The following is a 56166-nucleotide window of genomic DNA, read 5'->3' as shown; positions in this document are numbered from 1 at the left end:
GGGCCGCGGCCAGGGCCGCCGCGCGTGCGTAGCGCAGGGCCTGATCGACCGCTTCGGATTCCTTCACCCGCGTGGCGGACTCCTCGACGTGGGCCAGAGCGGTCTCGACGCTTTCGGAGACCTGCTCCTGCAGGGTCTCGGCGCGGTCGATCGGAAGCAGATGCGTGAGGGACTCCGTCGCTCGTGTCATGTCCCCACTTTGTCACAAGAACCGGGAGCACGAACCGATCCGAAGTACTCGAGTCACGGCGGCGGAACCACGCGGAACCGCACAATGGCAACATGGTGGTGTGACTTCACCTCATCAGACCGCAACCGCAACGCTGCACACCAACCGCGGCGACATCAAGATCGCGCTGTTCGGCAACCACGCGCCCAAGACCGTCGAGAACTTCGTCGGCCTGGCCGACGGTTCGAAGGACTACAGCACCGCCAACGCCGGTGGCACCGACTCCGGACCGTTCTACGACGGCGCCGTCTTCCACCGCGTCATCGACGGATTCATGATCCAGGGCGGCGACCCCACGGGCACCGGCGCCGGCGGCCCGGGCTACAAGTTCGGCGACGAATTCCACCCGGAACTGCAGTTCGACCGCTCCTACATCCTGGCCATGGCGAACGCCGGCCCGGGCACCAACGGTTCGCAGTTCTTCATCACCACCGGCCCGACGCCGCACCTCAACCGTCGCCACACCATCTTCGGTGAGGTCGTCGACGAGGAGTCGAAGAAGGTTGTCGACGCCATCTCGACCACCGCCACGGATCGCGCGGACCGTCCGCTCGAGCCGGTCGTGATCAACAGCGTCACCATCGCGTAGGGAACCGCAGCACATGACCAACCCCGGCTGGGGCGGTGCCGCGAACGAGGGCACCCCGCCCCAGCCGCGGTGCGTCCGCCACCCCGATCGTCCGACCGCGCTGTCGTGCAATCGCTGCGGTCGTCCCGCGTGTCCCGAATGCCTGCGCGAAGCGGCCGTCGGCTACCAGTGCGTCGACTGCGTCGCCGCCGGTCGGCGGGACGTCCGTCCCGCGCGGAACGTCGCCGGTGCGGTGACCACGCAACGTGCGGTGCCGCTGGTGACGTACCTGCTGATGGCCGCGAACGTCGGCATCTTCCTGATCACCGCTGCGCAGGCCCGCAGCATCATGCAGAACCAGGCCGGGTCGACGCTGTTCGCGGACTGGGCGCTGTACCCGCCGGCCGTCGTGGGTGGCCAGATCGTCCGCGTGATCGGCAGCGGGTTCCTCCACTTCGGCATCATTCACCTGGCCGTCAACATGTTCGCGCTGTGGATCATCGGGCGCGACACCGAACTGATTCTCGGGCGCGCTCGCTACGCCGGCGTGTATCTCGCGTCGATCCTCGGCGGGTCCGCCGCGGTGATGCTGTTCCAGCTGGGAGCGGTCACCGCCGGTGCATCCGGCGCGGTCTTCGGGCTCATGGGAGCGCAGGCCGTCATCCTCCTGCGGCTGCGGCGCAGTCCGGCCCCGGTCATCTCGGTGATCGCGATCAACGTGATCATCAGCATCACGATCCCCGGCATCTCGCTGTGGGGGCATCTCGGCGGTCTCGTCGCCGGAGCCGCGGCCACCGCGGGCATCCTCTACGGACCGCAGCTACTGGGCGCCGGAAACAACCGGGAGAAGGCCGTCACCATCGGCTGGGTCTGCCTCGGCGTCGTCGTGCTGGTGCCACTGGCCGTCATCGCGGCGCGCATTCTGCAGCTCCGCGCGAGCATCGGCTACTGACCCCGCCCCACCAGACGATGCACCGTGAGGGCATCGAACACGTCCTCCGGATTGGTGCCGAGATCCCAGCGGCCGAAGATCAGGAGACGTTCGGTGCCGTCCGCGGTGTGGACGTCGATCTCGAGCATCGGAACCCGGCGACCCAACCGCGGATACCGCACGAGCCGCGCCCGATCGATCTCCGAGCGGGCATAACTGTGACGACCCGTCAGCCGGTTCACCACGATCCCGCCGGCGTCCCTGTCGACGGCGAGCCGCGGTCGCTGTCGCAGCGCCGACGCAGCGGTCAGCAGCAGCCCCAGCGCGGCGACGCAGACGAGGACGCGTCCTGCCGGCTCGGTCGACACCGCGAATCCCGCAACCCCCAATGCCACGCCGCCCGCGGCCAGAGCGATCACCGCGCCGAGGGGCGTCGCCCACTCCAGCGGTGCCTCGTCAGCAGACACGGCTACTCGACCTGCGGCTATCCACAGGGGTTGTCCACATTGGGGATGAATGACATGGGTGTAATTGTGACGGTCAACGCCAGCGCATCGTCATGACCAGACCGACCACCATGAAGCCGAATCCGATGAGGAAGTTGTAGGCGCCGAGATTGTTCATCCACTCGAGCTGGTCGGCGGCCAGATAGTAGACCAGCAGCCAGACCAGGCCGACCAGCATGAACCCGAGCATCACCGAGACGTACAGGGTGCTCGAGGGCCCGGCCTTCACCTTCACCGGGGTGCGGCTCGCAGGATTGATCGTGTAATCGGTCTTCTTTCGGACCTTCGACTTCGGCATGACGTCCTCGTTCGTGCGGCTCTACGGGAATGTGGGCAGGTAGATTCGGAAACACCTGCGTGTGTACACGCTAACGTAGCCGCGATTCGCGCGGCGAGGACGAGGGGACGGAAACACCGGTGACCAGGTCGATCTTCTGGCGGATCGCGGTGCTGGTGGTGTGCCTGGTGGCCGGTCTGCTGGCGGCCACCACCCGTCAGGTGTCGCATGGCAACGAAATCCGTGCCGGCGATTCCACGCGACTGTCCGACCTCGTGCGCAACGCGCAGTCCGAGACCGATCAGGTGGCCGACACCCGCGACCAGTTGGCGGCGCAGGTCGAATCGCTGCAGCAGGAGGCCGCGGCCTCCGACAGCGGCGTCGCGCAGGCGCTCGCCGACACCAAGGCACTCGCCACCGACGCCGGACTCACCCCGATGACCGGGCCCGGAGTCACCGTCACACTCACCGACGCCCCCCGCGACGCGGACGGCAAGTACCCCGTCGACGCGTCGCCGGACGATCTCGTCGTCCACCAGCAGGACGTCCAGAGCGTGCTGAACGCGCTGTGGGTGGGCGGTGCCGAGGCGATCAGCATGCAGGACCAGCGGATCGTCAACACGTCGGCGCCCCGCTGTATCGGCAACACCCTGCTGCTGCACGGTCGCACCTACAGCCCGCCGTACGTGATGTCGGCGATCGGTGATCCCGCGCGTCTCGAGGCGGCACTCGCCAACGAACCCGGAATCCGGGTGTTCAAGCAGTACGCGACGCGGTTCGGGCTCGGCTACTCGGAGGCCTCGTCCGGCCAGTTGACCGTGCCGGGCTACGCGGGACACTGAGCCTGAACCGTCCCCGGCCGTGGAGGGCGCGAAGCGGGCAGAATACCCTGCTTCCATGAGGATTCTCGTCGTCGACAACTACGACAGCTTCGTGTTCAACCTGGTCCAGTACCTCGGACAGTTGGGAACACGGGCCGTGGTCTGGCGCAACGACGATCCGAACCTCACCGGGCCCGACGCGGTCGCGGCGGCCGCGGCCGACTTCGACGGCATCCTGCTGAGCCCGGGCCCCGGGACACCGCAGCGCGCCGGCGCGACGATGGACCTGGTCACGGCATGCGCCGCCGCGAAGACACCGCTTCTCGGGGTGTGCCTCGGACACCAGGCGATCGGGGCCGCGTTCGGCGCCACCGTCGACCGGGCGCCCGAACTGCTGCACGGCAAGACCAGCGTCGTGCACCACACCGGTGAGGGAGTTCTCGCCGGTCTGCCCGACCCGTTCACGGCCACTCGCTACCACTCGCTGACCGTCCTCGAAGACACCATCCCCGACGAACTCGAGGTCACCGCCCACACCGACAGTGGCATCGTGATGGCGATGCGGCACCGGGAACTCCCCATCCACGGCGTGCAGTTCCACCCGGAGTCCGTGCTCACCGAGGGCGGTCACCGCATGCTCGCCAACTGGCTCACCGTCTGCGGGGACGCCCCGAAGGAATCCCTCGTCGCCACCCTCGAAGCCGAGGTCGCGCAGGCACTGGGCGCGTAGCGCCCGTGAGTGGTTGACGAGTCCTGAGACTCCTCAACCACGCACGGGCGGCGAAGCCGCCTACCGCGGGATGCCGAGCGCGCCGACACCGACCGAGACGACACCGTTCTTGGTGATCTCCGATCCCGCCGGCTGTTCCTGGCTGATGATCTTGCCGACCATCTCCGGGTCCAGCGTCGACGTCTGCGTCTGATTCAGCGACGCCGACGACCCGCTCCAGCCGGCGCTGCGCAGCTCGGCGAGTGCCTGCGACACCGTCTTGCCGGTCAGGTCGGGCATCTCGATGTTGTTGCCGTTGGACACCCGGATCTGGATGGTGTCGCCCTTGACGGCGGTGGAGCCGCCGACGGGATCGGTGGACACGACCTGGCCCTTCGGTACTCCGGAATCGATGTTCTGGATCTGCACCTTGAAACCGGCGCCCTCGATGTTCGCCTGCGCGACCTCGACCTTCTGGCCGGTGACGTCGGGGATGCGGATCTGCTCCGGCCCGGTGCCCAGGGTGATCGCGACCTCCGAATCGAGGGAGATGCTCGCCCCCGAGGACGGGTTCTGCTCGATCACCTTGTCGACGTCGGACGCGTCCGACGGTGCGCGGGCGACACCGGTGTCGAGTCGCAGACCCACCGCGTTCAGCTCCTGCTGCGCCTCCTGCTGGGTCAGGCCGGCGAGCCGCGGGACCTTCACCTGTTCGGGGCCCGAAGACACCTCGAGGGTGATCGTGCTGCCCTCGTCCACCTGCACACCGCCGACGGGGCGGGTGGTGATGACATTGCCGGTGGCCACCACAGCGTCCGGTTTCTGCTGCCGGGCGACGCGGAAGCCGAGGTTCTGCAGCGTCGTCTCGGCGTCGTCCGCGGCCTGGTTCGTGACGTCGGGCATGGTGACCTGATCGGCCTTCGAACCCGGTCCGACGGACCACAGGAACGCGCCGACGATGCCGACGACGATGAGGGCGCCCAACGCGAGCAGCGCCATCCGCATCGGGTTCTTCTTCTTGTCGGGTTCTCCCGCGTCCGTCTTCGCCGCCGCGGTCGCGGACGCTGCGGGCGGGCGCCGGTAGTTGCCCGCGCCGGAGTCGACGGCACCGAGGATCGTGGTGCGGTCCTCGTCGCTCATGACCATCGGCGCGCTGGGGCGTTGCCCACCCAGGACCCGGACCAGGTCGCTGCGCATGTCCGCCGCGGTCTGGTAGCGGTTGGCGGGGTTCTTGCTCATCGCCTTGAGGATCACCGAGTCGAGCTCGCGCGGAATGTCCGGGTTCACCGCGGACGGGGTCTGCGGGTCCTCCCGGACATGTTGATACGCGACCGCGACCGGGGAGTCACCCTTGAACGGGGGTTCCCCGGTGAGGATCTCGAACAGCACGCAACCGAGCGAGTACACGTCGGAGCGGGCGTCGACCTGCTCGCCGCGGGCCTGCTCCGGCGACAGGTACTGGGCGGTGCCGATGACGGCGGCGGTCTGGGTCATCGGGCTGGACGCGTCGGAGATCGCCCGCGCGATGCCGAAGTCCATCACCTTCACCGCACCCGCACGGTTGATCATCACGTTGGCGGGCTTCACGTCGCGGTGCACGATGCCGTTGCGGTGGCTGAAGTCGAGCGCCGCACACACGTCGGAGATGACTTCCATCGCGCGGCGGGGCGCCATCGGGCCCTCGCCGCGCACGATGTCCCGCAACGTGTCGCCGTCGACGTACTCCATGACGATGTACGGCAGCGGTCCCGCGTCGGTCTCTGCCTCGCCGGTGTCGTAGACGGCCACGATCGCGGGATGGTTCAGCGCCGCGGCGTTCTGCGCCTCGCGGCGGAACCGGAGGTAGAACGTGGGGTCGCGGGCGAGGTCGGCGCGCAGGACCTTGATCGCGACGTCACGGCTGAGCCGGACGTCGCGGGCGAGGTGGACCTCGGACATGCCACCGAAGCCGAGAATCTCACCCAGCTCGTAGCGTGAGGAGAGGTTGCGCGGTGTCGTCATGGCAGTCCTTGTGGGGTCGGAGTAGCTGACTCCTCCGACGTGGTCGTCGTGGTCGTCGTCGTGGCTTGGGTGGTGGTCGTCGTGGTGGTCGTCGTCGGCTCTGTCGTCGTCGTGGTCGTCGGCTGGGTGGTGGTCGTCGTGGTCGGCGGCGGGGTCGTCGTCGTCGTGTACGTCGGCTCCGTCGTGTACGTCGGTTCCTCGGTAGTCGTGGTCGTCGTCGGCCGCGGCGTCGTCGTGATCGTCCGCAGCGACGAGGTCACCGCCGGTACTGCCGGATCCTTCGTGTCACCGCCGTCGAACAGGACGAGCGCGAGCGCGATGATCGCCGCCAGCAGAAGCAGACCGCCCGCCCCCCAGGCCACAGCCTTCTGGCCGCTGGTCAGACCCTTCTTCTTGCCGTCACCGTTCGAGTCGTCGGGAGGCACCTGCCCGGTCACCGGCCCCGCGTACGCGGTCTGTGACGGCGGCATCATCTGGGTGGCACCGGTCATCGGCGGTGGCAGTACCCGCGACGTCCCGGTACCCGCGGCGCCGGGCGGCGGGGGACGCCGGCCGGCCCGGACCGCCGCGACCGCGTCGGCGAACTCTCCACCACTGGCGTAGCGGGTGCTCGGATCCTTCGCGATGGTGATGTCGATGAGTTCGCGGATGTTGGGCGGCAGGTCGTTCGGCAACGGCGCCGGCGCCTCCTGCACGTGCTTCATCGCGACGGTGATCGCCCCGTCGCCGATGAACGGGCGACGTCCCGACAGTGCCTCGTAGCCGACGATGCCGAGCGAGTACACGTCGCTGGCCGCGGTGGCGTCCTGTCCGAGGGCCTGTTCGGGTGCGATGTACTGCGCGGTGCCCATCACCATGCCGGTGCGCGTGATCGGCGAGTTCTCGACGGCCTTGGCGATGCCGAAGTCGGTGATCTTCACCTGGCCGGTGGGGGTGATCAGGATGTTGCCCGGCTTCACGTCCCGGTGCACGACACCGGCGTCGTGCGCGACCTGCAGAGCCCGGCCGGTCTGCTCGAGCATGTCCAGTGCGTGCGGCACGGCGAGCCGGCCGACCCGTGCGAGGACGGCGTTGAGCGGCTCCCCGTTGACGAGTTCCATCACCAGGTAGGCGGTGGAATCGCCGGTGGCGTCCCGCACCTCGCCGTAGTCGTAGATGCCCGCGATGCCCGAATGGTTCAGCTGTGCGGTGGTGCGTGCCTCGAAGCGGAAGCGTTCGACGAACTCGGGGTCCGAAGAGAACTCGGACTTCAGTACCTTCACCGCGACACGACGGTTGAGCCTGTTGTCGGTCGCTTCCCAGACCTGACCCATTCCGCCCGTGGCGATGAGCCGGATCAGGCGGTATCGATTGGCGATCAACGCGCCGTTGTTCAGTGCCACAATCAGCCCCCTTGTAGTCCGGCTGCGATGACGGCACGGCCGATAGGTGCAGCCACCGAGCCGCCGGTTGCGGCCAGTGCGCGATCGCCGCCGTCCTCGACGATGACCGCGATGGCGACGGTCGGGTTCTGGGCGGGTGCGAATCCGATGTACCAGGCGTGGGGCGGGGTGTTCCGAGGGTCGGTTCCGTGTTCGGCGGTGCCCGTCTTGGACGCGATCTGGACGCCGGGGATCTTGCCTGTGCCGCTGGTGTTGTTCTCGGAACCGATCATCAGGTCGGTCAGGGTCGCCGCCACCTGCGGCGACATCGCCTGCCCCTCGGACACCGGGTTGGTGGTCGCGAGGTTGGAGAGATCCGGTCCCTGCAGTTCCGACACCAGTTGCGGTTGCATCCGCACCCCACCGTTGGCGACGGTAGCCGCGATCATCGCGTTCTGCAGCGGAGTGAGTGCCACGTCTCGCTGGCCGATGCTGCTCTGACCGAGTGCGGCGTCGTCGGGGATCGACCCGATGGTGCTGTCGGCGACGGGGAACGGGACGCCGGGCATCTGGCCACCGACGCCGAGTGCGGCCGCCTCGTCGCTGACGGCGTCGGATCCGGTCTTGATGCCGAGTTCGACGAACGCGGTGTTGCAGGAACGGGCGAACGCCTCACGCAGTGACGCGGTCGGTGCGCCGCCGCACGTGGAGCCGTTGTAGTTCTCGAGGGTCGTCGACGTGCCGGGCAGGGTGATCTGCGGGGCCGCGGTCAACTGGGTGTCGGGGGTGGTTCCGGCGGCGAGCGCCGCGGCGGTCACCACGACCTTGAACGTGGATCCGGGCGGGTACGTCTGCGACACCGCGCGGTTGATCAGCGGCTTCTCCGGGTCGGCGTTCAGCGCCTCCCATGCCTGGGTGGTCTCGGTGCCGTCGTGGCTGGCGAGCGAGTTGGGGTCGTAACTCGGGGTGCTGACCATCGTCAGGATGCGCCCGGTGCTCGGCTCGATCGCCACGACCGAACCGGTGTAACCCTTCGCCGTCAGCTCGTCGTACGCCACCTGCTGCATGACGGGGTTGATGGTGGTCACCACGTTGCCACCGCGCGGGTCGCGCCCCGACACGAGGTCGAAGAAGCGCCGCCCGAACAGACGGTTGTCGGAACCGTTGAGGACCGGGTCCTCGGATCGCTCGAGGCCGGTGCTGCCGTACTGCATCGAGTAGAAACCGGTGACCGGTGCGTTGGCCAGCGGGCTCGCCGGTGCCGCCGGGTTGGGCGGGTAGGTGCGCAGGTACTTGTAGCGGTCGTCGGTCGGGACGGACGCGGCGAGCACCTGTCCGGCCGCCGAGATCTGGCCGCGCTGACGCGAGTACTCGTCGAGCAGGACACGCGAGTTCCGTGGGTCGGCCCGCAGGTTGTCGGCCTTGATGACCTGGACGTAGGTGGCGTTGGCGAGGAGGGCGACCACCATCACCATGACGGCGATCGCGACGCGACGCAGAGGTGTGTTCATGAGCGCGGCACCATCTCGGTCGGGGCGTCGGCGATGGGTGCGGGGCCCTTCTTCTTCGGGACGGCCGGCTCACGGGCAGCGTCGGAAATCTTGATCAAGATCGCGAGGAGGAGGTAGTTGGCGAGCAGTGACGACCCACCGTACGACATGAACGGCGTGGTCAGCCCGGTGAGGGGAATCAGCTTGGTGACGCCGCCGACCACCACGAACACCTGCACCGCGATCGTGAACGACAGACCGGCCGCGAGGAGCTTGCCGAAGCTGTCCCGGACGGCCAGGGCGGTGCGCAGACCGCGGATGACGAGGATCAGGAACAGCATCAGCACGGCCGCCAGACCGATGAGACCGAGTTCCTCACCGATCGTGGCGACGATGAAGTCGGTCTTCGCGAACGGCACCTGCGCGGGCCGCCCGCTGCCGAGTCCCGTCCCGGCGACGCCACCGGTCGCGAGCCCGAACAGTGACTGCGAGATCTGGTAGCCGGTGTTGTTGTAGTCGGCCAGCGGGTCGAGCCAGGTGCTGACACGGACCCGGACGTGGCCGAACAACTGGTACGCGAAGAAGAAGCCGATGCCGAGCAGTCCGACACCGATCAGCAGCCACCCGACGCGTTCGGTGGCGATGTAGAGCATCACCAGCACGGTGCTGAACAGCAGCAGCGACGTGCCGAGATCCTTCTCCAGCACGAGCACACCCACCGACACCATCCACGCGACGAGGATGGGACCGAGGTCGCGGGCGCGGGGCAGGTCGATGCCGAACACGTGCTTGCCCGCGGTGGTGAACAGGTCGCGCTTCGCGACGAGGACGGAGGCGAAGAAGATGATCAGCAGGATCTTCGCGAACTCACCGGGCTGAATGCTGAAGCCGGGGAGCCGGATCCAGATCTTCGCACCGTTCACCTCGGAGAAACTGGACGGCAGGATCGCCGGGATGGCCAGGAACACCAGTCCGGCGAGGCCCAGCGTGTAGCTGTAGCGGGCCAGGAGCCGGTAGTCCTTGAGCAGCACCAGCACGGCCACGAAACCGGCGATGGCCAGCGTCGTCCACAGCACCTGCTGGTTGGCGTCCGGCGACGGGACGGGCAGCCCGAAGTAGGCGGCGGACTGTGCGTCGGCGAGGTCGAGGCGATGGATCAGCACCAGTCCGAGACCGTTGAGCAGCGCGACGATCGGCAGGATCAGCGGGTCGGCGTACGGCGCGAACCGGCGCACCGCGAGATGCGCGATGAGGAACAGCGCTGAGTAGGCGGCGGCGTACTTGGCGATGTCCCCGGTGATGCTCTGTTCCTGGCTGGCCTCGACCAGCACCAGTGAGATCGTCGTGATCAGGATCGCGAAACCGATCAGGATCAGCTCGGTGCCCCGGCGCGTCGACTGGACGGGGGCTGGCGCGAACCCGCCGGGTGGACTGGGAAACTGCGCCCCCGGTGATGCACTTGCGACGGACATCAGCTAGCCGTCCTGCAGTTCTGACCGGGAACCTGGGTCACGGTCGGCGCCGGGGTGGCGGTCGGGGTCAGGGGTGCAGGCGTCTCCGGTGCCGGCGGCACCGCGGCCGGGGGAGCGGGCGCGGGCGCTGGCGTGGTCTCCGGTGCGGGTGCGGGTGCGGGGGCCGGGCTCGGTGCCGGCGTGGTCGTGGTGGTGGCCGCCTCCGTCTCGCACACCGGAAGCAGGTCGTTCTGGGCGAGCCGCGTCATCTGGTTGCGGACGTCGTCGAGCTTGCCCGAGGGCAGCCCGGCACGGACCTGCTCGCGGGCGGACGGCTGCAGGTCGTCGACCTCGAGGATGGTGCACCCGTTCGGCGACTCGGTGGGCGACATCAGTGTCAATTGGCCGGCGTCGTCGACGCAGCCGACGAGATTCGCTTCCTGCAGCGAGTAACCGAGCACCGAGCCGGGAACGCCACGCAGCACGGTGACACGTTCGCCGTCGGCGCCGACGTAGTAGTTGTTGCGGATCAGAGCCCGCCCCACGAAGGCAGCGACGGCGACCACGACGATCAGACCGAGCGCGAGTGCAGCCCACCACATGCGGTGCCGCTTCTTCTTCGTCGGCGGTTCCTCGACCTGCGGGACGACCCGCTTGGGCGTGGCCCGCGGCGGACGCATCGCGGCGGCCCGACCCGCGGCCGTGTTCGGCGGCGGAGTGTCCTCGTCGTCGTCGGCAGAGGCGGCTCCCGCGACGATGGGGTGGCTCTGCCCGTAGTCGAGGTCGATGACGTCGGCGACGACGACCGTCACGTTGTCCGGGCCGCCGCTGCGCAGGGCGAGTTCGATGAGCCGGTCGGCGCACTCGTCCTGCGTGCCCTCGCGCATGGTGTTCTCGATGGTCTCGTCGCTGACCACGTCCGACAGTCCGTCGGAGCAGAGCAGGTAGCGGTCGCCGGCGCGGGCCTCGCGGACCGTCAGCGTCGGCTCGATCTCGTTGCCGGTGAGCGCACGCATGATGAGTGAGCGCTGCGGGTGGGTGTGAGCCTGCTCGGCGGTGATCCGTCCCTCGTCGACGAGGGACTGCACGAACGTGTCGTCCCGGGTGATCTGGGCGAGGGAGTCGTCGCGGAGCAGGTAGGCGCGGGAGTCACCGATGTGGACCAGCCCGAGCTTGTTGCCGGAGAACAGGATCGCGGTGAGCGTGGTGCCCATGCCGTCGAGTTCGGGGTCTTCCTCGACGTGGTCGGCGATGGAGTCGTTGCCCTCGCGGGTGGCGGCCTCGAGCTTGCCGAGGAGGTCCTCGCCGGGCTCGTCGTCGTCGAGGTGCGCGAGGGCCGCGATCATCAGCTGCGACGCGACCTCACCGGCCGCATGACCGCCCATGCCGTCCGCGAGCGCCAGCAGTCGGGCACCGGCATACACGGAATCTTCGTTGTTGGAACGAACAAGGCCACGATCGCTGCGGGCGGCATAACGCAGTACGAGGGTCACGGGCGCAACTCGATTACCGTTTTGCCGACGCGTACGGGGGTACCGAGCGGCACGCGGACAGATGTGGTGACCTTGGCGCGATCCAGGTACGTGCCGTTGGTCGAGCCGAGGTCTTCGACGTACCAGTCGGCGCCTCGCGGGGAGAGCCGAGCGTGGCGGGTGGAGGCGTAGTCGTCGGTGAGGACGAGGGTGGAGTCGTCGGCGCGGCCGATCAGGACGGGCTGGGTGCCGAGGGTGATGCGGGTGCCGGCGAGGCCGCCCTGCGTCACCACCAGATACTTGGCCGTCTTCGTCTTCCCCAGCGACGGCAGAACGTTGCCGCTGCGCGAATATCGCGGTGGCACACGGACGCCGGACCCGGCGTAGATGTCGCCGCGCAACGCCCGCAGAACGGTCCACACGAACAGCCACAGCAGAAGCAGGAAACCTGCTCGTGTGAGTTGCAGAATCAAACCTTGCACGGCAGTCCACCTCCTTCTGTGGCCGGAACGTTCGAGGCGCCGGCGTCTTTTTCTGGCAGCATCATATGGGCAACCCGCACCCTGCGATCAGGATACGGACAGCCCACAACGATACGGAGTCCACACCGTGTTACGTCCGACACGGGCTCCGACGCGGTGTCGGTCGAGTATCGAAGCCGTCTCGGTTGTGTCTCGGCGGCAGAGGTCGGGGTCGGGTATCGGCGGAACCTGCTCTGGGACCTATCTCGGTGGTGCCTCAGAGGATTCGGACCAGGATCTCCGAATGACCCGCTCGGATGATGTCTCCGTCGGCCAGCTGCCAATCCTGCACGGGAGCACCGTTGACGGTGGTGCCGTTGGTGGAGCCGAGGTCGGACAGCATCGCTACCTGCCCGTCCCAGCGAATGTCGATGTGGCGGCGTGACACACCGGTGTCGGGGAGGCGGAACTGCGCCTCCTGGCCGCGGCCGATGATGTTGTTGCCCTCACGCAGCTGGAAGTGGCGTCCGCTGCCGTCCTCGAGCTGCAACGTGGCCGTGAACGTGTGGCCGTCCGGCGCGTACGCCTGCTGGTAGCCACCCTGGTCGTAGTCGGCGTAGCCCTGGTCGTACGCCTGCTGGTCGTAGCCGCCCTGCTGGTAGCCGCCGCGGTCGTAACCCTGGTCGTAGCCCTGCGGCTGCTGGTATCCGGCCTCCGCGTAGGAACCGTCCGGGTAGCGGGCGGGAGCCGCCTGCTGGTCGTACGCCTGCTGGTCGTAGCCGCCCTGCTGGTAGCCGCCCTGCTGGTAGTCGTAGCCGGCGTCCGCGGGCTGGTCGTAACCGGGAGCCTGCGCGCCCTGGTCGTACGCCTGACCGTAGGCGGCATCCTGCGGGTACCCGCCGCGCTGGTCGTCGGGGTACTGCTGCTGGTCGTAACCGCCCTGCTGGTAGCCGCCACGGTCGTAACCGTTCTGGTAGCCCTGCGGGTACCGCTGGTCCTGACCTGCATGGGCATGACCGTTGCGCGCGTACTGCGGGTCGGGATTGCGGTTGCCCGCTGGTTCGCGGCTGGGGTCGTAGCCTGAGTTCTGCGTCATGGGGCCAGCTCCTGGATTCGACGTGACGGGTACAAACGGTGCCTGTGGTCGCGGTGCGGGACCGCGTGGCGGTTCGGGTCGCCCCGGCGTGGCCGCGCCTGGGCGGCCGGCATCCGGATCCACCGAACCCCGGGTGCGGAACTGCCCGGTGTGCAGTGAAGGCGACGGTTCGAACGCGACATGAATGGGACCATACGTCTGCCAGCCCTGGTCGCGAATGAAGTCTTCGAGGTGTCGGGCGAAGGCCTTGACCGTCAGGTCTCTGTCGGCGGCAAGTTCTTCGTGGTCCGAGTTGTTGATGGCGATGACATAGCTGTTCGGCGCGAGCAGGTGTCCGCCGTCCAACTGCTGGATCCGGTCGGAGGCCTCCTGCTGAAGCGCGGCCTCCACCTCCTGCGGCACCACGCCGCCGCCGAAGACCCGGGCGAACGCGTCGCCGACGGCTCCCTGGAGTTTCCGCTCGAAACGTTGAACTATCCCCATCGGAACCTCCTCACGGTTGCCTGGCTGTCGGGCCTTCTGTCTTCGGTGCGCGGTGGCTGTGACGAGACATGTCCGTGTCGCGGCACTGCCGTACGCGTATCCCACGGTACTGTCATTGCCTCGAGCCACGACACGGGTCTACGCCATTGCATGATATCGGTCTTTGCCTGAACGGGCGTTTTTGTGGCCTTTCTGGGTCCTGACCTGTACGAATCGTGATTTCTGGCGACCTCGTGTTAATGTTTCCGGGTCGCTCGGGCGAGTGGCGGAATGGCAGACGCGCTGGCTTCAGGTGCCAGTGTCCTTCGGGACGTGGGGGTTCAAGTCCCCCTTCGCCCACCACAAGCGGTTCTCCGGAATCGCGACATCGAGGCCACGAACTCCACCGAGTTCGTGGCCTCTTTCGTTGACCGGTGTGAAAACGGCCCTACTGCGGGCGGATCGGGTTGCAGCCGACGCTGACGTACGTGACGATCCCCTCTTGCAGTCCGCAGGTCGTGAAGGCGCCGGTCGAGATGCCGGCCTCCCACCACGGTGCGCCGCTCCCGCCGATGCACGATCCGGTCGACGGTGTCCCGGCCGGAACCCACACGCCGTCGCGGCGATAGCCCTGGATCCACGGAATGTGCGTGACACCGCCGGGTCCGGGAATCGCCCGCGGCGTCAGACCGAAGCATTCGACGGTCCCGATGTGGACCGCGGTCCTGCCTGCGGGCACGTCGTTCGCTGTGCAGTGCGAGGTGCCGGATGTCGGCGTGGTGGCGGTGTGACAGTCGGCCGAGGGTTCGGCCTGGGCGGGTGCGGCGCAGACCGCGACCACCGCGGCGGCGAGGGCGGACGATGCGGCAGCTCCGGCGAGGAACCTGCGGATCCTGTCGGTCATCGAATACTCCTTCGGGTCCGGGTGTTGTGTGTGTCGGTGCGGCACCGGATTCCGTTAGCCGTGCCGCAGCTCGCCCGTGTTTCGAGGGTGGGGTATGCGCACCCCAGGGTGGCTACCGGGCACGTCGCTCCGGCCCGACGATGAAGTAGAAGCCTCGTCGCAGACCCCGAACCCGTCCTCGCGGCGGTCCGTGACGAATGACTCGGGTGTGAACCTGACGTCCGGCTTCCTCTGCCGGGTTTCTGCGAACGTCGAGAGTGGGTTGAATATGAGCGTCAGCCAGGTCCGGGCCACGAGCTCGGCGAACGTCGGTGAATATGTCGGTTCCGTCGCGGCGACGGTGGATGCCCTGTCGGTCGACTGGTGGTGCACTCCCGCCTTCGACGCGGTGGTGACACTGTCCAGCGAGATCCCCTACTACCGCGGTCGGAAAGCCGTTCTGGCCTGGAACCGCACCTTCGGGTGGTCGCTCGGCGTCCACGGTCTCACCCCCGGGAACGTGCTGGTGGTCGAGGGTCTCGGGTTGGGCCCGGCACCGGATCCCGCCCGGTGCTCGGATCGGGTTGCCGAGCTGATCGCCGAACTCGCCGGCTGGGCTCCCCAACGGTCCGGCGACCGGCCGTCCCCGCGCATCGTGCACGGCCCGCACGCACCGACCGGGTAACCATATTCGGGAAGTCGTGCGCCCCCGCCGCCGACGGGCTTGGATATCGAAGTATGGACGGCAGGAAAGCCCCCGATCCGCTGCGACTCGCGGCCGGCGCCGCCGCGACGGCCGGTGGTGCGTTGCAGCGTGCGTTCGGATTCGGCGTCGACGCGGCGCGGCTCCTGCCGGGAGTCGACCCGCTCCTGATCACCCTGGAGGAACGCGGCGCCGAGACGCTGCGCAGTGCCGACGAACTCGCGGATCGGGTGCTGCACGCGGTGCTGCGGAAGGTCGTGCAGGTTGCGCTGCAGGAGGTGGATCTCACCGCGATCGTCCGTGATCACGTAGACCTCGACGTCGTCGCCGAGGGCATCGACATCCAGCGCATCATCGACCGGGTCGACGTGGACGCCATCGCCGCCCGCATCGACATCCCGCAGATTCTCGATCGCGTCGACATCGACGCCGTCGCCGCGCGGGTGGACGTGGGCGCGATCGTCGACCGCGTCGACGTGGATTCCGTCATCGGACGCGTCGACCTGGTGGTTCTGGCGGACACGGTGATCGAGGGCGTCGACCTGCCGCGCATCATCCGCGAGTCGACCGACTCGATGTCCAACGAGGCGGTCCGGGGGGTGCGGACCCAGGGCATGCAGGCCGACGACGCCGTCGCAGGATTCGTGGGCAAGTTGTTCGGGCGCGCGCACGAACCGGGCGATGCATGAGTGCGCCGGCCCATCGCTCCGCCGGAATCGTCACCAGGGGGCTGGCCTGCGGCATCGATCTGGGGGTCGTCCTCGCCGTCATGGGCGGCATCTACGTGGGCGCGCTGTTCCTGCGCTTGTTGTTCTCACCGCAGGAATTCTCGTTTCCCGACGCCAACGCCGTGCTCTCCGTGACGTTGTTCATCACCGTGGCGGTGCTGTACCTGACGGCGTGCTGGGCGGTGAGCGGCCGCACCGTCGGTGCCGTGACGATGGGGCTGCGCGTGGTCAGTCGCAACGGCGAACTGATCGGCTGGCTGCGCGCCTTCGTCCGGGCGGTGCTGTACGTGATGTTCGGCTTCGGATTGTTGTGGGCGGCAGTCGACAGCCGGCGCCGGTCGCTGCAGGACATTCTGCTGCGGACCGCCGTCGTCTACGACTGGGATCCGGACCTGCACGTGATCGAGCCGGAGATCTGACGGCGCGCGGAATGTCCTAGTGGCTGCCTAGCATGGGGTCATGTACACGGAGCGGCGGTCGGTGTTCCCCGGCGCTGTGGTGTGGCAGAAGACCGCCGCAGCGGGCGAGGCTGCCATCCTGCCCGACGGCTGCATGGACCTCATCTGGATGAACGGCGACGTCGTCGTGGCCGGTCCCGACTCCCGCCCGTATCTCACCCGCAACCGGGAGGGTGACCGCTACGTCGGATTGCGTTGTTCGCCAGGAACACTGCCGGATCTGCTGGGAACGCCGGCAGAGGAGCTGGCCAATCTGCGGGTGCCGCTCGACGAGGTACTGAGCGATCGTGCCACCGCAGAATTCCTCGGCCGGATCGTCGACGAGGCCGACCCAGGCCGGGCGCTCGAGGAGTTCGTGCGGTCTCGCGCAGTCCTCGGGCCACCGCCGGACGGCCGGATTTCCGTGATCGTCGGCCTGCTGGAACAGCAGACGTCCATCCGTGAGGTGGCCGACCGGATCGGGGTCGGCGAACGCCACCTGCACCGCCTGTGCCGACGGCAGTTCGGGTACGGGCCGAAGATGCTGGCCCGGATCCTCCGGTTGCAGTCGGCGTTGGGGCTGGCGGGTTCGTCGATTCCCGCAGCGCAGGCGGCCGGCATGGCCGGGTTCGCCGACCAGGCCCACCTGATCCGTGAGGCCCACGACCTGACCGGACGCACCTTCGGTCAACTGGTCACGGCGTGAGCGCGGCGAACAGGTCGACGGGATTGCCGTCGGGATCGTCGACGGTGGCGTAGCGCTGCCCCCACGGTGCATCCCACGGTTTCTTCCGTCCGTCGTAGCCGGCGGCCGTGACCTCGTCGAACAGGCTGTCGACGTCGGCGGCGGTTCCGCAGTCGAAGGCCAGTGAGAGACGATGCCCGCCGGTGGGTTCGGTCCAATCGGGTGTGAACGAGCGGATCGTCTCGATCGTGTCCCACAGCAGGCGGATTCCGCCGGGAAGCTCGAATTCGACGTGGGGCGCCTGATCGGCGTCGGCGGGAATGTCGAGACCGAGTCGCCGGTAGAACGCGAGCGATGCAGGCAGGTCGGCGACGACCAGTTCGATGGCACTGAATGTTGCGGTCATGTCGAGAACGCTAACGACTTCCGGTGGACGTGCATTGAAGGTTTCGGACGTCGAGCACGCGGGCGTCCGATTTCTTCAATCATCCGCCGGCCGCAGCGGGGATGCTGGGAGCCATGACCACCGAATCAACTCATGTCAGCGTGTTCATCGCCCGGTCCGCCGCCGACGTGTACGCCTACGCCGGCGACCCCGCCAACCTCCCCGCCTGGGCGGCAGGCCTCAGCACCACGATCACCCGCGACGGCGACCGCTGGCTCGCCGACTCCCCGATGGGGCAGGTCTCCGTCACCTTCGCGCCCACCAACGACTACGGCGTCCTCGACCACTACGTCACCCTCCCGAGCGGCGACACCGTCTACAACCCCGTGCGCGTCATCCCCGACGGCGACCACAGCGAAGTCGTCTTCACCATCCGGCGACGCGACGACGTCACCGCCGAAGAATTCGCGCAGGACGCCGCAGCGGTCACCGCCGACCTGCAGACATTGAAGGCGTTGCTCGAGGGGTGAGGGGTTGGCGGTGTTGTTGTCGCGGTTGCCCACCGATTGGTCAGACGCCCACGCAATTTTGCGTGGACGGATAGCTAAAATGTCTGCGGATGTGGGTCGAGGTCGCGATGACTCAGACCCGTTCGGGACGACCTTCGACCACTGCCGACGCCGCCGCGGAGACCCGCTCGTACGCCGCCCGGGTCGCCGGTGCCAGTAGGCCGTGATCGATCACGATGCCCATGCCCAGATGTGCGTCGTAGGGAATTGTTTCGATCCCCCACACCTGCCCGCCCAGGTATTCGCGGAGAAGATCGACGTCGACCTGCCAACCGGTGGCGTCCTGGTTCGACACGGTGACGATGGTGCGGGCGAGTCCGGGTTCGCCGAGCGTGTCACCGATCGACTGCAACGCCGCGCGCAGGCGATTGAAGGCATCCGCCCGGCACGGCACGACGAGAACGATCGGTGACGGTGTGGTCAGGAGCGGCGCGAGGTACGCGGCGCGTAGCCGGTGCCCGAGGTCGTGGACAGCGCTGACTCCGCGGGCACGCAGAGCAGCTGTGAGAGTGTGGAATTCGGGTTCCATCGCGGTTTTGTTCCCGATGCGGTTCAGGATGCGGGTGCCGGCGCTCGTGCGGGAGCAGTACCCGTCGAACACGTCGTCCGCGACCGGGCCGGCCGCCGATGCCGCGACCACCTGCTCGAGCCCGCTCACGGAGAGCATCGCATCGGCGCCCCGTTCGGCGACGTCGCCGCCGGCCGGTGTCGCGTCGACGGCGACGACCGCGCCGCCCCGCACCGCGGCGGTGTTGGCGAGCCCGAGTGCCGTCGTGGTGGCCCCCGCACCTCCGCACGCTCCGAGAACGAGGGCCGACACCGGAAGTGGTTGCAGCAGTTCGTCGGTCACTTGGCATCTCCAATGGATGTGATGTAGGTGCGACCGTCGCGATCCGCGGTGGTCACGACCTGTTCGTACTTCTTCGTCGACCCGTCCGGCCGTAGTTCCGACAGCGTCACCGCGTAGCGGCCCGGTGCGGTCTCGGTGACGGCGAGGCAGTGCTCGGTGCCTTGGGGCACCGAATCGATGCCGCCCTGGATGGTCTCGGCCGATCCGACGGGCGCCTCGGGTGTGACCACCGCGCGGGCCTTCGCGCCGCTGCGTTCGACGTAGTAGGCGTGATCGAAGGCCAGGATCGCGGCGACGCCGTCGGCGGTCCCGCCGGGACCGTTCCCGATGACGGTCGAGCCGTCGCGGGATGGGACGCACCAGCCCGAATCGGCCGCGGCGACAGGGGTTCCACCGGCATCACCGGACGTCGAGGCGAAGACGGCGACCACCCCAGAGACGACGGCGATCACCGCTGCGACGGCACCGGCGACCGCGAGTCTCTGCTTGCCGCGACCTGCGCGAGCGGGTGGTGCGGGAGCGGGCTCGTCGCCCGGGGTGAGCCACGTCGGAGCGGGTGGTTGCTCGTGTTCGGCGGCGGGAACCGTCGACCTCGGTGCCGCGGCCGACGCGAAGGGTGGGAACCAGTGCGAGAAGCGGTCGAGGGGTGCCCTGTTCGGCGGTTCTGTCACAGTTGAATCCTCCACACCTCATTCCCTCGCGTGGCGCCGACCCCTGGCGGGCACCACGCGAGGGAATCGGATCACACGTGCAGGGTTGCCTGACTGCGCACGGTGACGCCGCCGATCGTGGTGGAAGCCGGACCGCTGTCGGTCGACTGCAGCTGCGGGAGCTGCGGTGCGGGCAGGGCCGCGATCGTCTCGACGAGCTGCCCGAATGCCGGGTACCGGTCGGCTGCATCCGAGATCGCCGCGGCGATGGGTGTGACGTCGACGGGCGCAGACCAGTTGGTGGGGTGCTCGGCCTCGGAGTCGGCCGAGAACGCGGAGACGGTGGCGGCCGTCGGCGACGACGGGTCGACGGCGATACCCGCGGTGCCGGTGGCGTCACCGATCCGCCAGGCGATGGTGCCGACGTATCCCTCGGGGTTGCCGTACTGGCGACCGTTGACGGCCACCGGAACCGCGCCGACCAGCGTGTCGGCGGCCGCGTTCACCTCGACCACCGGCGTCGGCACGGGCAGGGCGGGGGCGACGGGTGCCTGGTGCGCCCTCGGCATGTCGTCGGGGTCGATCCACACGGTCGCCGGCCGGGCGGCCTGCGCCTCGTTGCCGACTCCCTCGGCTGCAGGCGCTGCCGGGGCGTTGCCGTCCAGCGCCAGGTCGGGAGCAGCGGGCACGGCCGCTTCGCCGCCCGGGACAGCCAGCGGGGCCTGCGGGGGAGCCGGCTTCGCCGGGGCCGGGGCCGAGGGGTCGGTGACCCCCGGCTGGGAAGTGGTGGACGGTTCGGGCGGGGCGGGCTGCGTCGACGGGACCGTCACTCCCGGCTGCGACGTGGTGGGCGCGGCCGCGGGGTCGGTGACACCCGGCTGTGAGGTCGACGGCGGCGTGCTCGGCGCGGCGTGTGCGGTCGCGGCACCGAGCGGTGCGGCGGCGGACACCGAAATCGCGGCTGCCAGAGCGTGCATGCGGATTCTCAAGTCGTGACTCCTGAAGTCGAACGGACTGGTGATCGAACGGACTGGTGCTGACGAAGCAAAACGCAGGAGTGCTGCAGATCAGAGGCACCGAAAGAGGGAAGCGCGCACAGCAGAATTCCCCCACCGACACGGTGGGTGTGTTGTTTCCCCGATGAGATACGTCCGTGCTGCCGGCGCACTGCCGCAGCCGTCGTCCACCGCCCCCATGACCGCCCCCGGTTCTTTCTCGTCCCCCTACCGCGGCAAATTACCAGACGGGCAAGCGTTCCCGCGCACCCGGATTCCCGTCATGCCAGGCCCGCGGCCAGCTTCACCGACAGATCGCGCAGCGGACGGAGACGGCCGGTCATCGCGACGGACGACATGGCGCGCGATCCACGCACCAGCCGGCGGGTCGCCGGTCGCCGTGCGCGGTCGTAGCGGCGCAGCGCCGCGTGAATGTCGGTGTCGGCGGTGAGGAATCGGCCGAGAGCGACGGCGTCGACGAGGGCCTCGCAGGCGCCCCGGCCGAGGTTCGGCGCCATCGCGTGGGCGGCGTCGCCGAGCAGGGCCGTATTGCCCGACACGTACGACGGGAGGGCGGGCGAGTCGTACAGGTCGTGGTGAAGCAGGGCCTCGGGGGTGGCGGCGTCCAGTACCGCGCGGACGTCGGCGTGCCAGTTCCCGAACCGGGACCGGAGGTAGTCGAGGCCGCCGGGGTGACCGGCGTCGGTGCGGACGCACGCGAACCAGTTGACGAGGTCGCCGTCGCGCGGTGTGATGCCGAAAAGTGCGTCCGCGTCCCAGGTTTCGCTGACGGTGTCGCGGTGTCCGGGTACCCAGCCGCGCCACGCGGTTGCACCTATATATACGGGCTCGAATTTCTCGCCGAACAGTTGCCGGCGGGTGGGGCTGCGCAGACCGTCCGCACCGATCACGACGTCGTGGTCCGTCAGCGTGTCGAGGGGGGGTGCGGGCGTGCCGAACGAGATCGTTCCGTCGGGCAGGGTCTCGGCGAGCGTGGCCAGCAGCGCCGGCCGCGACAGCAGGTAGGCGGTACGGTCGCGGCTGTCGACGGTGCCGATCACGGACCCGTCGGGACGCAGGAACGACCCGCGGTGCTGCGGTGATCCCAGCCTGCGTACGCGATCGCCGGCGCCGATCGCGTCCAGAGCGTCGAGGGCTTGTGGCCACATCCCGAGCGCGGTGCCGGAGGTGGGCAGGCTGTCGGCGCGCTCGAAGACCTCGACGTGCCATCCGGCGCGGGACAGGTGGCGGGCGACGGCGAGCCCGCCGATGCCACCGCCGAGGACTGCTGCGGACTGTGTCATGACTCGACCGTACTACGCCTGTAGTGAAATCACTACCGTTGTAGTGTCGGGGTATGTCGGGAAAACGGGAGCCGGTGCTCGACGCGGCCATCGCGCTGCTCGGTACGAAGGGCATGCGCGCCCTCACGCATCGCGGGGTCGACGAGCTGGCGGGGATGCCGCAGGGGTCCACGTCCAACTACTTCCGCAGTCGCGGGGCGCTCCTCGAGGCGATCGTCACACGCCTCGTCGAACGTGACCGGGAGGACTGGCAGACGTTCGCGCACCTCCGGCCCGAAAACGCGGATGCGCTGGTCGAGGCTCTGGTCGCCTTCGTGAAATTCTCCACTGGTCCGGACCGGGCGCGCACGAGCGCCCGCTACGCACTGTTCGTGGAGGCGTCCGTGACGCCGGGCCTCGACGCCAAGATCGGTGTTGCGCGCCGCGCGCTCGTAGAATGGGGCGCGGACATGCTGGAACTCGTGGGATCGAGAAACCCCGCTGCCGACGCCGTCGTCGTCACCGACTACCTGGACGGTGTAATCCTTCACCAACTCACCGTCCCGGATCTCGATTTCGATCCGACTGTGGGAATTACAGCGGTGCTCGGCGCGCTCACTTAACATGTACTCAGTGCAGTCGGACGAGGTCCGCCCTCGACAATGCCCAGTTCAGAGGGTGAATAGGCCAACCTAAGTTGTGTTTCGTCAGGGGTTCTGAATTATCGTTTTCGTTACACGTTGGACCCACGAAAGTCCGACCCGACCGAAAAGCCACGTCGCCCGGTGCGAGGACCACACCCAGCGTGCCGCAAAAGGGCGATAGCCGATCGGTGGTGCCGATCACATCGTGACGGCACCTGCATTGCAAGTTGATGGCCATCAGCGCTGCTGGTCGTCGGTGCATCTTTTGGCATACGAAGGCTAGGTATGAAGCAACTTCCAGGCCCCCAGGGGCTGTATCACCCGTCGAACGAGCACGACTCCTGTGGTGTCGCGTTCGTCGTGGACATGAAGGGCCGCCGCAGCAGGGACATCGTCGAGAAGGCGATCACCGCGCTGGTGAACCTCGAGCACCGTGGTGCCGCGGGCTCCGAACCCAACACGGGTGACGGCGCGGGCATCCTCCTCCAGGTCCCGGACAAGTTCTTCCGCGCCGTGGTCGACTTCCCGCTGCCCGCAGCAGGCACCTACGCGACCGGCATCGCATTCCTGCCGCAGAGCAAGGCCGACGCGCAGCGCGCGGCCGACGCCGTCGAGAAGATCGTCGAGAGCGAGGGCCTGAAGGTCCTCGGCTGGCGCGAGGTCGCGACCGACGACTCGTCGCTCGGCGCCCTGGCCCGCGACGCGATGCCGACGTTCCGCCAGATCTTCATCGGCAGCGAGAACGACGCCCTCACCGGACTCGACCTCGAGCGCCGCGCGTACGTCATCCGTAAGCGCACCGAGCACGAGCTGGGCAGCGAAGGCGCCGGCAAGGACGGCCCCGGTCGCGAGACCGTGTACTTCCCGAGCCTGTCGAGCCAGACGTTCGTCTACAAGGGCATGCTCACCACCCCCCAGCTCAAGGGTTTCTACCTGGACCTGCAGGACGAGCGTGTCGAGTCGGCCCTCGGCCTCGTGCACTCGCGCTTCTCCACCAACACATTCCCCTCGTGGCCGCTGGCGCACCCGTTCCGGCGGGTGGCGCACAACGGTGAGATCAACACCGTCACCGGTAACGAGAACTGGATGCGTGCCCGTGAGGCGCTCATCGACAGCGACATCTTCGGCGGTCGCGAGCAGCTCGAGAAGATTTTCCCGGTCTGCACCAACGGTGCCAGCGACACCGCGCGCTTCGACGAGGTGCTCGAGATGCTGCACCTCGGTGGCCGCAGCCTGCCGCACGCCGTGCTGATGATGATCCCGGAGGCCTGGGAACGGCACGAGAGCATGGACCCCGCACGCCGGGCGTTCTACCAGTACCACTCCTCGCTGATGGAGCCGTGGGACGGACCGGCGTCGGTGTGCTTCACCGACGGCACCGTCATCGGCGCCGTCCTGGACCGCAACGGCCTGCGCCCCTCACGCCTGTGGGTGACCGACGACGGCCTCGTCGTCATGGCCTCCGAGGTCGGCGTCCTGCCGATCGACCCCGCCACCGTCGTGAAGAAGATCCGGCTGCAGCCCGGCCGCATGTTCCTCGTCGACACCGCCGAGGGTCGCATCATCAGCGACGACGAGATCAAGTCGGAACTGGCCGCCGAGCACCCCTACCAGGAGTGGCTCGACCAGGGTCTGACCCACATGGACGACCTGCCGGACCGCCCGTACACGTACATGTCGCACGAGCGCGTCGTGCTGCGTCAGCAGATGTTCGGGTACACCAACGAAGAGGTCAACCTCCTCGTCAAGCCGATGGCGCTCTCCGGTGCCGAGGCTCTCGGCTCCATGGGTACCGACACCCCGATCGCCGTGCTGTCCGCGCGGTCGCGGATGCTGTTCGACTACTTCTCGCAGCTGTTCGCGCAGGTCACGAACCCGCCGCTCGACGCCATCCGCGAGGAGGTCGTCACCAGCCTCGGCGGCACCATCGGGCCCGAGCACGACCTGCTGCACCCCACCGCGGAGTCCTGCCGGCAGATCTTCCTGCCGCAGCCGATCCTGCACAACGACGACCTGTCGAAGCTCATTCACGTCAACGACGACGGCGAATTCCCGAACTTCCGCAGCGTCATCGTCCGCGGTCTGTACCCGGTGGCAGAGGGCGGAGCGGGCCTGCGCAAGGCCCTCGACGACGTCCGCTACCAGGTGTCGGAGGCCATCGCCGGCGGTGCGCGCCTCGTCGTCCTGTCCGACCGTGAGTCGAACGAGACGTACGCGCCCATCCCGTCGCTGCTGCTGACGTCGGCCGTGCACCACCACCTGGTGCGCGAGAAGACCCGTACGAAGGTCGGACTCATCGTGGAGTCCGGCGACGCCCGCGAGGTGCACCACATGGCGCTCCTGATCGGGTTCGGTGCGGCCGCGGTCAACCCGTACATGGCATTCGAGACCGTCGACGAGGCGGTGCAGAACAACGAACTGCAGGGTGTCACGCTCGACAAGGCCATCCAGAACTACATCAAGGCCGCCGGCAAGGGTGTGCTCAAGGTGATGTCCAAGATGGGCATCTCCACCCTCGCGTCCTACACCGGCGCCCAGCTGTTCCAGGTCATCGGCCTGTCGCAGGAACTGGTGGACGAGTACTTCACTGGGCTCAACTCGAGCCTCGGCGGAATCGGTCTCGACGAGATCGCCGCCGACGTCGCGGTCCGGCACGCCAGCGCGTACCTGGACCGTCCCGAGGAGCGCGCGCACCGCGAGCTCGAGGTGGGCGGCGAGTACCAGTGGCGTCGTGAGGGCGAGTACCACCTGTTCAACCCGGACACGGTGTTCAAGCTGCAGCACTCCACCCGCACCGGGCAGTACGAGGTGTTCAAGGAGTACACGAAGCTGGTCGACGACCAGTCCGAGCGCCTCGCGGCGTTGCGCGGCCTCTTCGAGTTCAAGAAGGGCGTGCGCGAGCCCGTCCCGCTGGACGAGGTCGAGCCCGCCACCGAGATCGTCAAGCGCTTCTCGACCGGTGCGATGAGCTACGGCTCCATCTCCGCGGAGGCGCACGAGACCCTCGCCATCGCCATGAACCGCCTCGGCGGTCGCTCCAACTCCGGTGAGGGCGGCGAGAACCCGGCCCGCTTCACCCCGGACGAGAACGGAGACTGGCGGCGGTCGGCGATCAAGCAGGTCGCGTCGGGACGCTTCGGTGTCACGTCGCACTACCTGACCAACTGCACCGACATCCAGATCAAGATGGCGCAGGGAGCCAAGCCCGGTGAGGGCGGCCAGCTGCCGGCGCACAAGGTGTACCCGTGGGTGGCCGAGGTTCGGCACTCCACGCCCGGCGTCGGGCTGATCTCGCCGCCGCCGCACCACGACATCTATTCGATCGAGGATCTCGCGCAGCTGATCCACGACCTGAAGAACGCCAACCCGCAGGCCCGGATCCACGTGAAGCTGGTGTCCGAGGTCGGTGTCGGCACCGTCGCCGCGGGTGTGTCCAAGGCACACGCGGACGTCGTGCTGATCTCCGGTCACGACGGTGGCACCGGCGCCACCCCGCTGACGTCGATGAAGCACGCGGGCGCCCCGTGGGAGCTCGGCCTCGCCGAGACCCAGCAGACGCTGCTGCTCAACGGTCTGCGCGACCGCATCGTCGTGCAGGTGGACGGTCAGCTCAAGACGGGCCGCGACGTCATGGTCGCCGCGCTACTCGGTGGCGAGGAGTTCGGTTTCGCGACCGCTCCGCTGGTGGTGTCGGGTTGCATCATGATGCGGGTCTGCCACCTCGACACCTGCCCCGTGGGTGTCGCGACGCAGAACCCGGTGCTGCGCAAGCGGTTCAGCGGTAAGCCGGAGTTCGTGGAGAACTTCTTCCTCTTCATCGCCGAAGAGGTGCGCGAGCTCCTGGCCGAGCTCGGCTTCCGCACCCTCGACGAGGCCGTCGGCCAGGTCGACGTCCTCGACACCACGAAGGCGCTCGAGCACTGGAAGGGCAGCAAGGCCGGCAACCTCGACCTGTCGCCGATCCTGCACGAGACCGAGTCGGCGTTCATGGACCAGGACCTGTACTGCACGGGCACCCAGGACCACGGCCTCGACAAGGCGCTCGACCAGCAGCTGATCGTCCAGAGCCGCAACGCTCTCGACAAGGGTCAGCAGGTCACGTTCGAGTCGCCGATCACCAACGTCAACCGCACGGTCGGCACCATGCTCGGCCACGAGGTGACCAAGGCGTACGGCGGTGACGGCCTGCCGGACAACACCATCGACATCACGTTCACCGGTTCGGCCGGTAACAGCTTCGGTGCGTTCGTCCCCAAGGGCATGACCCTGCGCCTGCACGGCGACGCCAACGACTTCGTCGGCAAGGGCCTGTCCGGTGGACGCCTCGTGGTGCGGCCGCCGCTGGAGACCGCACCCGGGTTCGTCGCCGAGGACAACATCATCGGCGGCAACGTGATCCTGTTCGGTGCCACGAGCGGTGAGGCGCTGCTCCGCGGTGTCGTGGGCGAGCGATTCGCGGTCCGCAACTCCGGTGCCACCGCGGTGGTCGAGGGAGTCGGCGACCACGGTTGCGAGTACATGACCGGCGGAAAGGTCGTCATTCTCGGTGCGACGGGACGTAACTTCGGTGCCGGCATGTCCGGTGGCGTCGCGTACGTCTACAACCCGGACAAGGTGTTCGAGGACAACCTCAACACGGAACTGGTGGATCTCGAGGACCTGACGGGTGACGACTTCACCTGGCTGAAGTCCGCCATCGAGCGTCACCGCGACGAGACGGGCTCCGAGGTTGCCGCGCGCATCCTGTCCGACTGGTCGCAGCAGGTCAATCACTTCGCGAAGGTGATGCCCCGCGATTACAAGAAGGTGCTCCTGGCCATCGAGGCCGCGAAGAAGGATGGAAAGAACGTGGACGAGGCAGTGATGGAGGCAGCTCGTGGGTGATCCAAGCGGCTTCCTGAAGCACACGTCGCGCGAACTTCCGGTTCGCCGGCCGGTGCCGTTGCGTCTGCTCGACTGGAACGAGGTGTACGAGGAGTTCTCGTCGGACACTCTGAAGACTCAGGCCAGCCGGTGCATGGACTGCGGTATCCCGTTCTGCCACAACGGTTGTCCGCTGGGGAACCTGATTCCCGAGTGGAACGACCTGGTCTACAAGGACCGGTGGCACGACGGCATCGAGCGTCTGCACGCGACCAACAACTTCCCGGAGTTCACCGGGCGGCTGTGCCCCGCACCCTGTGAGGCGTCGTGTGTCCTGGGCATCAACCAGGACCCGGTCACCATCAAGCAGGTCGAGGTCGAGCTCATCGACCGCGCCTTCGACGAGGGCTGGGTCAAGCCGGTGCACCCGACCCGTTCGACGGGCAAGAAGGTCGCCGTCGTCGGTTCCGGACCCGCGGGTCTCGCTGCAGCGCAGCAGCTGACCCGCGCCGGCCACATGGTGACCGTGTTCGAGCGGGCCGACCGCATCGGCGGGCTCCTCCGGTACGGCATCCCCGAGTTCAAGATGGAGAAGCGGCACATCGACCGCCGTCTGGACCAGATGAACTCCGAGGGCACCGTCTTCAAGACGGGTGTCAACGTGGGCGTCGACATCACCGCGGACGCGCTGCGCGAGCAGTTCGACGCCGTGGTCCTGGCCGGTGGTGCCACCGAGGCCCGCGACCTGCCGATCCCCGGCCGCGAGCTGGACGGCATCCATCAGGCGATGGAGTTCCTGCCGATCGCCAACCGCGTGCAGCTCGGCGACCTGGAGGAGCCGACCATCACCGCGGAGGGCAAGAAGGTCGTCATCATCGGCGGCGGTGACACCGGCGCGGACTGCCTGGGCACCTCGCACCGTCAGGGTGCCGAGAGCGTTCACCAGTTCGAGATCATGCCGAGACCTCCCGAGACCCGCGCCGAGCACACCCCGTGGCCGACGTACCCGCTGATGTACCGGGTCGCGTCCGCGCACGAGGAGGGCGGCGAACGACTCTTCTCCGTGAACACGGAACGGTTCGTCGGTGCCGACGGCAAGGTGACCGCACTGAAGGCCCACGAGGTCGAGATGAAGTCGGGTCGCTTCGAGAAGGTCGAGGGTTCGGACTTCGAGCTCGAGGCCGACCTCGTGCTGCTGGCGATGGGCTTCGTCGGACCCGAGAAGCCGGGCCTGCTCACGGATCTCGGCGTCGACCTCAACGAGCGCGGCAACGTCGCCCGCTCCGCGAAGTGGGCCACCAACGTCGACGGTGTGTTCGTGGCCGGCGACATGGGACGCGGACAGTCGCTGATCGTGTGGGCCATCGCCGAGGGTCGCTCCGCGGCCGCCGCGGTCGATGCGTACCTCGAGGGTGAGTCGGCGCTGCCGTCTCCGATCGCGACCACCACCGCCCCGCAGCGGTAGCTGTAACTGCTCGTACAATCCGCACCCCGGTAGGTTTTCCTACCGGGGTGTCGGTTTATCGTGCGGGGGTCACGTTCGGTCGGTAACGTTCATTTACCGATCGTGCATCTTTAGGTCACGTCGCCCTGGCAGCATCCCGTCTGCGGGACGACGAAGGGGAGAACAGGGTTGAGGCCATGGCAATGAGACGGGTTATCGCATTCTTGACCGCAGTGGCTGCTGCGGCGGCCATCCCGGTTGCGTCGGGTGTGGTGGGTACGAGCGCAGTAGCGAACGCGGACCCCTGCCCGAGCCTGTATGTGGTTGCGATTCCGGGGACGTGGGAAACGTCCACCAAGGACAATGTCAGGCCCACGCCGGGTCTGCTGTCGGCGGTGACGAACGGTCTGCCGTCGTCGATCCGCACCGACTACGTCACGTACGCCGCCACGGCGTTCCCGTGGGAGTCCGAGGTGTACGGGCGCTCGAAGGCGCAAGCGGTCAGCAACGCCGAGGGCATGCTGTCGTCGATGTCGCAGCAGTGCCCCGACACGAAGCTGTCGATCATCGGGTACAGCCAGGGCGCCGACGCCGCGGGTGATCTCGCTGCGGAGATCGGCACCGGCCTCGGTGTCGTCCCCGCCGACAAGATCGCGGCCGTCGGACTCGTCTCCGATCCGCGGCGGTCGCCGACCGACGCCCTCGTCGGACCGGCTGTCGCCGGCAGCGGCGCCGGTGGTCCCCGCATCGGAGGGTTCGGCTGGGTCAGCCAGAACACGCGCACGTTCTGCGCGTACGGCGACCTGTACTGCTCCACGCCGAAGGAAGACTTCGTGACGCGGCTCGCCGGGTTCCTCGCGCAGACGTCGGATCCGACGCCGAACCTGTTCGGTCGCTACCAGCAGGAGGCGCTCGCGATCTGGAACGACATCCTCGCGGTCGGCGGTGTCCCCGCGCTGATGGCTCAGCTGGACGAGCAGTCCAACGAGAAGCGCATCGACGAGTTGGAGCAGTTCTACAAGTCGCAGGCTCACCAGGACTACACCAGCTACGCGGTCGACGGAGCGGGCACGCCCGCCACGACGTGGCTGAGGAACTGGTTGCGCGACATCGCGTGAGTTCCACCGACGGCGGCAGGGGATGATGTCCATCGTGACCGACACCCCTGCCGCCTTCGTCGGCTACGACGCCTTCGTGACCGTCCGATGGTCCGACATGGACGCCTTTCAGCACATCAACCACGCGCGGATGGTGACGTTGCTCGAAGAGGCCCGGATCGACTGGCTGCTCAGCGAGGGCAGCGAGAACTCGTCGCTCATCACGAGCGCGTTCATCGCCGACATCCACGTGAAGTACCGGGCCCAGCTGCGGCATTCCGACAGTCCGCTGCGGATCACCATGTGGATCGCCAAGCACCGGGCCGTCGACTTCACCATCGGCTACGAGGTCCGGGGTGCCCGAGTCGCGCTCACCGACCCGCCGGCCGTCACCGCCACCACTCAGATGGCCGTCGCGGATGTCGACGCCCAGCGGTTACGCCGCATCACCGCCACCGAGCGCGAGTACCTGACCCGCTGGTCCCGCACGTGAGTGCGAATGTGTGCTCCGGCACGCTTTCCCACTCACGTGCGGAGGGCGTCGGGGGCCGGTAGGGGGCTGTCGGGGTCGAGGACGGCCCCGTGCCGGCGCATGGTGGTGTCGACCAACGCCCATGCCCACGCGGCCAGCTGCTCGGTCAGTGCGGCCGCGTCGGTGTCGCCCGGTCGTTCGATCCATTCCGCAGACACGGATTCGACCATCCCGATCAGTGCATTGCCCAGAGGTGTGGCGGTGCCCGGGTCGCCGAGTGCGTCCAGGTAGGGGCGCAGCATGTCGGAGACCGCCGTGCTGATCGCCCGCCGCACCTCCTCGGTCGCGGGGGAGAACGACATCAGGTAGCGGTACAGATTGGCGTGGGTGGTGAGCCAGTCGAGGTGGGTGCGCGCGGCCCGGGTGAGGATGTCGTGGGGCGTGCCCTCGGTGGTGATCACGGGCGCGTATTCGATCAGCATCATCGCGGCGATCCGCCGGGCGACGGCGTTCTTGAGGTCGGCGCTGTCGTCGAAGTGCCGGTAGATGCGGGTCCGTGCGACCTCGGCGTAGACGGCCATCGTCGCGACCGACACGTCGGGGCCTTCTTCGGCGATGGCGACGAGGGCCCGTTCGACGAACTCCGAGCGCCGCTTCTCGCGTTGCCCGCGCCAACGGGCAGCGCGCCCGTCACCTGCATCTTGCTGGGGGTTTGTCATCGAATCGAATCGTAGTCTTCCCTGTCGCGGCGTTTCCGTATAGCGTCTCCAGTATGCGGTACACCGATGTACCACACACATTTGCCGCTCGGACGTCGACACGTTGGGATATCCGCCTTGTCCATTCAGCTCTGCCTGTCCGACCCCCGCAGGTCCGGGCATTCGATGATCGGGTTGCGCAGCACCACGGTGATCGTCGTCCCGCCGGCGATGGCATTCGAGTACCTCAGCGACCCGGAGACGGCGCTGATTCCGGCGTCGTTGCCGTCCCGCGCCCGGGTCACGACGTTCGAGGCCGGACGCCGGCTCGTCGTCGACGCCGACCATGGCGTGCACGCATCGGTCTGGACGTTCGAGGCGCTGAGCCCCGACGAAACGGAGCTCACCGTCGAGTTCCGTTATCACTCTCCCGGCAGGCCCGCCGGACAGCTCCTCGGCGGTGTGGCCGCACCGGTGGTGTGGCAGGCGCTGCGACGCGCACAGGTCGCGGTGAAGGACCGGATCGAAACCCTGTATTACGAGCCCGCCGGCGCCGACCGAAGGAGAGCATGACGTGGGATTCTCGGCCGCGGGCACGACGGTCCTGATCACCGGCGCGGCGATGGGGATGGGACGTCTGTTCGCCCGACTCGCCGCCGCCGACCGTGCGGGCGCGGTGGTGTTGTGGGACATCGATGCCGACGCCCTCGAACGCACGGCGGAGGAACTGCGCGACACAGGGTGTGCCGTCCGCGCGCAGGTCGTCGACGTCGCCGACCTCGAATCCGTCCGCAAGGCGGCCGCCGAGGTACGGAACGAATTCGGGCGTCCCGACGTGCTGGTCAACAACGCCGGTGTGGTGCGCGGCAAGTACTTCTGGGATCACGACCACGAGTCCGACACGAAATTCGTGATGGACGTCAACACGCTCGCGCCGATGTACATCACCAACGAGTTCCTGCCCGCGATGATCGAGGACGGCGGCCGGGACTGCCGCATCCTGAACATCGCGTCGGCGGCGGGAACGGTGGCGACGCCGAGAATGGCCGTGTACGCGGCGTCGAAATGGGCCACCCTGGGCTGGAGTGACTCGCTGCGACTCGAGCTGGTCCAGGCCGGGCACGGTCACGTCAAGGTGACCACAGTGTGCCCCAGCTACATCTCCACCGGCATGTTCGACGGCGTGAAGAATCCTCTGTTCGCGCCGATCCTCAGCCCGGAAGACGTCACGGCCCGGTCGTGGCGGGCGATGACCCGGGGGACGCCGTTGCTGATGCTGCCGCGGTCACTGTATCTGTCGCGGGTGGCGAAAGCCGTGCTGCCGGTGCGTGCCTGGGACCGTCTGGCCGACCGGCTCGGTGTGTACCACAGCATGGACGCCTACACCGGCCGGGTGAAGGCGACCGCCTCCTGAGGGTCAGCCGAGGTCGAAGCGGGCCCCGAGTCGCATGCTGCCCGGGGCGAGGCGGCTCAGCGCACGGCCGAACTTCGCTTCGGGCGTGACGGGAACGACGGCCTTGTTGGACTTGACCGCCTTGACGATCTGCGTCGCCACCCGATCCGGGGTGAAACCGCGTCTGCGATAGAGCTTGTCGGTGCGGTCCCGCTTCTTCGCCTGCTCCTCCGGTGTGGTGCCGGCGAAGTCGGTGGCCTTGACGATGTTGGTGTGCACCAGCCCGGGACAGATGGCGCTGACGCCGATGCCGTGGTTCACCAATTCGGCTCGGAGACAGTCCGACAGCATGAAGACCGCCGCCTTGCTCGTCGCGTACGCGGTGAGTTGCTTTTGCGGGGTGAACGCGGCGGCGGACGACAGGTTGACGATGTGCCCGCCCGTTCCGCGTTCGATCATCTGCTGCGAGAAGGCGCGCGACCCGTAGACGACTCCCCAGAAATTCACATCCATCACCCGCTCGAAATCCTTCTGCGGGGTCTTCGTGAATGTGCCCGAGTATCCGATTCCGGCGTTGTTGACCACGATGTCGGGCGTGCCGTGCTCCGACTGCACCTGCTCCGCGAAACGCTGGACATCGTCCTCCACCGCGACATCCACCTGATAGGCGTGGGAGCCGCCACCGAAGATGGCCACGGCGCCGCCGCCCTTCATCTGAGCGGAGTTGATGAGGTCTGCGGTCTGTTGCGCCGATTCGAGGTCGCGGTCGGCGATCACGACGACCGCGCCTTCGGAGGCGAACGCCAACGCCGTCTCTCGCCCGATCCCGCTGCCCCCGCCGGTGACGACGACGAGTGTGCCGTCGAGGTTCCGCAGGCGGTGATGCTTTCGCGACCCGCTGCGCCAACCCTTGACTTCGCCGAGAAGACTCATGTGACCATCTTGTCCGAGTACGGTCGTTTGTGTGCTGATCTGGTACGTCAGCTATGGATCGAACATGGCGACGACGCGTCTGACCTGCTACCTGCGTGGTGGTTGCCCGGCCGGGGGCAACCTCGTGCACGCCGGCGCCCGCGACGGCAGCGCTCCCCGCGAGTCGATACCGGTCGAGATTCCCGGCTCTGTGTTCTTCGCGGGAGAGTCGCGGATCTGGGGCGGCGGCCGCGCCTTCTACGACCCCGACGCGCCCGGCACCGTCGCGGCCCGCGCCTTCCTGGTGACGCAGGAACAGTTCGAGGACATCCACGCGCAAGAACCCGCCTGCTACGACCGTCTGGTCACGCTCGGGTCCCGCGACGGGGTCCTCATGTGCACGTTCACCACCCGGGCCCGCGGTGACGTCGTCGCCCGGAACGCGCCGGCGCCCGCCTATCTCGCGACCATCGCGGACGGACTCCGGGAGGCGCACGGTTGGGACGAACCGAGAGTCGCCGATTATTTGACGCGACTTCGGGTTTCCTAGCCGACCCAACTGTGCTTACGTGAGACGGGCCACACGAGGTGGCGTTCACGAAAGGGAGTCGATGTCCGATCTGCATGTCGTAGCGACCATTCCTGCCAAGCCCGGCTCCGAGGACACCGTCCGCGACGGACTGTCCGCGCTGGGGGCGGAGAGCCGCAAGGAAGAGGGCTGCATCTCGTACGAGGTGTTCGAATCGACCGCCGTCGCCGGAACCTTCGTCACCGTGGAGGTGTGGACCGGTCAGGAGGCGCTCGACGCGCACATGCAGTCGCCGCACTTCCAGGCTGCGCTCGGCACGTTCGGTGAGCACCTCGCCGGGGCACCGGCAATTCACACGCTGAAGCCGGTTTCCTAGAGTCGTCTTCCGTGACCACACCACTCACCAGCATCACCCCTGAAGGTCCTGTCCGCGGGGGCGTCGTCGTCATCCAGGAAGCGTTCGGTGTCACCGAGCACATCGTCGACGTCTGCCGTCGTTTCGCCGCGGCCGGGTATCACGCCGTCGCGCCGCACCTGTTCCACCGCAGCGGGGATCCGGTGCTGGACTACGACGACCTGCAGGCGGCGATGCCGCTGATGGGTGAGCTCACCGCGGCACATATCGACGAGGACGTCGACGGGGCCGTCGCGGCGCTGTCGGCGGCCTCGATCGACCCGCGGAACACCGCGATCGTCGGGTTCTGCATGGGCGGGACGGTCGCGTTCCAGACTGCCTCGCGCCGCAACCTCGGGGCGGCGGTGTCGTTCTACGGCGGTGGCATCGCGAAGGGACGCTTCGGCTACCCGTCGCAGCTCGATGCCGCCGGGCAGCTCGCGACGCCGTGGCTGGGACTGTTCGGCGACCGCGACAAGGGAATTCCGACGGAGGACGTCGAGGAGTTGCGCGCCGCGGTTGCCGACGCGTCCGTCGACACCGAGATCGTCCGCTATCCGGACGCCGAACACGGCTTCCACTGCGACGACCGGCCCGCGGTGTACAACGAGGCAGCCGCCCGGGATGGGTGGGCGCGAACACTGGAGTGGTTCGACACTCACCTCGCCGCAACCGACTGACGGCATCGCGGCCGGGCGGGCCCAGGCACGAGGTGTACGCCGTCGCCGTGTTTGTCGACCACCAGGACACGTCGCGGCGTGGTGCGGATTCCGTAGGTTGCGGTGTCGAGGTCTCGCACGGAACCCGATGTGCGTCACAGGGGTACGCCCTGAAAGCGTCTGACGTGCCGCCCGGTCTGCTCCATGAGCGCAACCCGTGATCGAACCGTTATAGTCGGCGGCATGACTTCAGTTCTCGGTGTCTCGGTAGGCGCCAGCGCCGTGCGCTTCGCGTGCCACGACGCCGTGAGCCTCGAAACCCCGACCTTCCAATCGCGGTCGGTGACCGCGACACTCGAACGGCCGGCGGAACTGGCTGCCGAATCCATCGGGACGGTGCTCGCCGAGCGCGACGAGATCAACGAAGTGCAGGCCATCGGCGTCGCCTATCAGGACGACGCGCAGGCCGGTGCCGTGCAGGCGGCGATGGCCCGCCTGCAGATCGGCAACTTTCAGATGGTTCCCGAAGTGACGGCCGCGCTCCAGATGCTCGAGATGTCCGGAGAACTCGGCGAACACTCGACGCTCGTGTTCTACGACCTCGGCAGTTCGGGCCTCACCGTCACCGTGGTCGACCGGGACACCGGCATGGTGCTGAGTTCGGCACGCTCGGATCAGATCAGCGGCGACCTCGTCGACCGGCTGATCTGTGACAACCAACTCGAACTGCACCGCTTCGCTCACCCCGCCGACGCGGCAGCCGCGCTCGCGCTCGCCGCGCGGTGCCGCGACGCGAAGGAGCAGCTGTCCACCAACGGCGCGGTGTGCATGCCGGGCGAGGGCGGACTTCTCCTGCTGTCGCAGGACGGTTTCGATTCGCTCATCGTGGGACCCGTCGAAACGTCGGCGCGCCTGACCCGCGAGGTCATTCGCCGCTCGGGGCGCGTCCCCGACGCCGCGGTTCTGATCGGCGGCGGTGCGCACATTCCGCTGGTCACCTCCATCATGGAGTCCTGGCTCGACCTTCCGGTGATCGTGCCCGCCCAGCCCGAGCTGGTGGCGGCCGAGGGCGCGGCCCTGCTGGCCCGCCCGGTGTCCGAGGAGTTCGTCGGCGCGGTGACGCCGCAGCCCGAGCCTGAGCTCGAACCAGAGCCCCAGCCGGAGTTCGAGTCCCAGCCGGCGTCGCTGTCGGACGATGCGCCCGCACCGGCACGCAAGCGCCGTGGTCTCGTCCTCGCCGGCAGTGCCGTGGCCGTGATCGCTGCTGTCGGCCTCGGCCTCGGTGTCGGCACCGACCTCCTGCAGGGTTCGGAGGAGGAGGCCCAGCCGGCCGCCACGCAGTCGAATACGCAGGCGCCGAGCGCGCAGCAAGCAGCGCCGGCGCAGCCCACGACGACCGCGGAAGTACACCCGCCCGCGGAAGCTGAACCGTCCGCGGTCGAGGAGCAGCCGGTGATCCCGCCGCAGACCGAGGTCCGCACCACGTACCAGCCGCAGACGCAGGCGCAGATACAGACGCCGAGTCCGACGCAGGCGCCGGCGGCCGCCGAGACGCCGAGTGCTGTGCCGTCCGATACGTCGGCTCCGTCGGCCACGCCGGAACCTGCCCCGCTCATTCCGGGCATGCCGCAGATTCAGCTGCCGACGATTCCTCCGCCCGCGCCGCTCCCCATGCCGGAGCTTCCCCGGATTCCAGGGCTCTGACCACCAGCTCCATATAACGAAGGCTGATCCCGCGAGGGGTCAACGCGCCGTTCGTGACCAAACCGTTATAGTTGGACCATGGTTTCAGTTCTCGGTGTCTCGGTGGGTGCCAGCGCGGTGCGGGTGGCGCATCCAGACGACCGAGGGGCCGCCTCCTGGACATTTCCCGTGGACGCGGCCCGCGAGCGCCCGGAGGAGCTGGTTGCCGATTCCGTCGAAACGGTGATCGCCGAGCACGCCGTCGACGAGGTGCATGCAATCGGTGTCGCGTATCGGGATCAGGCTCAGGCCGCCGCCGTACAGGCCGCGATGGCCGACTGCCGGCTGGTCCCCGAAGTGACGGCCGCGCTCCGGATGCTCGAGACCTCAGGCGAACTCGGCGACCATTCGACGCTCGTGCTCTACGACCTCGGGAGTTCCGGCCTCACCGTCACCGTGGTCGACCGGGCCACCGGGACGGTGTTCGGGACGTCGCGTACGGACGAGATCGGTGGCGATCTCGTCGACCGGTTGATCCGCGACCACCAACTCGAGGGGAAACGCATCGCGGCGCCCGCCGATGAGGCGGGGGAGTCGGAGCTCGCCGCTCGTTGTCGCCGCGCCAAGGAGGAACTGTCCACCAACACCGCGGTCTGCGTACCCGGCGACGGCGGTCTGCTCCTGCTCTCGCAGGACATTCTCGATTCGCTCATCGTGCGCGGCGTCGAGGCGTCCGCGCGCCTGACGCGTGAGGTGATCGAATTGTCGGGGCGCAGTCCGGACGCGGTGGTGCTGATCGGGGGCGGTGCGCACATTCCGCTGGTCGCGTCGCTGATGGAATCGTGGCTCGCGCTCCCGGTGATCGTCCCCGCACAACCCGAACTGGTGGCCGCGGAGGGCGCCGCGCTGGTGGCGCAGGAGCACTCGGACTCGGCCGACCGGCTGCCCACCCAGAAATTCGTCCGGCCCGTGATCCGGGGCGGTGCGCTGGCCGGCGGCGCGCTGGCCGTTGTCGCCGTCATCGGCCTCGGCCTCGGTGTCGGCGGCAGTCACCTGCAGAGTTCCGACGGTGACGCACGCCCGGTCGCCACGGAGCCGAGCAACGCAGAGGTGTCCCCGTCGCCCGCGCCGGCACCGGTATCGACGCCACCCCCGTCGGCAGCGGTGTCGGTTCCCGATGCGGCCGAGCAGGAGGCGAGTGTGCCGGAACCTGCTCCCGCGCCTGCTCCTGCGCCGCGCCCCCTCATTCCCGGGCTGCCGCAGATTCAGCTGCCGCCCCTCCCGCCGCCCCCGCCGCTTCCCCCGCTGCCCCGGATTCCAGGCCTCTAGCGACGGGTTCTAACGACGCAGCATGTCCCTGACGTGACCGGTCTCGTTGACCGACGCCACCCGCCGCTCACCGCTGCGCGAGACGAGCACCCGGGTGACGGACACGTACTCGATGGGGAACACGAGCGGCCGGTCGAGGCCGAGCAGTTCCTGCAGGAACACGTTGATGACGCCGCCGTGCGCGAACACCGCGACGGTGTCCTCGTGGCCGGATTCGTCGACGATGCGGCCGAGTGAGTCGAACACTCGGGCGCGGAACGCGTCGGCGTCGACGGACTTCGGGAACTCACCGGCCCGGATGCGGGCGAAGGCCTCCGGCGCCCGTGCCTCCGCTTCGTGGAACGGGATGTAGTGGTCGAGGTCGTAGTCGTACTCCGCGAGCCCGACGTACTCGGTGACGGGCAGGTTCAGTGCCTCCGCGACCGGCGCGGCCGTCTCGAGTGCGCGTCGTTGCGGGCTGCTCACGATCCGGGCGATGCGGTACGGGGCCAGTGCCGTGGGCAGGCGCTTGGCCTGGGCGTGACCTTCCTCCGTCAGTGCCGGGTCCGCGCGCCCGTCGGACGCGGTGACGAGTTCGGGCAGCGCGTGGCGGATCAGTAGCAGTTGCACGTCGATCAGCTTGCCAGCTCCCGCACCAGTGCCGCGATCTGGCCGGGCTGATCGATCATCGCGTGGTGGTGGGCGGGCCGCACCACCCGGAACGCGGCGCCCAGAAATTCCGCGAACCGTCTCTGCGTGCGGATCCACGCCGACCCCCACGGTGTGGGGCGTCCGGTGTGGGCGGCCGCCACGACGACGGGTGCCGTCACCGTGGTGGTCTCGCGGAGCGCGGCCAGTTCCTGGGCCAGCGCCGGGTACGACGCGTTCTCGACGATCGACGATTCGAGGTACGCGGGTTCGCGGTAGATCCGTTCGACCCAGGTCCGGGTGTCCGGCGCGATCCCGTCCGGGGGTGTGGAGTGGTTCAGGATCCGGCGCACCGTGGGGCCGAGGAGCCGCTGCAGGCCCACCCTGCTCGCGGCTCGGGCCACCCGGCGACCCATGCTGACGCGCCACCGGGTGGGGACCACGCGGTGCGGATGGGCCGTGACGGTGGCGTCGAGGAGGATCACGCCGCCGGTCCGCTCCGGATACAGCCGGGCAAAGGCCTCGACGTAGATGCCGCCGAGGGAGTGGCCGACCAGCACCGCCGGGGTGGTCACATGCAGGGCGTCGAGGACGCCGGCGATTCTGTCGGCCTCGCCACGGTCGGACGGCCGCTCGGCGGACGGAGGGCTGAATCCGTACCCGGGTCGGTCGATCCGCACGACGAGATGGCTCCCGGACAGCAGCTCGACCAGGTCGTCCCAGTCGAACCAGTTACCGCCGAGGCCGCCGTAGAGGACGACGGGTGGGCCTCCGCCGTCGACCACCACGTGTACTCCCGCGACCATTTCCCCAGGACGTTTCACGTGGAACCAATCGTTTTCGGGGTGACGTGAATCACGGTGAGCGCCACGAAGATCAGCCACCCGCAGAAGGCGAGCAGTTGGACGCGTTGCCCGAGGCCGAGCCACGCGTCCTGCTGGCCGCGTAGCCCGGCGGCCGTCAGCGTCCACACCGTCCCGCCGATGAACACGACCGCCACGGCCACCCCGGTCAGTTTCAACCAGGTCGGCCAGCCGTAGCGGAAGGCGGCCAAGAGGAACGCGAGTGTCGACACCACCCCGCCCGTAGACGCGGACGCGCTGGTGAAGGCGTGCAACTCATGGGTGAGCGGCAGGTGCCCGGCCGCCTCCCGGGCAGCGCACCCGGCGTCGGTGGTGGCCGCGCAACTCATCGGCAGGCGTGAATCCGCGATCGTTGCGAGAGCGAACACGATCAGTGCGATCCACCCGACCGTCGTGATCCAGCCGTGCGAGTACCGCGACAGTCCCAGCACCCCGGCGACGGCGACGATGCACCCGGTCAGCAGGTCGCCGGTGCGGAACCAGATTCCGTACGGCTGGTCCGCGGCGGCGAGTTCGCTCGCGAATCCCCGAAGCGGATCGATGCCGGTGTCGAGGACGAACTCGAGCGGCCACGACGCGTACCCCACCGCGCCGAGGATCAGGAGCGCCGCGACGGCCACCCGGCCACGGGCGATCATTGCCTCGGCTTGGCCAGGGGGAAGGCGAGGGTTTCGCGGATGCTGCCGCCGGTGATGAGCATGACGACACGGTCGACGCCCATGCCGAGCCCACCGGTCGGGGGCATGGCGTGCTCGAGGGCCTGCAGGAAGTCCTCGTCGAGTTCCATCGCCTCTTCGTCACCGCCGGCGGCGAGCATCGACTGCTCGGTGAGCCGGTTCCGCTGATCCACCGGGTCGGTGAGTTCGCTGTACGCGGTGCCGAGTTCGATGCCCCACGCGACGAGGTCCCACTTCGCCGCGACCCCCGGAATGGTGGGGTGAGGACGGGTCAGCGGTGACATCGACGTCGGGAAGTTGGTGTAGAAGGTGGGGAATTCGGTGTAGTCCTCGACGAGGTGCTCGTACATTTCCTGCGCGACGGCGCCGGCGTCCCAGGTGGACTGGTACGGGATCTCGTGCTCGTCGCACAGCCGTTGCAGTTCCGCGAGAGGCGTTTCGGGGGAGACGTCGACGCCGAGTTTCTCGGCGACCGCCTGGTGCATCGTCTTGACGGGCCATTCGCCGGAGATGTCGACCTCCACCAACGTGCCGTCGGGGCCGGGCCGCATGATGATCTCGCGTCCGTACGCGGCGACCGCTGCTGTCTGGATGAGTTCCCGGCACAGCACCATCATCTTCTCGTAGTCGCTGTGCGCCTCGTACGCCTCGAGGATGGTGAATTCCGGGTTGTGCTTGAAATCGACGCCCTCGTTGCGGAAGACGCGGCCGATCTCGAACACCTTCTCCATGCCGGCGACGCAGAGCCGCTTGAGGTACAGCTCGGGCGCGATCCGCAGGTAGAGATCGAGGTTGTAGGCGTTGATGTGGGTGAGGAACGGGGCCGCGTTGGCGCCGCCGTGGACCTGCTGCAGGATCGGGGTCTCCACCTCGAGGAAGCCGCGGCCGCCGAGTGAATCCCGCAGCGACTTCACGACGGCGCTGCGGGCCTCGAGCAGGCGCCGGGCGTCGGAGTTGATCGCGAGGTCGACGTACCGCTGCCGCACGCGGGTCTCCGGGTCGGACAGTCCCTTCCACTTGTCCGGCAGGGGGTGCAGGCACTTGCCGGTCATGCGCCATTCGTTCGCCAGCAGCGACAGCGCGCCCCGGCGGCTGTAGCCGATGACACCGGCGACCTCGACAAGGTCGCCGAGGTCGAATTCGGCGGCGAACGCCCGGATGCGATCGGTCCCCACCCGGGCTTCGTCGACGAGGACCTGGATGTCTCCGGACCAGTCCCGGACCACCGCGAACACGACACCGCCGTAGTCGCGGATCCGGAGCAGGCGGCCGGCGATGCGGACCGTCGTCCCCTCGGGGGATTCGACTGCCTCGGTCACGGTGTGGCTGGGCGGATACGCGATCGGGTAGGGGTCGATGCCCTGTTCCGCGAGGCCGGCCAGTTTGTCGAGCCGGACGCGGACCTGCTCGGGTCGTTTCGGTCCGGTCGCCGCCGGTGCGAGGCCTTCGCCGGGTGCGCTGCCGTCGGAGTGCAGTCCCTCGGCGGCGACGAGTGCGGCGGGGACCGCCGCGTGGGTGCCGGTGTGCTCGATGGCGTCCCGGGTTCCGGAGCGGCCGAATCGGGGCAGGGTCACGAATCCTTCGGCGACGGCCGAGGCGAATCCGACGCGCAGCAGTTCCCGGTTGTCCTCGAAGCAGAGGAACCGCGGCACCCACTCGGGCTGGTACTTCACGTTGGATCGGTAGAGCGCCTCGAGCTGCCACCAGCGGGAGAAGAACACGAGGATCGAACGCCAGATCCGCAGGATGGGTCCCGCCCCGATGCGGGAGCCCTCCTCGAAAACCGAACGGAACACCGCGAAGTTCAGCGACACCTTCGTGATGCCGAATTGATCGGAGGTGGTGGCCAGTTCGGACACCATCAGTTCCACCACCCCGTTGGGGGACGTCGGCTTGCGGCGCATCAGGTCGAGGGAGACACCCGTCGGACCCCACGGCACCAGCGACAGGATGCCGTCGATCTCGCCGTTCTCGTCGATCGCCTCGACCAGCAGGCAGTCGCCGTCGAGGCGGTCACCGAGCCGGCCGAGGGCCATGGAGAAACCGCGCTCGGTCTCGGTGTCGCGCCACGCGTCCGCGAGCCGGATGGCATCGGCCATCTCCTCGGCGGGGACGTCGCGGTGCCTGCGGATCCGGACGGTGACACCCTGGCGGCGGACGCGGGTGACGGCTTGGCGGACCTGCCGCATGTCGCGTCCGCTGAGGTTGAACTCGCGGGTGCGGAGGATGGCCTCGTCGCCGAGCTGGAGCACGGTGAGTCCGGACTTGTTGTAGGCGGTGGCCCCTGTCTCGCTGGCCCCCATCACGGCGGTGGCCCAACCGTATTGGGAGGCGAGCGCCTGCCAGGCTTCGATCGCGTGCGGCCAGGCCTCGGGGTCGCCGATCGGATCGCCGCTGGCGAGGCACACGCCGAGTTCGACGCGGTAGGTGATGGCCGCCTTCCCGCTGGATGCGAAGACGACGGCCTTGTCGCGGCGGGTGGCGAAGTAGCCGAGGGAGTCGTCGGCGCCGTACTGCAGCAGGAGCCCGCGCAGCGCCGATTCGTCGTTGCCGGTGAGGGCGTTGTGGGAGCGCTGGGCACGGAACAGGGTGATGACGGCGGCCAGCAGGGCCATGGCGCCGAACAGTCCGAGCAGGGTGTTGACGAATCCGTGCGGGCGTCCGCTGAACTGTTCGTTGTCGGCGGCGGCGAGGGCGGTCACGCGGTTGAGCGCCCACAGGAACCGTTCGCCCTGCGGCAGGGTGCCGGGGAAGAGCTCGACGAGTCCCCACCCGACGAGGGTGCCGATGGCGAGACCGGCGATGAGCACGCCCAGGGCTTTCCAGCCCGCACCGCGCCGGACCCGGGTGTAGAACTCGGGACGGGCCGCGACGAGAATGCCGATCAGCACCACCTGGACCACGGCGGCGACCATCGCGTTCACGTTCCGGTCGGTGATGCTCACGATCACGTTGGTGATCAGGAACAGAACCAGGTAGATCGTCAGCAGCCACCACGCGATGCGTTTGCGGCTCGCCAGCGCCGCCGCGAGCAGCGCGACCACCAGCGCCCACGACAGGCTGGTGTCGGGGGCGTCGAAGTAGTAGGTGTCGACGTACTCCCGCGGCACGTGCACGTAGTAGCGCAGCACCGGCGAGATGCTCCACAGGAACACGAGCACCGAGAAGACACCCAGGATCAGCCCCGCGATGTGGGGAACCTGGTGGAAGCGCCGGTTCTTCGGTCCGAGGGCGGGGCGGGGCCGTGGTGCGGTGGAGGCGGCCGCCTCGGACGCGTGGTGTGTCTCGGTGCTAGCTGACATCGAGTGTTTCCTTCCCGGCAAGAGATACGTACCGATCACGGGAGACAGATGTTCCAGTGTTCAGTGTGAGCCGTCGGGCCGCGATTTGGGTGGAGAGGGAAGATAGAGGCATGTCCGACATTCACGACGCCGTGCCGATCCGCGACGAATCCATCCGTCTCGGCCAATTCCTCAAGCTCGCCAACCTCATCGAGTCGGGGGCCGAGGCGAAAGAGGTGATCGCCGACGGACTGGTGTCGGTGAACGGTGAGGTCGAGGTGCGGCGGGGGCGGCAGCTGCGGGACGGGGACGTCGTGGAGATCGGTGGGATGACGGCGCGGGTGAGCGCTCAGTCCTGACGGTCCGCGGTCGCGAACCGTTGCAGGAACAGTGCCTCCGCGACGGCGAGGTGTTCGATTTCGCCGGGATCCACACTCTCGTTGGGGGCGTGGATGAGGCAGCGCGGTTCCTCCACCCCGATCAGGGCGATCTCCGCTTTCGGGACGACGGCGGAGAAGACGTTGCACAGGGGGATGGAGCCGCCCTGCCCGACGGTTCCGAGTTCCTTCCCGAACGCCTCCTCCATCGCCGCGCCGAGTGCGGCGTAACCGGGACCGTCGGTGGTCGCGCGGAACGGGGAGCCCACCGCTTCACGTTCCACCGTGACGCGTGCATTCCACGGGGCCGCGTTCTCGAGGTGCGCGACCAGTGCGTCCTGCGCCTTCTGCGGGTCCATTCCCGGTGGCACCCGCAGGTTGAGGCGGGCCGAGGCGCGCGGCTGGATGGCGGCGGCCGACCCGACCACGGGCGGGCAGTCGATGCCGAGAATCGTCAGCGCCGGCCGCGCCCACACGGCGTCGGACACCGCGCCGGAACCGGCGAGGTGCACCCCGTCGAGCACTCCCGCGTCGGAGCGGAACTGCGCCTCGGGGTAGTCGACGCCCGTCCAGTCCTGGTCCGATCCGAGACCGTCGACGACGGTGTTGCCGTCCCGGTCACGCAGGGTGGAGAGCATCTGGACGAGGGCGGCGAGGGCGTCGGGGGCCGGCCCGCCGAACATGCCCGAATGCACTTCCCCGGCCAGGGTCTCGACGTGGAGCACGACGTTCGCGATGCCGCGCAATGTGGTGGTGACGGTGGGGCTCCCGACGGCGGCGTTCCCGGTATCGACGACGAGGATCATGTCGGCGTCGAAGAGTTCCGGCCTGGCCTCGACGAGGTTCTCGAGGCCGCCGGTGCCCATTTCCTCGGACCCTTCGGCGACGATCCTGATGCCGACCGGGAAGGGGGTGCCCAGTGCCCGCAGCGCCAGCAGGTGCATCACGATGTTGCCCTTGCAGTCGGCCGCGCCGCGCCCGTACCAGCGTCCGTCCCGCTCGGTGAGGGTGAAGGGGTCGGTGTGCCACAGCTTCTCGTCGCCGGGCGGTTGAACGTCGTAGTGGCAGTACAACAGGACCGTGGGTGCGCCGCCCGGTCCGGGCTGATGTCCGACGACGGCGTGTGAACCGTCGGAGGTCTCGAGCAGTTCGATCTGCCCGATTCCCGCCCCGAGAAACGCGTCCCTGACCCACTCGGCGGCGCGCACGCACTCCTCCGGTGGGAACTGCCGCGGATCGGCCACCGACCGCATGGCCACCAGTTCGGTGAGTTCGGCACGCGCTGTGGGCATCAGCTCGGCTACCTTGGAACGGATTTCGTCGGACATCAACGCCTCCTCGGGGTTCCCCTAATTCTCGTCCACGAGTTTCAGATCGGCGACGGCGGATTCGAATTCCGCCGACTTTTCCGGGCAGTACACGGAGATCACGAGCCGCTCACCCTCGATCAGGTTGCGGGTGGCGAGGATCGGACGCTGGCCGGGCCCGGCGGCTCCGCTCACCAGCTGCTGGTCCAGCACGCCCGTCTTCAGGGCGCTGCCCGGGTCGGTGCACGCGGCCGCGCCGTCGGTTCCGAGCACGCGGGCGGTCGCGTCGACGTCGACCGGCCCGAGGGCGGCCTGCTCGAATTTCTCGGACAGTTCGGTGGCCTTGCTGACCGCCTCCGCGGTCTGCTTGTGCTGGTTGAACACCACGAGACCCCAGGCGAGGAGTCCGACGAACGCGACGGCGAGCACGGAATACAGGATCCAGTGCGTGTTTTCGGGTCTGTTGTGGAGGTCGTCGACGGCGGCGGTGTTGATGGAATGATTGTCGGGACCCATGCGGCCGGTCGTGTTCATCAGGCCTCCTCGGCCAGCGGATCGGCCGTCAGGTCCTGTTTCCAGGACGGTTTCCGGAGCGCGAGGATCAGCAGCGGGACGCCGAGCCCGACGATTCCGAAGCCGCCTCCGACGATGAGGATGTAGACGAAGACGCTGCCGCCGCCGAACTGGGAGGGAGGCACGAAGCCGATGCAGAAGGCGGCCAGGCTGGCGAGGATGCCCACCCAGCACAGCACGAACAGTGCGGGGGCCCGGTAGCCGCGCGGATGGTCGGGCTGCTGCCTGCGCAGGCGCATGGCGGCGACGAACATCAGCACGTACACCACGAGATACACCTGGGTGGTGATGACGGAGAGGATCCAGTACGCGCTCGACACCTCGGGGATGAACGCGTAGAGCAGGGCGATCAGAGTAGTGACCACGCCCTGCGCCACCAGGATGTTCTGCTGGATTCCGTGCTTGTTGAGCCGCTGCAGGATCGGCGGCAGGAATCCGTCCTGCCGCCCGATCATGAGCAGCCCCTTGGACGGGCCGGCGAGCCAGGTGAGCATGCCGCCGAGAGAGGCGGCGATGAGCATGAGCGCCAGAACGGGAGTGGCCCAGCCGAACCCGAAGTAGGCGAAGAACGTGTCGAACGCCTGCATCACGCCGGCGGTCAGCGACAGCTTCTCGGCGGGCACCACCCAGCTGATGGCAATGGCCGGGAGGATGAAGATGCCGAGGACCAGTCCCATGGCCACGAACATCGCGCGGGGGAATTCGCTCGCCGGCCGCCGCAGGCTGGACACGTGGACGGCGTTCATCTCCATGCCCGAGTAGGACAGGAAGTTGTTGACGATCAGCACGAGACTGGCGATGCCGGTCCAGGCGGGCAGCAGGGCGCTGAACTCCATCGGAGCAGCCGAGGCGTTGCCCTGGCCGAGGAACACGATGCCCATGACGATGAGGAGCACTCCAGGAATCAGGGTGCCCAGCACCAGTCCGGCGCTCGACAGTCCCGCGACCGCTTTCATGCCCCGGGACGACACGAGAACACCGGTCCAGAAGAGGGTGACGATGATGATCGCCGTATACGGGCCGTTCGCGGCGAGGGCCGGATTGATCACGTACGCAAAGGTGCTCGCGACGTACGCGAGGAGCGTCGGGTAGTAGAAGATCGTCATCGCGAACTGGCACCACACGGCCAGGAAGCCCATCTTCGCGGAGATGCCTTCGCCGACCCAGCGGTAGACGCCGCCGGACCACCCGGAGGCGAGTTCCGCGGACACCAGCGACGTCGGCAGCAGGAACACGATCGCGGGCACGACGTACAGGAAGACACAGGCCAGGCCGTACACAGCCATCGAGGGCGCCGATCGCAGGCTGGCCACCGAACTGGTGGTCATCATCGCCAGCGCGATCCACGTGATGTATTGCTGCCGCGGCGCGGCTCTCACCGATCGGGGCGTGTCTTCCCGGTTGATCTCTCCGGCGGCGTCAACACTCATCGGTCCACCCTCCGTAGGAGCGGGTCGCGCGAACGACCGCTGGCGTCTCCGGATTATTGCCACAGCAATCGGAGCCGCGCAGCGATTCGGCATCGATAGATACCGAACCGCCGCTCGGTCCGTGTGCTCGTCACTTCCTGAGAATCACCGTCTTCGTCTCGGTGTAGGCGTCGAGCACTGCGGCGCCGTGCTCACGACCCCAACCGGACTGCTTGTATCCGCCGAACGGCAGGGCCGGGTCGAGCACGTGGTAGCTGTTGATCCACACGGTGCCTGCTTTGAGCTTCGCGGCCACGGTGTGTGCCTTCGACACGTCCGACGTCCAGACGCCGGCAGCGAGCCCGAAGTCGGTGTCGTTCGCGGTGCGGACGATCTCGTCGACGTCGTCGAAGGGAATGGCGGTGACGACGGGCCCGAAGATCTCCTCACGCACCACCCGCATGTCGGGGGTGGTGTCGACGAGCACGGTGGGTTCGACGAAGTAGCCGATCTCGCCCTTGCGGCGGCCGCCCGTCACCGCCGTGGCGCCTTCGTCGCGGCCGCTGTCGAGGTAGCCGAGCACGGTCTCGAGTTGTTTCTGCGACACCAACGGTCCCATCTGGGTCTCCGGGTCGAGGCTGTCACCGACCTTCATCTCCGCCGCGATCTTCGCGACGCCTTCGACGACCCGGTCGTACACCTTCGACTGCACGAACAGTCGGGATCCGGCCTCACAGGCCTCACCCTGGTTGAAGAAGATCGCCATCGCGGCACCCTCGATCGCGGCGTCGATGTCGGCATCATCGAAGACGATGTTCGGTGACTTGCCGCCGAGTTCGAGGGTCACCTTCTTCAAGTTGCCGCGGGCGGCGCCGACGATGTGTCGTCCCACCTCGGTGGAGCCGGTGAACGACACCTTGTCGACACCTGGGTGGGTGGCGAGGGCTGCGCCGACGTTCTCGCCATCACCTTGCACGATGTTCACCACCCCGTCCGGGACGCCGGCCTCGCGGAGCACTGCGCCGAGAAGGGCTGCGCTGAGCGGAGTTTGCTCGGCCGGCTTGAGGATGACGGTGTTTCCGGCGGCGAGGGCGGGGCTCAGCTTCCACGCGGCCAGCAGCAGCGGGAAATTCCACGCGATTATGGCGGCGACGACGCCGACCGGCTCACGGACCGTGTACGCGAGGTAGTCGCCGGGTGCGGCGGTTGAGGTGACGGGGATCGTGCTGCCCTCGAGTTTGGTGGGCCAGCCGGCCATGTACCGGAACCAGTCCGCGGACAGCGGCACGTCGACCAGGCGCGCGTAGGTCAGCGGTTTTCCGTTGTCGAGCGCCTCGACCAGCGCGAACTCCTCGACTCGTTCTTCCAGGAGGTCGCCGACCCGCCACAGGATCTTGCTCCGCTGCGCCGGAGTCATACGACCCCACGGTCCGTCGAGCGCGCGGCGGGACGCAGCGACCGCTCGGTCGACATCCCGAGCACCGCCGAAGGCCACCTGCGCCAGCGATTCACCGTTGCACGGGTTGTAGGTGGTGAAGACCTCACCTGTGGCCGCCGGCACCTGCCGGCCGTCGATCAGGTGCAGAACAGGCTTGCCCAGGAAGGCGGATACCTCGGGCAACAGTGCAGTTGAAGTGGTTGTCATGGTTGTACTCCTCGACGTTGTCGGTCTTTCCGGGATGGGTGATGAATTGGCGTGAGGGTGCTGCGGTGGCCCGCACCTCACGGTCTCGATCCATTGACAGGGGCGGTCGAAAGCGCAGAATCTAAGGCGTACGTGCTGGTCCCGCGCACGTTCCCGGCACCCGCGAACTCGGAGGATGATGTGCCCTATTGGTCTACCTCCAGCCTGAGTGCGCGCGACCAGGCCGGTTACTGGGGTGATGTGGTGTGTGAGGCGTTCACTCCGCTGTCTCCTCATCGTGGGCGTGCGCAGCTCGACCGCAGTGCGACCGCGGAGGGAATGCCGGGATGGGTGCGTTCGGAACCACTCGCTGAGACGAACTGCGCAGAAATCTCCTCCTGCACGCAACTGCTGACTCACGGGCGCGACGAGGTCCGCCGGACGCCGTTGGACGCGATGTTCGTCAACCTGCAGTTGTCGGGCTCGTGCTACGGGGAACAGGACGGCCGCCGGTGCATCGTCCAGCCGGGTAGTTTCGCCGTATTCGACACCACGCGTCCGTACTCCCTCGAGTTCAGGGAGCCGGCGAACGACGCCAGCTGGCGGGTCTTGTCTTTTCGGATTCCCCGGGAACAGTGGCATTCGACTGTCCGTGTCGACGACGCAACGTCGTGCGCTGTCGACACGAACTCCGGAGCGGGGCACGTCGTGGGATCGATGATGTCCGCACTGTGGAGCGAACGACCGAATCTGGACGACATCACGGTGAAGACGCTCGAACGGTCGTTCGCCGACGTCCTCACTGCAATCGTCGCCGCCCGGGCGGGAAGCTCCGCACAGTCCGACGACGAGCGCCGTGACGCGGCGTTACGCCGTATCGTGCGGCACTACGTCCGCTCGGCCGTCCCGCTCGGACGGGTCACCGCAGAACGCGCTGCGCGGGAGGCCGCGATCTCCGTGCGCACCCTCCATCGACTGTTTCAGTCCGTCGACACCACCTTCTCGGCGTGTGTCCGAGATGAGCGGCTCCGAGGGGCGCTGGGCGATCTCGAGATGGCACCGGATTCGGTGACGTTGAGCGAAATCGCTACCCGCTGGGGATTCTGCGACAGCTCGCATCTGACTCGCACGTTCCAACGCCATCTCGACTGCACACCCACCCAGTATCGAGAAACGTGCCGGATCACGGCGAGGCCGCCGGTCGTGCCAGGTCAGCCGGCCACGATCCCGCCGGCGGACTGCATCGGATCGTAATCCGGGCGCTTCAGCAACGCGTGCAACTGGCGGCGGCGAACACCCATGTTCCCGCCGTCGTACAGGGGGAAACACAAGACGTCTTCCATGATCCCGGCGATCGGGGTCTGGTCCCCGTAGGCGTTCACCCCCACCACGCGCATCGTGTCGTACACCGTCTGCACCGCGAGCTCGGACGCGTAGATCTTCACCATGTGACCCAACTCCTCATCGGCGCCGCCGGTTTTGTCGTAAAGGTCGCAGGCCTTCCACGTGAAGTATCGAGCGGCTTCGATGCGGGTCTTGATGTCGACGAGCATGTAGCCGACATTCTGGTAGTCGATGATGGGGACGGGTCCGGATCGCTTGTCGGTCTTGGCGAATTCGTAGGCGTAGTCGAACGCCGCCCGCATCCGCCCGACGCACGCCGCCCCGATGAGAGAGGACGTCCAGTTGAACGTCTTGCGGACGATCTCCATCCCGTCGCCGGGTCCTCCGATGAGGTTGCCGGCAGGAACGCGGACGTCGGTGAACGTGATGCGGGGCGAGGCGGTCGCCCGGTGGCCCATCGTGTCGATGTACGACTCGACCTTGATGCCCGGGGTGTCGCCCGGGACGACGATCACCGCTGCCGATTCCTGCGGCGGCAGGTTCGGGTCGGTTCGGCACAGAACACTGATCAGTGCGGCACCGTTCCCATCCCACCCCGAGCCGTTGGTGGTGAAGTGCTTGTCACCGTTGACGACCCACTCGTCCCCGTCCAATCGGGCGAAGGTCTGCACCCCGCCCGAAGTGTCGGTGGTATCGAAGTTCGCACCACCGCTGGTCTCGGTGAAGGCCCATGCGGCCAGGAGAGGTTCCTCGCCTGCGAAGGGTGGCAGGAACGTGGCCTTCTGTTCGGCGGTCCCGAAGTGGATGATCGGCTGCAGCCCCAGACCTGTGCCGAGGAGTGCGCTCGGAACGTTGATGTCTGCGCGCGTGAGTTCTTCAGCGGCCAAGGCGAAGTCGAGCGATGTCATCGCCGTCCCGCCGTACTCGACGGGGAGCAGTGCCTTCAGGAAACCTGCATTCACCATGTCCTGGTAGAACGGTTTGATCGCTGCGAACCGTGCCTCGGGCGTCGGCAGGGGGGAAATCACACCCTCGACGAGGCTGAGTCTTTCTTCGGCGAATGATCGTGCCGCCTTCTGCAGGCCGGCTTGTTCCGGGCTCAAATCAAAGTCGATGGCCATTTGTGATCAGTTCCTCCGCTGCTGCTTGCCACACTACGACGATTATGTGAGCCCGAACACATCTGGACTCGTCATCAATGGTGGCGCGGAGCATGTCTCCGAGGCTTGGACCGATGCGCCGACTGCTTTGGACAATCGCGCCAGAAAGATCGGACGGGCGTGGAGGCGGAGGGGAAACCGGGACCGTCACTGCGCCAGGAGAACGGCAGGCCGGGATTGCCTGCCGACCTCCTCCTGACGAGCGACGGCAACGAGGTGCTCTGTCCTCGGGCGGATCAGCGGACGACGACGCCGTCCTGATCGCTGTAGACGATCTCGCCGGGGTTGAAGGTGACGCCACCGATCTCGATGGGGACGTTCTTCTCACCGGAGCCGGTCTGAGTGCTCTTGCGGGGGTTGGTGCCGAGTGCCTTGACGCCGATGTCCAGGGTCTTCAGGATCGCCGAGTCGCGGACCGCGCCGTTGACGATCACGCCGGCCCAGCCGTTGTCGACGCCGCGACCGGCGATGATGTCGCCGACCAGGGCGGTGTGGATGCCGGCGCCCCCGTCGACGACCAGGACGCCGCCGTTGCCGGGCTCGCTGAGGGTCTGCTTGACCAGCAGGTTGTCCTGGAAGCATTTGATGGTGGTGATGGGGCCGGAGAACACTTCACGGCCGCCGAACTGGGTGAACTGCGTGTCGCAGCTCCGGATCTCGGGTCCGATCTCGTCTGCCAGGTCGGCGGTTGCCACGGGTTCAGTCATACGCGTCAGGATAGTGGGCGGGCGCTGGGAGAATGCGAGCCATGACCATTGCAGTGACAGGAGCCACCGGCTCCATCGGCGGCAGGGTGCTCGAGCGGCTCGGCGGCGGCGCCGGCGTCCGGTTGATCGGACGGAACGCGGAGCGCCTCGGCCCGCTGGCCGAGCACTTCGATTCCGCGTTCGCCGTGGCCACGTACGCCGACGGTCCGGCGATGACCGCTGCGCTGGACGGTGTCCGGTTGCTGTTCCTCGTCTCCGGTCACGAGAGCGCCACGCGACGCGACGAGCACCGCACGGCGGTGGACGCCGCGCATGCCGCAGGGGTGGAGCGGATCGTCTACCTGTCGTTTCTCGGCGCGGCGCCCGAGTGCACGTTCACGTTCGGCCGCGACCACTACTTCACGGAGCAGCACATCCGGGAGAGCGGGCTGAAGTACACGTTCCTGCAGGACAGCTGGTATCAGTCGATGATCCCGCTGATGGCCGACGACCAGGGTGTCATCCGGGGCCCGGCCGGCGACGGCCGGGTGAGCGCGGTGGCCCCCGACGACGTCGCCGACGCTGCGACGGCGGTCCTCACCACGGGCAACGGCGACCACGACGGCGTCACCTACCGTCTGACCGGGCCGGAGGCGTTCACCCTCAGCGAGGCAGCGGAGACGATCACGAGGGTGACCGGACGTTCGGTGAGGTTCGAGAACGAGACACTCGACGAGGCGTACGCGTCCCGCGCGCACTTCGGGGCGCCGGATTTCGAGGTCGCAGGGTGGGTGACCTCGTATGCAGCGATCGCGGCCGGTGAGCTGGCGGTGGTGACGGGCGACGTCGAGTTGCTCACCGGGCGACCGCCGCAGACCTTCGCGGACCATCTGAACAGCTACACTTGACCCGTCCTGGCATAGCGAGCGGTAGATAGGTCATTGATGGTCAGCTCATCCAAGGGTGCGACGCCCACCGTGGTCGGCAACGCCGCAGATTGGCGCCGCCTCGAACCCACGAAGTTGACGCCGATCCTCAGCGCCTCCCTCGACGCGTTCTACGAACACGGTTTCCACGGCACCTCGGTGCGCGACATCGCCCGCCGAGTCGGTGTCACGGTACCCGCTCTCTACTACCACCACGAGAACAAGGAAGCTGTTCTCCTTGCACTTCTGGAGCTGTCCACCAGCGACGTTCTCGAGCGGGCCCACGCCGCGAGCGCCGACGGAGGCGACGATCCGGTGCAGCGACTCGCCAATGTCATCGAGGCGATCGTGCTGCGGATGACCATGCGGTCCCGGCTGGCGGCCCTCGAGAGCGAGGTGCGCTACCTGAGCCCGGAGAACCGGCAGCGGTACCGCACGGTCCGCAAGGGTGTGGAGGAACTGGTCCTCGAGATCGTCAAGGAAGGCAAGAAGCGGGAGCTCTTCGACGTGTCAGACGCCGCGGAGACGACGCGGGCGCTGCTCGGTATGTGCCAGTCGATCCCGCGCTGGTATCACGCCGAGGGCAAGTTGACCCCCGACGCCGTGGCGCGCAAGTACGTCGAGATCGCGATGAAGACGGTGGGATCCACCGAAGAGCCCGTGAAGCCGAAGAAAAGGCGCACCGCCGACGTCTGACCGGCGATGCGCCTCGGCAGGTGTCCGGCGGTCAGCTCCCCAGGCCCAGGCCCGGTGACGCGACGGCGTCGAATTCCGCCGTCGTCTCGGTCGGCTCGCCGTTCGGTGGGGCGAACGTGAATACGGCGGTGTAGCGGCCGGCTTCGTGCGTCCGGACCGCGGCCGTCCCGGCGCCCAGTGTGAGTGGGATGGTCCGTATGGTCACGTCGCCGCCGGGGTCGGTGAGCTCCAGTTCGACCGGGGTGCTGCCGTCCGTCCCCGTCGGGGTGGGGGTGACCAGCGCGCCGAGCGTCACCAGATTGTTGGCGTAGACGGTTCCGATCGGCGGGACGACGTTGATCTGGTAGGTGGTTGCGGCGGTTGCCGTGGGCGCCAGAGCAAGTGCGGCCGCCCCTGCCAGCGCGGCGATGGTCAAGGTCCCTCGCGAGAAGTGCACAAAATCCCTTCCTGTCGACGGTCTCTACGCGCAGCCACGTTACGGCAGAACCGGGAGTTGCCCACCCTCATTCGCCGTGTGCCCGAGAATAGTTCGAACACACGGCTTTCCGGCGATTGGGAACTGAAAACTGTTCAGGATGCGGTGTTTTCCCGCACGACCGTACTGTCGGTGTGTTGCACGGGGCAGGTTCTGGGGAAGGTGCCCAGTTTCTCCACTTCGTACCCGGTCGGGTAGCTGCGAATGTTGGGGAGGTCGCGGGCAAACTTGGGCACGGTGCGCACGGGGTAGAACCGGACGAGGCGGGCGCGAGCCTTCAGTGCCCCGCGCGAGAGTGTCCGCACGAGGCGGGAGGGCCTGCGATAGGCGAACGCGTCGAGCAGCGGATCATCCATGAGCGCCCACGAGAAGCGCTTGATCAGGGGTGCGGGTGCAAGGTTGTTCGGTGGGAACGTGCAGAGCAGATCGAGCGTGGAGTCGGCGACGGCGCGGCCACCCTCGTCGAAGAGGAAGTGGTCCCGCTCGTAGTCGTCCAGGAACTTCTCGAACGCCTCGAAGGTCTCGGGTATCTCCTTGATGCCCATGTACTTGCCGAGCGTCCGGTAGTAGTTGGTGGATCCGACGATCTCGTTGCGGGTGAGTTTCCGCCAGCCGAAGTCGTCGATCCAGCGCACCGGGATCACCACGAACGTCGACAGCACGTAGCGCATGTCGTCGTTGGAGATGTCGTAGGAGCCGTGCATCTGGTTCATCCGCCGGATGCCGGCGCGGCCGGGATCGCTGGTCAGGCCATGTTCGAGGACGGCGTCGAGGATCAGACCGGTGTCGTCGTAGCGTTTCTGCACGCGTTCGGTGAACTCACCTGTCTCGAACAGCAACCGCCCGATGGTGGGCACGGCATACGTCCGGAACAGCGCGAAGCTGAGGGCCTGGTTGATGTCCCAGGGAAATTCCTGCGTGGCGAGAATGCGAGCGATCTCTTCGTACTGCGTCTCGGGATCGAGTCGGTCGGTCCGGCGACGTAGGTCGAAGCGTTTCATGGGTTTCACTTCCTGCAGCGGCTGTGACGGAGGTCCACGTGATTTAGCGATCGTTCAGACGACTCGACTGTAACGCCGTTCACAGTGCGACGCCAGAGTGGCATTATGCAAACACATGGCGCGAAATTCACCGCAGACCGATCGCATCGTGATGCTGACGGAACTGCTCGCAGACGAACCGGAGACGCCCCGAAGCCTCGCCGAGATCGCCCGGCACCTGGGCGTCGCGAAGGCGACCTGCTACCCGATGGTCGTGCCTCGGTCCCGCGCTCATCCCCATCGGACGTGCAGCGACGACGGCCACGGACGTCGTCGACCTCGCGCGGTCGGTGATGCACGAACTGGCCGATGCGTCCGACATGGCGTCCATCGCGTTCGTGCAGTCCGGTGCCGACGTGGTGGTGGCCGAGGTCGTGCAACCCGTGGGAGGACGCCGGGGAACCCTCGGCCTGCGGCTCGGCGACAAGGTGCTGCTCGCACCGCCCATCGGTTCGGGGCTCGCGGCCTGGTATCCGCAGGAGCAACGCGAGGAGTGGTATGCCCGCGGCGCGGAGGACCTGGGGGTCGGGGTGGACGATCTGCGCGCCGCCTACGAGCCGGCGCTCGCGCTCGTCCGGGAACGCGGGTATGCGATGGAATCGATGCAGCAGCAGGAGCATTCGCTCGCCAGTGCCGTCTCGGAACTCCGCGGTCGCGGAGTGGGCGGGCACCGCTCGACCGTCGCGCTGCGGGAGGCGCGGAAACTGCTGTCGGCGGATGCGGTGGTGGGTGACATCGACCCGGAGGGCAGCTACCAGCCGCTGTCGATCAATGCTGCGGCGTTCGACCGTGACGGTGAACCCGCAGTCGTGCTGTGTGTCGCCGACGCGTCCCGACCGATGTCGGGGGTGCGGACGGCGGAGATCGGTGAATTGGTCCGCGACGCCGCGGCTCGGGTGACGGCCGCCATGCACGGCCGCCACCCGTGAGTACTTGTTAACCGCGGGCGGTTAACAAGTACTCACAAGCTATTTCAACTCA

Annotated in this window: 55 protein-coding genes, 1 tRNA gene and 1 pseudogene (1 of these 57 only partly in view); 27 read left to right on the top strand and 30 right to left on the bottom strand. The window is 67.9% G+C overall.

Going from position 1 to position 56166, the window contains the following annotated elements; all coding sequences use genetic code 11:
• Window positions 1–190 carry the 5' end (the start) of a hypothetical protein gene (locus RJ1_RS29390; RefSeq protein ID WP_073366034.1) on the bottom strand. The gene continues 350 nt to the left of window position 1, outside the view, so the window shows 190 of its 540 coding nt (coding positions 1–190); it begins with the start codon at window positions 188–190; its stop codon lies beyond the left edge, outside the window.
• 100 nt (window positions 191–290) lie between these two features.
• On the opposite strand from RJ1_RS29390, the gene RJ1_RS29385 reads away from it, so the two are divergent.
• Entirely contained in the window at window positions 291–818 is a 528-nt protein-coding gene (locus RJ1_RS29385; RefSeq protein ID WP_073366033.1) for a peptidylprolyl isomerase, read from the top strand.
• Between the two features lie 13 nt (window positions 819–831).
• A complete protein-coding gene (locus RJ1_RS29380; protein WP_073366032.1) occupies window positions 832–1749 on the top strand; it encodes a rhomboid family intramembrane serine protease in 918 nt (305 codons plus the stop codon).
• Here the strand turns inward: RJ1_RS29380 and RJ1_RS29375 are convergent.
• A complete protein-coding gene (locus RJ1_RS29375) occupies window positions 1743–2195 on the bottom strand; it encodes a PH domain-containing protein (RefSeq protein WP_174695035.1) in 453 nt (150 codons plus the stop codon). The two genes, RJ1_RS29380 and RJ1_RS29375, sit on opposite strands and share 7 nt — an antisense overlap.
• Window positions 2196–2268: 73 nt before the next feature.
• A complete protein-coding gene (gene crgA / locus RJ1_RS29370) occupies window positions 2269–2532 on the bottom strand; it encodes a cell division protein CrgA (RefSeq protein ID WP_073366030.1) in 264 nt (87 codons plus the stop codon).
• 119 nt (window positions 2533–2651) lie between these two features.
• Between crgA and RJ1_RS29365 the strand changes: the two genes are divergently transcribed.
• Together RJ1_RS29365 and RJ1_RS29360 are read left to right on the top strand one after the other, a co-directional pair.
• A complete protein-coding gene (locus RJ1_RS29365; RefSeq protein ID WP_073366029.1) occupies window positions 2652–3353 on the top strand; it encodes a DUF881 domain-containing protein in 702 nt (233 codons plus the stop codon).
• A 55-nt stretch (window positions 3354–3408) separates the two neighbouring features.
• A complete protein-coding gene (locus tag RJ1_RS29360; RefSeq protein ID WP_073366028.1) occupies window positions 3409–4062 on the top strand; it encodes an aminodeoxychorismate/anthranilate synthase component II in 654 nt (217 codons plus the stop codon).
• 60 nt (window positions 4063–4122) lie between these two features.
• Here RJ1_RS29360 and pknB read toward each other — a convergent pair whose 3' ends face one another.
• The 7 genes from pknB to RJ1_RS29320 form a co-directional block, all read right to left on the bottom strand.
• Window positions 4123–6042 (bottom strand): Stk1 family PASTA domain-containing Ser/Thr kinase, encoded by a 1920-nt coding sequence (gene pknB, locus RJ1_RS29355; protein WP_073366027.1) that lies wholly within the window; start codon window positions 6040–6042, stop codon window positions 4123–4125.
• Window positions 6039–7424 carry a protein kinase domain-containing protein gene (locus RJ1_RS29350; protein WP_073366026.1) on the bottom strand — a complete coding sequence of 462 codons (1386 nt, stop codon included), beginning with the start codon at window positions 7422–7424 and terminating at the stop codon, window positions 6039–6041. The genes pknB and RJ1_RS29350 overlap by 4 nt, the downstream gene beginning before the upstream one ends.
• A 2-nt stretch (window positions 7425–7426) precedes the next feature.
• Window positions 7427–8914 (bottom strand): penicillin-binding transpeptidase domain-containing protein, encoded by a 1488-nt coding sequence (locus tag RJ1_RS29345; RefSeq protein ID WP_073366025.1) that lies wholly within the window; start codon window positions 8912–8914, stop codon window positions 7427–7429.
• Window positions 8911–10365, bottom strand: coding sequence for an FtsW/RodA/SpoVE family cell cycle protein (locus tag RJ1_RS29340; protein WP_073366024.1), 1455 nt, complete (start codon window positions 10363–10365; stop codon window positions 8911–8913). The genes RJ1_RS29345 and RJ1_RS29340 overlap by 4 nt, the downstream gene beginning before the upstream one ends.
• Window positions 10365–11837, bottom strand: coding sequence for a PP2C family protein-serine/threonine phosphatase (locus RJ1_RS29335; protein ID WP_073366023.1), 1473 nt, complete (start codon window positions 11835–11837; stop codon window positions 10365–10367). Before RJ1_RS29335 ends, RJ1_RS29340 begins: the two co-directional genes overlap by 1 nt.
• Window positions 11834–12298 carry an FHA domain-containing protein FhaB/FipA gene (locus RJ1_RS29330; RefSeq protein WP_005249074.1) on the bottom strand — a complete coding sequence of 155 codons (465 nt, stop codon included), beginning with the start codon at window positions 12296–12298 and terminating at the stop codon, window positions 11834–11836. Before RJ1_RS29330 ends, RJ1_RS29335 begins: the two co-directional genes overlap by 4 nt.
• A 256-nt stretch (window positions 12299–12554) precedes the next feature.
• Window positions 12555–13856: an FHA domain-containing protein gene (locus RJ1_RS29320; protein ID WP_073366022.1), complete on the bottom strand. Its 1302-nt coding sequence runs from the start codon at window positions 13854–13856 to the stop codon at window positions 12555–12557.
• Window positions 13857–14112: 256 nt separating this feature from the next.
• On the opposite strand from RJ1_RS29320, the gene RJ1_RS29315 reads away from it, so the two are divergent.
• A tRNA-Leu gene (locus RJ1_RS29315) sits at window positions 14113–14198 on the top strand.
• An 85-nt stretch (window positions 14199–14283) separates the two neighbouring features.
• Here RJ1_RS29315 and RJ1_RS29310 read toward each other — a convergent pair.
• Window positions 14284–14739, bottom strand: a complete 456-nt coding sequence (locus RJ1_RS29310) for a hypothetical protein (protein WP_073366021.1) — start codon at window positions 14737–14739, stop codon at window positions 14284–14286.
• A 268-nt stretch (window positions 14740–15007) separates the two neighbouring features.
• On the opposite strand from RJ1_RS29310, the gene RJ1_RS29305 reads away from it, so the two are divergent.
• From RJ1_RS29305 to RJ1_RS29290, 4 genes are read left to right on the top strand one after another with little or no spacing between them, the layout of a single operon-like run.
• Entirely contained in the window at window positions 15008–15403 is a 396-nt protein-coding gene (locus RJ1_RS29305; protein WP_073366020.1) for a DUF6292 family protein, read from the top strand.
• A gap of 53 nt (window positions 15404–15456) precedes the next feature.
• Window positions 15457–16110, top strand: a complete 654-nt coding sequence (locus tag RJ1_RS29300) for a hypothetical protein (protein ID WP_073366019.1) — start codon at window positions 15457–15459, stop codon at window positions 16108–16110.
• Window positions 16107–16568 carry an RDD family protein gene (locus RJ1_RS29295; protein WP_073366018.1) on the top strand — a complete coding sequence of 154 codons (462 nt, stop codon included), beginning with the start codon at window positions 16107–16109 and terminating at the stop codon, window positions 16566–16568. Before RJ1_RS29300 ends, RJ1_RS29295 begins: the two co-directional genes overlap by 4 nt.
• 40 nt (window positions 16569–16608) lie before the next feature.
• Window positions 16609–17292, top strand: coding sequence for a helix-turn-helix domain-containing protein (locus tag RJ1_RS29290; RefSeq protein WP_073366017.1), 684 nt, complete (start codon window positions 16609–16611; stop codon window positions 17290–17292).
• Here RJ1_RS29290 and RJ1_RS29285 read toward each other — a convergent pair.
• Window positions 17282–17677: a VOC family protein gene (locus RJ1_RS29285; protein WP_073366016.1), complete on the bottom strand. Its 396-nt coding sequence runs from the start codon at window positions 17675–17677 to the stop codon at window positions 17282–17284. The two genes, RJ1_RS29290 and RJ1_RS29285, sit on opposite strands and share 11 nt — an antisense overlap.
• 113 nt (window positions 17678–17790) lie before the next feature.
• Between RJ1_RS29285 and RJ1_RS29280 the strand changes: the two genes are divergently transcribed.
• Entirely contained in the window at window positions 17791–18186 is a 396-nt protein-coding gene (locus RJ1_RS29280; RefSeq protein WP_174695034.1) for an SRPBCC family protein, read from the top strand.
• 112 nt (window positions 18187–18298) lie between these two features.
• Here RJ1_RS29280 and RJ1_RS29275 read toward each other — a convergent pair whose 3' ends face one another.
• The 4 genes from RJ1_RS29275 to RJ1_RS29260 all read right to left on the bottom strand — a co-directional run bounded on the left by RJ1_RS29275 (window position 18299) and on the right by RJ1_RS29260 (window position 22024).
• The gene (locus tag RJ1_RS29275) at window positions 18299–19075 is read right to left on the bottom strand and encodes a CpaE/TadZ family protein (RefSeq protein ID WP_073366014.1); all 777 of its coding nucleotides are present in this window, start codon (window positions 19073–19075) and stop codon (window positions 18299–18301) included.
• Complete coding sequence (locus tag RJ1_RS29270) at window positions 19072–19746, bottom strand: DUF8176 domain-containing protein (RefSeq protein WP_083400574.1); 675 nt, start codon at window positions 19744–19746, stop codon at window positions 19072–19074. Before RJ1_RS29270 ends, RJ1_RS29275 begins: the two co-directional genes overlap by 4 nt.
• A 71-nt stretch (window positions 19747–19817) precedes the next feature.
• The gene (locus tag RJ1_RS29265) at window positions 19818–20714 is read right to left on the bottom strand and encodes a glycoprotein (protein ID WP_240319844.1); all 897 of its coding nucleotides are present in this window, start codon (window positions 20712–20714) and stop codon (window positions 19818–19820) included.
• A gap of 287 nt (window positions 20715–21001) precedes the next feature.
• Window positions 21002–22024, bottom strand: coding sequence for an FAD-dependent oxidoreductase (locus RJ1_RS29260; protein WP_073366011.1), 1023 nt, complete (start codon window positions 22022–22024; stop codon window positions 21002–21004).
• 53 nt (window positions 22025–22077) lie between these two features.
• Here RJ1_RS29260 and RJ1_RS29255 point away from each other — a divergent pair, with 53 nt between their 5' ends.
• The 5 genes from RJ1_RS29255 (at window position 22078) to RJ1_RS29230 (ending at window position 30544) form a co-directional block, all read left to right on the top strand.
• Entirely contained in the window at window positions 22078–22626 is a 549-nt protein-coding gene (locus RJ1_RS29255) for a TetR/AcrR family transcriptional regulator (RefSeq protein ID WP_073366010.1), read from the top strand.
• A gap of 306 nt (window positions 22627–22932) precedes the next feature.
• Window positions 22933–27531: a glutamate synthase large subunit gene (gene gltB, locus RJ1_RS29245; protein WP_073366008.1), complete on the top strand. Its 4599-nt coding sequence runs from the start codon at window positions 22933–22935 to the stop codon at window positions 27529–27531.
• Window positions 27524–28975 (top strand): glutamate synthase subunit beta, encoded by a 1452-nt coding sequence (locus RJ1_RS29240; RefSeq protein WP_073366007.1) that lies wholly within the window; start codon window positions 27524–27526, stop codon window positions 28973–28975. Before gltB ends, RJ1_RS29240 begins: the two co-directional genes overlap by 8 nt.
• Window positions 28976–29157: 182 nt before the next feature.
• Window positions 29158–30072, top strand: a complete 915-nt coding sequence (locus tag RJ1_RS29235) for a cutinase family protein (RefSeq protein ID WP_073366006.1) — start codon at window positions 29158–29160, stop codon at window positions 30070–30072.
• 22 nt (window positions 30073–30094) lie between these two features.
• Window positions 30095–30544, top strand: a complete 450-nt coding sequence (locus RJ1_RS29230) for an acyl-CoA thioesterase (RefSeq protein WP_073366005.1) — start codon at window positions 30095–30097, stop codon at window positions 30542–30544.
• Between the two features lie 32 nt (window positions 30545–30576).
• On the opposite strand, the gene RJ1_RS29225 is transcribed toward RJ1_RS29230, so the two are convergent.
• Complete coding sequence (locus RJ1_RS29225; protein WP_073366004.1) at window positions 30577–31242, bottom strand: TetR/AcrR family transcriptional regulator; 666 nt, start codon at window positions 31240–31242, stop codon at window positions 30577–30579.
• A gap of 117 nt (window positions 31243–31359) precedes the next feature.
• Between RJ1_RS29225 and RJ1_RS29220 the strand changes: the two genes are divergently transcribed.
• Window positions 31360–31794, top strand: coding sequence for an SRPBCC family protein (locus tag RJ1_RS29220; protein WP_073366003.1), 435 nt, complete (start codon window positions 31360–31362; stop codon window positions 31792–31794).
• Window position 31795: 1 nt separating this feature from the next.
• Window positions 31796–32635: an SDR family oxidoreductase gene (locus RJ1_RS29215; RefSeq protein ID WP_073366002.1), complete on the top strand. Its 840-nt coding sequence runs from the start codon at window positions 31796–31798 to the stop codon at window positions 32633–32635.
• A gap of 3 nt (window positions 32636–32638) precedes the next feature.
• On the opposite strand, the gene RJ1_RS29210 is transcribed toward RJ1_RS29215, so the two are convergent.
• On the bottom strand, window positions 32639–33547 hold the full coding sequence (locus RJ1_RS29210) for an SDR family NAD(P)-dependent oxidoreductase (RefSeq protein ID WP_073366001.1): 909 nt from the start codon (window positions 33545–33547) through the stop codon (window positions 32639–32641).
• A 31-nt stretch (window positions 33548–33578) separates the two neighbouring features.
• Between RJ1_RS29210 and RJ1_RS29205 the strand changes: the two genes are divergently transcribed.
• The 5 genes from RJ1_RS29205 (at window position 33579) to RJ1_RS29185 (ending at window position 38120) form a co-directional block, all read left to right on the top strand.
• Entirely contained in the window at window positions 33579–34076 is a 498-nt protein-coding gene (locus RJ1_RS29205) for a hypothetical protein (protein ID WP_073366000.1), read from the top strand.
• Between the two features lie 61 nt (window positions 34077–34137).
• On the top strand, window positions 34138–34431 hold the full coding sequence (locus RJ1_RS29200; protein WP_073365999.1) for a putative quinol monooxygenase: 294 nt from the start codon (window positions 34138–34140) through the stop codon (window positions 34429–34431).
• Between the two features lie 11 nt (window positions 34432–34442).
• Window positions 34443–35129, top strand: a complete 687-nt coding sequence (locus RJ1_RS29195; protein ID WP_073365998.1) for a dienelactone hydrolase family protein — start codon at window positions 34443–34445, stop codon at window positions 35127–35129.
• Window positions 35130–35351: 222 nt separating this feature from the next.
• Entirely contained in the window at window positions 35352–36812 is a 1461-nt protein-coding gene (locus tag RJ1_RS29190) for a DUF7159 family protein (RefSeq protein ID WP_174695033.1), read from the top strand.
• Window positions 36813–36890: 78 nt separating this feature from the next.
• Window positions 36891–38120 carry a DUF7159 family protein gene (locus tag RJ1_RS29185; protein WP_073365997.1) on the top strand — a complete coding sequence of 410 codons (1230 nt, stop codon included), beginning with the start codon at window positions 36891–36893 and terminating at the stop codon, window positions 38118–38120.
• Between the two features lie 9 nt (window positions 38121–38129).
• On the opposite strand, the gene RJ1_RS29180 is transcribed toward RJ1_RS29185, so the two are convergent.
• Genes RJ1_RS29180 through lysX form a run of 4 tightly spaced genes read right to left on the bottom strand, consistent with a single transcriptional unit; the run spans window position 38130 to window position 43589 of the window.
• Window positions 38130–38729 (bottom strand): histidine phosphatase family protein, encoded by a 600-nt coding sequence (locus tag RJ1_RS29180; RefSeq protein WP_073365996.1) that lies wholly within the window; start codon window positions 38727–38729, stop codon window positions 38130–38132.
• A 5-nt stretch (window positions 38730–38734) separates the two neighbouring features.
• Window positions 38735–39553, bottom strand: a complete 819-nt coding sequence (locus tag RJ1_RS29175) for an alpha/beta fold hydrolase (protein WP_073365995.1) — start codon at window positions 39551–39553, stop codon at window positions 38735–38737.
• A gap of 14 nt (window positions 39554–39567) precedes the next feature.
• Window positions 39568–40248: a DUF998 domain-containing protein gene (locus RJ1_RS29170; protein WP_073365994.1), complete on the bottom strand. Its 681-nt coding sequence runs from the start codon at window positions 40246–40248 to the stop codon at window positions 39568–39570.
• A complete protein-coding gene (lysX, locus tag RJ1_RS29165; protein ID WP_073365993.1) occupies window positions 40245–43589 on the bottom strand; it encodes a bifunctional lysylphosphatidylglycerol synthetase/lysine--tRNA ligase LysX in 3345 nt (1114 codons plus the stop codon). The genes RJ1_RS29170 and lysX overlap by 4 nt, the downstream gene beginning before the upstream one ends.
• Window positions 43590–43699: 110 nt before the next feature.
• Here lysX and RJ1_RS29160 point away from each other — a divergent pair, with 110 nt between their 5' ends.
• The gene (locus RJ1_RS29160; RefSeq protein WP_073365992.1) at window positions 43700–43927 is read left to right on the top strand and encodes an RNA-binding S4 domain-containing protein; all 228 of its coding nucleotides are present in this window, start codon (window positions 43700–43702) and stop codon (window positions 43925–43927) included.
• Here the strand turns inward: RJ1_RS29160 and RJ1_RS29155 are convergent.
• The 4 genes from RJ1_RS29155 to RJ1_RS29140 all read right to left on the bottom strand — a co-directional run bounded on the left by RJ1_RS29155 (window position 43918) and on the right by RJ1_RS29140 (window position 48879).
• Entirely contained in the window at window positions 43918–45273 is a 1356-nt protein-coding gene (locus RJ1_RS29155) for a dipeptidase (RefSeq protein WP_073365991.1), read from the bottom strand. The two genes, RJ1_RS29160 and RJ1_RS29155, sit on opposite strands and share 10 nt — an antisense overlap.
• A 21-nt stretch (window positions 45274–45294) precedes the next feature.
• A complete protein-coding gene (locus tag RJ1_RS29150; protein ID WP_073365990.1) occupies window positions 45295–45786 on the bottom strand; it encodes a hypothetical protein in 492 nt (163 codons plus the stop codon).
• The gene (gadC, locus tag RJ1_RS29145; protein WP_073365989.1) at window positions 45786–47255 is read right to left on the bottom strand and encodes a glutamate/gamma-aminobutyrate antiporter GadC; all 1470 of its coding nucleotides are present in this window, start codon (window positions 47253–47255) and stop codon (window positions 45786–45788) included. The genes RJ1_RS29150 and gadC overlap by 1 nt, the downstream gene beginning before the upstream one ends.
• A gap of 130 nt (window positions 47256–47385) precedes the next feature.
• Complete coding sequence (locus tag RJ1_RS29140) at window positions 47386–48879, bottom strand: aldehyde dehydrogenase family protein (RefSeq protein ID WP_073365988.1); 1494 nt, start codon at window positions 48877–48879, stop codon at window positions 47386–47388.
• A 180-nt stretch (window positions 48880–49059) separates the two neighbouring features.
• Between RJ1_RS29140 and RJ1_RS29135 the strand changes: the two genes are divergently transcribed.
• A complete protein-coding gene (locus RJ1_RS29135) occupies window positions 49060–50112 on the top strand; it encodes a helix-turn-helix domain-containing protein (RefSeq protein ID WP_240319841.1) in 1053 nt (350 codons plus the stop codon).
• On the opposite strand, the gene RJ1_RS29130 is transcribed toward RJ1_RS29135, so the two are convergent.
• Together RJ1_RS29130 and rraA are read right to left on the bottom strand one after the other, a co-directional pair.
• The gene (locus RJ1_RS29130; protein ID WP_073365987.1) at window positions 50070–51323 is read right to left on the bottom strand and encodes an acyl-CoA dehydrogenase family protein; all 1254 of its coding nucleotides are present in this window, start codon (window positions 51321–51323) and stop codon (window positions 50070–50072) included. The genes RJ1_RS29135 and RJ1_RS29130 overlap by 43 nt on opposite strands.
• 275 nt (window positions 51324–51598) lie before the next feature.
• Complete coding sequence (rraA, locus tag RJ1_RS29125) at window positions 51599–52069, bottom strand: ribonuclease E activity regulator RraA (RefSeq protein WP_073365986.1); 471 nt, start codon at window positions 52067–52069, stop codon at window positions 51599–51601.
• A gap of 41 nt (window positions 52070–52110) precedes the next feature.
• Here rraA and RJ1_RS29120 point away from each other — a divergent pair, with 41 nt between their 5' ends.
• Window positions 52111–52956, top strand: a complete 846-nt coding sequence (locus RJ1_RS29120; protein ID WP_073365985.1) for an SDR family oxidoreductase — start codon at window positions 52111–52113, stop codon at window positions 52954–52956.
• Between the two features lie 36 nt (window positions 52957–52992).
• The gene (locus tag RJ1_RS29115) at window positions 52993–53670 is read left to right on the top strand and encodes a TetR/AcrR family transcriptional regulator (protein WP_073365984.1); all 678 of its coding nucleotides are present in this window, start codon (window positions 52993–52995) and stop codon (window positions 53668–53670) included.
• A gap of 31 nt (window positions 53671–53701) precedes the next feature.
• Here the strand turns inward: RJ1_RS29115 and RJ1_RS29110 are convergent, their stop codons facing one another.
• Both RJ1_RS29110 and RJ1_RS29105 read right to left on the bottom strand, forming a co-directional pair.
• Window positions 53702–54106: a hypothetical protein gene (locus RJ1_RS29110; RefSeq protein ID WP_073365983.1), complete on the bottom strand. Its 405-nt coding sequence runs from the start codon at window positions 54104–54106 to the stop codon at window positions 53702–53704.
• Window positions 54107–54240: 134 nt separating this feature from the next.
• A complete protein-coding gene (locus tag RJ1_RS29105) occupies window positions 54241–55146 on the bottom strand; it encodes an oxygenase MpaB family protein (RefSeq protein WP_073365982.1) in 906 nt (301 codons plus the stop codon).
• Window positions 55147–55261: 115 nt separating this feature from the next.
• On the opposite strand from RJ1_RS29105, the pseudogene RJ1_RS29100 reads away from it, so the two are divergent.
• A pseudogene (locus tag RJ1_RS29100) lies at window positions 55262–56114 on the top strand (IclR family transcriptional regulator).
• The last annotated feature ends 52 nt before the right edge of the window (window positions 56115–56166 follow it).

This window comes from Rhodococcus jostii NBRC 16295, assembly GCF_001894825.1.
GTDB classification, from domain to species: Bacteria; Actinomycetota; Actinomycetes; order Mycobacteriales; family Mycobacteriaceae; genus Rhodococcus_F; species Rhodococcus_F jostii.
The sequence above is the reverse complement of the archived record's forward strand: the minus strand, read 5'-3'. Positions and strand labels throughout refer to the sequence as shown.

Bases quoted from the DNA above. Each gene is read 5' to 3' on its own strand.
- RJ1_RS29380 (WP_073366032.1), top strand. From the start codon at position 832: ATGACCAACCCCGGCTGGGGCGGTGCCGCGAACGAGGGCACCCCGCCC.
- crgA (WP_073366030.1), bottom strand. From the start codon at position 2,532: ATGCCGAAGTCGAAGGTCCGAAAGAAGACCGATTACACGATCAATCCT.
- RJ1_RS29360 (WP_073366028.1), top strand. From the start codon at position 3,409: ATGAGGATTCTCGTCGTCGACAACTACGACAGCTTCGTGTTCAACCTG.
- pknB (WP_073366027.1), bottom strand. From the start codon at position 6,042: ATGACGACACCGCGCAACCTCTCCTCACGCTACGAGCTGGGTGAGATT.
- RJ1_RS29345 (WP_073366025.1), bottom strand. From the start codon at position 8,914: ATGAACACACCTCTGCGTCGCGTCGCGATCGCCGTCATGGTGATGGTG.
- RJ1_RS29340 (WP_073366024.1), bottom strand. From the start codon at position 10,365: ATGTCCGTCGCAAGTGCATCACCGGGGGCGCAGTTTCCCAGTCCACCC.
- RJ1_RS29320 (WP_073366022.1), bottom strand. From the start codon at position 13,856: ATGGGGATAGTTCAACGTTTCGAGCGGAAACTCCAGGGAGCCGTCGGC.
- RJ1_RS29310 (WP_073366021.1), bottom strand. From the start codon at position 14,739: ATGACCGACAGGATCCGCAGGTTCCTCGCCGGAGCTGCCGCATCGTCC.
- RJ1_RS29305 (WP_073366020.1), top strand. From the start codon at position 15,008: ATGAGCGTCAGCCAGGTCCGGGCCACGAGCTCGGCGAACGTCGGTGAA.
- RJ1_RS29300 (WP_073366019.1), top strand. From the start codon at position 15,457: ATGGACGGCAGGAAAGCCCCCGATCCGCTGCGACTCGCGGCCGGCGCC.
- RJ1_RS29295 (WP_073366018.1), top strand. From the start codon at position 16,107: ATGAGTGCGCCGGCCCATCGCTCCGCCGGAATCGTCACCAGGGGGCTG.
- RJ1_RS29290 (WP_073366017.1), top strand. From the start codon at position 16,609: ATGTACACGGAGCGGCGGTCGGTGTTCCCCGGCGCTGTGGTGTGGCAG.
- RJ1_RS29285 (WP_073366016.1), bottom strand. From the start codon at position 17,677: ATGACCGCAACATTCAGTGCCATCGAACTGGTCGTCGCCGACCTGCCT.
- RJ1_RS29280 (WP_174695034.1), top strand. From the start codon at position 17,791: ATGACCACCGAATCAACTCATGTCAGCGTGTTCATCGCCCGGTCCGCC.
- RJ1_RS29260 (WP_073366011.1), bottom strand. From the start codon at position 22,024: ATGACACAGTCCGCAGCAGTCCTCGGCGGTGGCATCGGCGGGCTCGCC.
- RJ1_RS29255 (WP_073366010.1), top strand. From the start codon at position 22,078: ATGTCGGGAAAACGGGAGCCGGTGCTCGACGCGGCCATCGCGCTGCTC.
- gltB (WP_073366008.1), top strand. From the start codon at position 22,933: ATGAAGCAACTTCCAGGCCCCCAGGGGCTGTATCACCCGTCGAACGAG.
- RJ1_RS29235 (WP_073366006.1), top strand. From the start codon at position 29,158: ATGAGACGGGTTATCGCATTCTTGACCGCAGTGGCTGCTGCGGCGGCC.
- RJ1_RS29230 (WP_073366005.1), top strand. From the start codon at position 30,095: ATGATGTCCATCGTGACCGACACCCCTGCCGCCTTCGTCGGCTACGAC.
- RJ1_RS29225 (WP_073366004.1), bottom strand. From the start codon at position 31,242: ATGACAAACCCCCAGCAAGATGCAGGTGACGGGCGCGCTGCCCGTTGG.
- RJ1_RS29210 (WP_073366001.1), bottom strand. From the start codon at position 33,547: ATGAGTCTTCTCGGCGAAGTCAAGGGTTGGCGCAGCGGGTCGCGAAAG.
- RJ1_RS29200 (WP_073365999.1), top strand. From the start codon at position 34,138: ATGTCCGATCTGCATGTCGTAGCGACCATTCCTGCCAAGCCCGGCTCC.
- RJ1_RS29190 (WP_174695033.1), top strand. From the start codon at position 35,352: ATGACTTCAGTTCTCGGTGTCTCGGTAGGCGCCAGCGCCGTGCGCTTC.
- RJ1_RS29185 (WP_073365997.1), top strand. From the start codon at position 36,891: ATGGTTTCAGTTCTCGGTGTCTCGGTGGGTGCCAGCGCGGTGCGGGTG.
- RJ1_RS29175 (WP_073365995.1), bottom strand. From the start codon at position 39,553: ATGGTCGCGGGAGTACACGTGGTGGTCGACGGCGGAGGCCCACCCGTC.
- RJ1_RS29170 (WP_073365994.1), bottom strand. From the start codon at position 40,248: ATGATCGCCCGTGGCCGGGTGGCCGTCGCGGCGCTCCTGATCCTCGGC.
- lysX (WP_073365993.1), bottom strand. From the start codon at position 43,589: ATGTCAGCTAGCACCGAGACACACCACGCGTCCGAGGCGGCCGCCTCC.
- RJ1_RS29160 (WP_073365992.1), top strand. From the start codon at position 43,700: ATGTCCGACATTCACGACGCCGTGCCGATCCGCGACGAATCCATCCGT.
- RJ1_RS29155 (WP_073365991.1), bottom strand. From the start codon at position 45,273: ATGTCCGACGAAATCCGTTCCAAGGTAGCCGAGCTGATGCCCACAGCG.
- RJ1_RS29150 (WP_073365990.1), bottom strand. From the start codon at position 45,786: ATGAACACGACCGGCCGCATGGGTCCCGACAATCATTCCATCAACACC.
- gadC (WP_073365989.1), bottom strand. From the start codon at position 47,255: ATGAGTGTTGACGCCGCCGGAGAGATCAACCGGGAAGACACGCCCCGA.
- RJ1_RS29140 (WP_073365988.1), bottom strand. From the start codon at position 48,879: ATGACAACCACTTCAACTGCACTGTTGCCCGAGGTATCCGCCTTCCTG.
- RJ1_RS29130 (WP_073365987.1), bottom strand. From the start codon at position 51,323: ATGGCCATCGACTTTGATTTGAGCCCGGAACAAGCCGGCCTGCAGAAG.
- rraA (WP_073365986.1), bottom strand. From the start codon at position 52,069: ATGACTGAACCCGTGGCAACCGCCGACCTGGCAGACGAGATCGGACCC.
- RJ1_RS29120 (WP_073365985.1), top strand. From the start codon at position 52,111: ATGACCATTGCAGTGACAGGAGCCACCGGCTCCATCGGCGGCAGGGTG.
- RJ1_RS29115 (WP_073365984.1), top strand. From the start codon at position 52,993: ATGGTCAGCTCATCCAAGGGTGCGACGCCCACCGTGGTCGGCAACGCC.
- RJ1_RS29105 (WP_073365982.1), bottom strand. From the start codon at position 55,146: ATGAAACGCTTCGACCTACGTCGCCGGACCGACCGACTCGATCCCGAG.